The organism is Streptomyces soli, from assembly GCF_003999195.1.
Classification (GTDB): domain Bacteria; phylum Actinomycetota; class Actinomycetes; order Streptomycetales; family Streptomycetaceae; genus Actinacidiphila; species Actinacidiphila soli.
This window is the reverse complement of the sequence record NZ_RJVR01000292.1, coordinates 1-55463: the sequence shown is the minus strand read 5'-3', so window position 1 is coordinate 55463 and position 55463 is coordinate 1. Positions and strand designations below refer to the sequence as shown.

The window sequence follows — 55463 nt, the reverse complement described above, 5'->3', positions numbered from 1 at the left end:
CTTGGTCAGGTCGTGCTTGTCGTACGGGATCAGCCGGTAGACAAAGCTGTTGGGGTTCTTCGCCTTGGTGCCGACAGTGCTGCCGCCGATGTCCTCGACGATCCACAGGTTGCCGGCGGAGTCGTTCTGGATGCCCTCGTAGCCGCCGCGGCCGGTGACGAAGGAGACGTCCTGCACCTTCGAGTTGATGTCCGGGGTGGCCTGCACAACGGTGGCAACGTTCCCATTCTCGGCGGTGAACAGCAGCCGCTTGGCCCACGGGTCCCAGGTGGAGCCGTCGAGGGTCGGCAGCGCCGAGCCGTCGGCCTGCTTGCTGGCCAGCAGGGTCACCCGGTGCGCCTGGTCGGCGTCCAGGTTGATCCGGGTGATGACCCCGACCCCGCCCATCTCGTGGCCCTGGTAGAGGAAGTTCTTGCCGTAGTCGTAGTTCTTGTCGGCGCCGTGCTGGCCCGGCAGCTTCAGGTAGGTGTTCTTGTCCGGGTCGGTCTTGCTGGCCTCGATCTTGACGCCCGGCGCCTGGGCGATGGCTGGGTCGGGCACCAGGGAGCCGTTGCCGAGGTAGCCGTAGTACGGCACCTCGGGCGTCGGGTTCTCCAGCTTGAGCGAGCCCTGCGCCACCGCGCTCTCGGTCAGCCCCAAGGACAGGACGTTCGGCGCGGTGATTCCGCGGACGTCGGAGACGGCGGGCACCGACGACCAGCCGGCCGCGCCGTCACTGGCGCCCGCGGCGTCCGGGGACAGCACGAGGCCGGCTCCGGCCACGCTTGTCACCACTGCTATGGCGACGACGATACGGGATCTCTTTTTAGCCATGTTCGATTACCTTCCAGAGGGGCAGTGCACACAGTCAAGAGATAGCCCCCGTCACCGAAAAGCTGTCGTAACGTCAGTTTGGTGTCATATAAGTGAAATTTAAGGTCATCGTGTAGTAAGTGAAGGCTCACCTTTGTTGCTGGCACGCCATCATTTGCCGGTGCATGGCGCCACTACTTCCGATCCGTCAGTTGTCGTCCAGGAATTCCAGGACTCTCCGACACTGCTCGCCCGTGCCCTCCGAGGCGTCGACTGCCAGATGCGGGACCGCCGGTGGGTCAAGGTCGGTGAGGGCCAGGAATCGCTCCTCGTCCTTCAGTTTTTCACGGTCGCGGGCCGCTGAGCGCTCCCGCAGCCTTATGAGCAGGCCGGCCGGCGCCAGGTGCAGCCAGACCATGAACGGCGTCCCGCCCGCCGCGCGGAGCTGGTCGGCCGGCCGCTGCCAGGCCGCCGGGTCGCGCCGTTCCGTCGTATAGGGGGCGACAAGGACGACCGGGCGGCCGACCCGGAGGTTGTCCTCGGCTGCCGCGTGCAGGGTCTCGTAGCGCGCGGTCCTGGTCGCGCCGCCGAGCACGGGACTGTCCAGGTCGTCGGTACCGAGCTGCCGGGCGACCACCGCCGTGAGCGGGCCGGTGACGACGTCCTGGTCGAGCAGCGCCGCTCCGAGAGCGCGTGCCAGGGCCGCGCCGAGGGTGGACTTCCCGGTGGCGGGCGGCCCGCATACGACGATGACGGGCAGGCCGGTCACGGCCGCGTGTTGGGTGCCGCCGGTGGTCACCGCGGCACCGTAACCCAGACGGGGGAAATGTTCCTGAAATCTGTCCTCTCCCTTGACGACACATCAGCCCCGGCGCATAGTCCCCAACCAGAACGCGCGTGACATCGATTACCCACTGGTGGTCACGCCAGGCAGAACTCCGCCAGTCATACGCCACCCACCTGCGGTAACAGTGTTTTTCCGGGTCTGTGACAGGAGCCACCGTTGCTGATCGCCACGCCGAACCTGTGTCTGGACCGGACCCAGTTCCTCGCCCGGGTGGTGCCGGGTGCCGTTATGCGGGCAGCCGAGGTCGAGGTCACCGCGGGCGGCAAGGGAGTCAACATCGCCCGCGTGGTGCGGGCGTTCGGAGGGCGGCCGCTGCTCGCCGGGCTGGTGGCCGAGGAGGACCGGCGGCAACTTCTCGGACTGCTGGCCGCCGAGGGTGCGGAGGTCCTGGAGGTGCCTGCGCCCGGGCGGGTCCGGATGGCGATGATCATGATCGAGCAGGAGCTCGGCCGGATCACCGTGGTCAACGAGCCCGGCGCGACGCTGGCGCCCGGGGTCTGGGAACGGTACGCCGCCGCGATCGGCTCCCACCTGCCGGGCCACGACGTACTGGTCTGCTCGGGCAGCCTGCCGCCGGGGGCGCCCGCCGACGCGTACGGCCGGCTGGTCGAGGCGGCCCACCGCGAAGGCGCCCTCGCCCTGGTGGACACCGCCCCCGCCGGGCTGCGGGCCACGCTGGCCAGCGGGCCCGATCTCGTCGCGCCCAACCTCCAGGAGGCCGAGTCGGCGATCTCCGGTACCTCCGGTGCCGTGCTGGCCGACGCGCAGAGCAATGTCCCTGAACGGGCCGCCGAGGCGGCGCGCTCGTTGTGCCGGCTGGGCGCCCGCGCCGCCGCGGTGACCGCCGGGGATGCCGGGGTCGCCCTCGCCCAAGCCGATTCGGGCACCGTCCAGTGGATACGTACGGTCCCGGTCGACGTCGTCAGCGCGGTGGGCGCCGGGGACTCCTTCGTGGCCGGGGTCGCCCTCAGCCTCGGGTCCGCCTCGGGCGCCCGGTCCGCCGTGGACTGGCGTGCCGCGGTGCTGCGCGGGGCTGCCACCGCCACGGCGTCGTGCGAGCAACTGCGGGCCGGTGGCGTCGACCCCGCCCGGGTCGAGGCGCTGCTCGCGCGGATCGAAGCGCAGGGGCCGGCGCGGGTCGTGGCCGGAGGCGGAGCATGATCATGCCCCGGATCAAGTTGAGCGAGGTCGCCCGGCTCGCGCGGACCAGCACCAAGACTGCCTCGCGGGTCATCAACGGCGACCCCCGGGTCTCCGCGGCGACCCGCGAGCGCGTGCAACGGGCTGTCACCGAACTCCACTATCGCCCCGACCCCCTGGCCCGCTCGCTGCGACGCGGCACCGACGACACCATCGCCGTCGTCGTCGACGAGGTCTCCGACCCCTTCTTCACCCGGGTGATCGGCGAGATCGAACGGATGGCACTGGACCGCGACATCACCGTCATCGTCGCCAGCACCCGCCGGCTTGCGGAACGCGAGCGGACCGTACTGGACGGCCTGGCACACCGCAGGATCGCCGGGCTCATCGTCGCGTCGGTCACCGACGACCACTCCTACCTCCGCTCGGCCCACTATCCGATCGTCTTCATCGACCGCGAGGCGATCGGCCTGGAGGCCGACGCCGTGCTGGTGGACGACCGGGCGGGCGCGCGGATGGCCGTCGAGCACCTGCTGGCGCACGGCCACCGCCGGATCGCGTTCGTCGGCGACCGGCTGGACATCGCGACCGTCCGCAACCGCCTCGAAGGCTTCCAGGCCGCCATGTCGGCGGCCGGAATCACGACGCCCGAGGAATACGTGGTCCACATGGAACCCCAGCTGACCGAAGGCCGCCACGCGGTGGAGAGGCTGCTGGCACTCGACGAGCAGCCCACCGCGATCTTCAGCGCGAACACCCGCTGCTCGCTGCTCACGCTGCCCACCCTCCACCGGACCGGACGGACCGACGTCGCCTTCGTCTCCTTCGGCGACTTCGCGATGGCCGACGCCCTCACCCCTGGTGTCTCGGTGGTCAACCACTCGCCCGAGCTGATCGGCCGGCTGGCCGCGGACCGGCTGCTGCGCAGGCTCGCCGGTGAGAAACTCGCCGCCGAGACGATCACCGCGCCACTGGAGGTCCTGGCGCGGGGCAGCGGGGAGTTGGCGCCATGACCCTGCCTTACGACGTCGTGGTGGGCGTCGACCTCGGGACGACCGACACCAAGGCCCTGGTGATCACCCCCGAAGGGCGCCGCGTCTCCCTCGCCCGACGGCCCACCACCTGGACGACCACCGCCGAAGGGCGCGTCGAGACCTCCGGCGCGGCCCTCCTCGGTGACGTGCTGGCCACCGTGGCGGACGCCCTGTCCGAAGCGAGCCCTGGCGTACGGGTGTTGGGCATCGGCCTGGCCGGACTCGGCGAGAGCGGCGTGGTCGTCGGCCCCCGGGGCGAGGAGCTGTCGCCGGTCATCGCCTGGTTCGACGACCGTGGCGGACGCGAACTCAAGCAGCTGGACGCCGGATTGCTGGCCGAGTTCCCCGCCCGTACGGGCCTTGCCCCTATCGCCCAGTGGACGCTGCCCAAGCTGCTTCACCTCCGCCGGACCGGCCTCGCCCCGCGCCCCGGCTCGCGCTGGCTGAATGTGCCGGAGTTCATCGCGTACGCCCTCTGCGGCGAGCAGATCAGCGAGCCGTCGCTCGCCTCGCGCACCGCGCTGCTCGACCAGGCGACCGGCGAGCCGTGGGACGACGCCCTTACGGCGCTCGGCGTCCGGCGGGACTTCCTTCCTCCGCTGCTGGCGGCCGGGGTGGCCGCTGGGCGCGTCGCCTCCTGCGAGGTACCGGAGTTGGCCGCGGCCGTCGTCACGGTGGCCGGACATGACCATCCGGTCGCCGCGGTGGGGGCGGGCGCGGTGGGACGGTCGGATCTGTTCGACTCCTGCGGGACGGCGGAGGTGCTGCTCCGCTCGGTGCCCGGCACCCTCGGCGACGGCGACCGGGCGCGCCTGGTGGGCCTGGGCGTCGACGTCGGCCGCCACGCGCTGCCGGGGCACTCCGCGCTCATGGGCGGGATGCGGTCGGGGCTGCTGATGCGGCGGATCCTCGACCTGGTGGGCGCCCACGAACCCGGCCGCCGGGACGCGCTCGACCGGCGCTGGGCACCGGACGCCGACCCGGCGGGCCACCTCTCCGTCCAGGGCGGCGCGGGCGAGGACAACGATGTCATCCTGCGGCTACGGGACAGTGTCACGCCTGACGCGGCCTGGGCGGCGACCCTCGCCCACATCGCCGATCGGACCTCCGGCCTGCTGGCGGACATGGAGAGCGTCGTGGGCGACCACAGCCGGGCTGTCGCGGCCGGCGGGTGGACCCGGCTGCGGAGTGTCCGTACGAGCAAGGCCTCGGTCATCCCACGGCTCGCCTTCTGCCCCGTGGACCAGCCCGGCGCTCTCGGGGCCGCACTGTTCGCCGCCTGCGCCGCGCTGGAGGGGGCCACCGTCGAGGCGCTGTCGCCGCTGTTCACCGTGGCGGACCCGCACCACCGATCCCGGAAGGAACAGACCACAGCATGAACCACGCGACCGATTCCCGTACTTCCCGTTCCGGACTCGCCGGCATCGCGGACGCCGACGGTGTCTTCTCCATCGTGGCCATGGACCAGCGCAACACCCTCAAGCGGATGTTCGCCGCCGCGGACCACCCTGCCGAGGCCTCCGACCTGCGGGCCGTGAAGGTCGACGTCGCGGCCGCGCTGACCCCGCTCGCCAGCGGGATCCTGCTCGACCCGACCCACGGAGTGCCCGCCGTCACCGAAGCCCGCGCCCTGGCCGCGAGTTGCGGGCTGCTGGTCGCCGCGGAGCCCGCCGACCGTGGCGACTACCACGGCGAGCCGCGCACCCACCGCAATCCCGTATTCGACGCCGCCTGGGTACGAGCCATGGGAGGCCATGCCGTGAAGTTCCTGGTCCAGCTACGGCCAAACCGTCCGCCGGGCGGACCCGACATCGCGGCAGAGGTGCTCGAGGTGGTGCGCACCGTCGTCGCCGACTGCGCGGCCGGGGGCATTCCGTCGGTGATCGAGAACCTCATCTATCCGCTTCCCGGCGAGAAGTTGACGGACCGTCAACGCGCGGACCTGATCGTCGAGGCCGCCGCGCTGATCGCCGGGACCGGTGCCGACCTGATCAAGCTGGAGTACCCGGGTTCCGTGCGGGGCTGCCGGCGGATCGCGGATGCGGTCCGGCAGCCGTGGGCGGTGCTGTCCGCCGGCGTCGGGTTCGAGGAGTTCCAGCGGGTGCTGTGCGAGGCCTGCGAGGAGGGCGGTGCCTCCGGGTTCATCGCCGGACGCTCCATCTGGAAGGAGGCGGTGGGCCTGGACGGCCCGGCCCGCGCCGAGTTCCTCGACACGGTGGCCCGCCCTCGCCTGGAGGCCTGCCTCACCGCCGTCGCCGGCCGCGCCCGTCCGTGGACCGAGGCGGTGAGCGGACGATGACCGCACTGCTGGAGGCCCGCGGGCTGTGCAAGGAGTACGGACAGGTCCAGGCGCTCGCGGGCGCCGACTTCGAGGTCCGGGCCGGCGAGGTGGTCGCCCTGATCGGCGACAACGGCGCCGGCAAGAGCACGCTCGTACGCGCCCTGTCCGGCAGCGAGCCCCCGGACAGCGGGACCATCCGCTTCAACGGCGAACCCGTCGAGATCAGCAGCCCCACGGTCGCCCAGGCGCTCGGCATCGAGACGGTCTTCCAGGACCTGGCGCTCGCCCCCCATCTCGACCCCGTACAGAACATGTTCCTCGGCCGCGAAATGATGCGCCCCGGGGTGCTGGGCCGACTCGGCTTCATGGACGTGACCCGGATGCGCGAGCGCAGCCGTAGGGCCTTCGACGACCTGGGCGCGACCGTGGGCGACCTGGGCGGGCCGGTGGGTTCGATGTCCGGCGGGCAGCGCCAGGGCATCGCGGTCGCGCGAGCCGCGGCCTGGGCGAGCAAGGTCATCTTCCTGGACGAGCCGACCGCCGCCCTGGGGGTCGTCCAGACCGCGCACGTCCTGGACCTCATCCGGCGGGTGAGCGCGGGCGGCATCGGGGTGGTCTTCATCAGCCACTCCATGCCCCATGTGATGGAGGTGTCGGACCGCATCCAGGTCATGCGCCGGGGCCGCCGGGTCGCGACCTTCCGTACGTCGGAAACCACCATGGAGGAGCTGGTCGGCGCCATGACCGGCGCCTTTCAGCAGGAACAGGGACAGCAACAGGGAGAGGCGTGATCGTGGCAACGACGACCGGCGGCGGGACGAACACCGTCATCACCGACGCCTCACGCGGCCAGCGGCTGCGGCGGCTCCAGGCGCTGCAGATCCTGGTGCTCCTCGCCGTCACGATGACGGTCTTCGGGATCGCCCGGCCCGACACCTTTCTGACGGTCTTCAACATCCGCGGCATCGTCCAGAACACCTCGATCTACGCGGTGCTCGGCGTCGGCATGACCTTCGTCATCATCACCGGCGGCATCGACCTGTCGATCGGCAGCGTGCTGGTGTTCAGCGGGGTCGTCGCCGCCAAGACGATGGACGCGATGGGCGGCCAGGGCTGGGGCACCGCGCTGGCCGGCGCCGCGGTCGCGTGCTGCTGCGGCCTGGGCTGGGGCCTCTTCAACGGTTTCATGATCGCGAAGGCCAAGGTGCCGGCGCTGGTCGTCACCCTGGGAACGCTCAGCGCCGCGCTCGGGTTCGCGCAGATCATCACCAAGGGCCTGGACCTGCGGTCGGCGCCCCAAGTGCTGGTCAGCAAGGTCGGATTCGGGAATGTGGTGTGGCAGATCCCGACGCTGTCGGTGATCGCCGCCGTCGTGGTGGTCGTCGGCATCGTCCTGCTCCACCGGACCCGCTTCGGCTTGTACACCTATGCGGTCGGCTCCAACGCCGAGGCCGGCCGCCGCGTCGGTCTCGATGTCGACCTGCACCTGATCAAGGTGTACGCGCTCGCCGGCCTCCTCGCCGGGTTCGCCGGAATCCTGAACCTGGCCTTCTTCCAGTCGACCACGATCGGCGGACAGTCCAACACGCCGCTCAATGTGATCGCCGGTGTCGCGATCGGCGGCACCAGCCTGTTCGGCGGGGTGGGCTCGGTCTTCGGGACCGTCGTCGGGCTCTTCATCCCGATCGTGCTCCAGAACGGCTTCGTACAGACCAACGTCCAGCCGTTCTGGCAGCAGGTGGTGGTCGGTGCCGTGCTCATCGCTGTGGTCTATGTCGATCAGAAGCGCCGCACCGCGGCACAGCGTGGGAAGTCCCCACGCTTCTCTTTCCTGAAAGGACGCACACGATGAACCGTAAGATCGTGTTCCGCGCGGCGGTCGCCTCGCTTCTGCTCACCGTGACGGCGGCATGCGGCTCGGGCTCGTCCGGCTCTTCCTCCTCCGCCTCGGGCAAGGCCTACAAGATCGCGTTCATCCAGGGTGTCTCGGGCGACGCCTTCTACATCACCATGCAGTGCGGCGTGCAGGCGGAGGCGAAGGCCGAGGGCGTCACCGTCACCACCCAGGGGCCGCAGAAGTTCGATCCGACTCTGCAGACGCCGATCCTGCAGTCGGTCATCGCGTCGAAGCCGGACGCGATCCTGATCGCGCCGACCGATGTCTCCTCGATGCAGCAGCCGATCGCGCAGGCCAAGGCCAACGGCATCAAGGTGGTGCTCGTGGACACCACTGTGTCGGACCCGTCGGTGGCGGTCTCGGCGATCGCCTCGGACAACTCCGGTGGTGGCAAGGCGGCCTTCGATGCCGTCAAGAAGCTGGCACCCCAGGGCGGCAAGGTCCTCGTCGTCGGCGTCCAGCCCGGCATCAGCACCACCGACGCCCGCGACAAGGGGTTCGCCGACGCGGCGAAGGCGGATCCGGCCTTCACCTACCTCGGCGTCCAGTACTCCCAGAACGACCCGGCCAAGGCCGCGTCCATCGTCAGCGCGGCCCTGCAGAAGGACCCCGACATCGTGGGCATCTTCGCTTCCAACCTGTTCTCCGCCGAAGGCACCGCCACCGGCGTCCGACAGGCCGGCAAGCAGAACAAGGTCAAGATCATCGGCTTCGACGCCGGGCCCGACCAGGTCAGGGCGCTCAAGGACGGCACCGTACAGGCCCTGATCGCCCAGCAGCCGGCCACCATCGGGTCCGACGGCATCCAGCAGGCGGTCAAGGCCCTCAAGGGAGAATCGACCACCGCCTCCATCAAGACCGGCTTCACCATCGTCACCAAGGCCAACCTGAACTCCGCCGCGGGCAAGGCGGCGGTGTACAAGGCCGGTTGCTGAAACGACGGCCAGACGAGCGGGCATGCCCGCTCGCCTGGCCCTTGGCGGGGCGGCCCTCCGGACGCTCTGAGCCCGGCGGGAGCCTTTGGGTCAGGGATCCGCCACCTACAAGCAGTACGTCCAGAAGCAGTCGGACACTCTCTGGGCGCACGACCGCACCTCCCTCAACGCCCTCGGCGAGCGCTGGGCCGGCACCAGCCGCAACCAGACCGACTGGCGCACCCAGGCCAGTGCCCTCGGCGCCCTCACCGCAGCCGGGTGACCTGGCGGACGTTCTCGAGGTCGAGGAGCTGTCGCTTGCGCTCCAGTCCGCCGGCGTAGCCGGTCAGCGAGCCGTTGGCGCCCAGCACGCGGTGGCACGGGCGGACCACCAGCAGCGGGTTGGCGCCGATCGCGGTGCCCACGGCGCGGGAGGCCGTCCGCGGGATGCCGACGAGGTCCGCGACCTGGGCGTACGAGAGCGTGGTGCCGTACTCGATGGTCTCCAGGGCACTCCACACCCGCTGCTGGAAGGCGGTGCCGCCGGCGGTGTACTCGATGGCGAAGCGGGTCAGCGTGCCGTCGAAGTACGACGTCAGCTGCCGGACGATCTCGGCGAAGGCCTGCGGGTCGTGCCGCCAGCCGTCCTGGACGACGGCGACTCCGCCCTTCTGGCCGGGCACGGACAGGGAGGTGAGGGCGGTGCCGCCGTTGGCGGTCGCCGACTCCTCGCCCACCAGCAGCAGCTCGCCCAACGGGCTGTCGAACGTCGCGTAGATGGTCATCGCTCTTCCCTTTGCAGGCTGTTTTCTGGCTACGCGTACGAGTCTGCCGCTTGTGCCGCTCGCCGTCTGGCGGGATTCGGACGTCGCGTTTTCCGTTCCCCCGCGGGTCAGCCGCGCGCGGGGTCGGGCCGGAAGGGAGCGCCGTGACCTGGGATGATGAGGCTGGGCCGTAGGGCGAGGAGCTGCTGCCGGGAAGCCGTCAGGGCGTCGCCGTCGCTGGCGAGGGGGTCCTCGACGGGGCCCTCTTCGCTCCACCAGAGGTGGGTGGCGGCGACCAGACCGTCCTCCGTCTCGGCGAGGGTGGTGATGTCCTCGGCGGTGTGGCGGACCCGCGGGGGCGGCGTCATGACGCCTTGATCCAGTCCTGGATGAGCCGGACCGTGCGGTCCGGGCGCTCCTCGTGGACCACTCGCGGCCGTCGTCGCCCCAGCCGTGCACCAGGAGCACGGCCGGCGCGTCGGCGGGGCCGAGGTCGGAATGGAACAGGCCGAGGGCCGTCACGCCGTCACGGCTCGGAGCGCTCGAAGTAGGCGTCCAGGGCGACGTCGAGTTCGTCCGTCCACACCTTGAGGTCGCTCCTGGCCGGCGCCTCGACCTCGGCCTCGAACCAGCGATTGGTGCCCGTGTAGACCGTGACGGTGAACCGGCGGCCGAACCGGGGGGTGTCGACCTCGACCGCGCCGATCTCCTCCCAGTCGAACTCCGCCTCCTGGTCGTCCAGCGTGAACCGGACGCCGGTGCGGTCGGCGGTGATGGAACCGCGGCGGTCGGAGACCTTGAAGACCGGGCCGCCGTCTTCTTCCTCGGCTTCCTCGGCTTCTTCTGTCTCTTCGGCTTCCTCAGCTTGATCGGCCGCCTCTGCGGAGTCGGCCGCGTCGTCGGCGGCGTCCTCCGGGGCGTCCTGGACGACGGCGTCGTCCGGCGGCTGCTCGGCCGCCTTCTCCTCGGCTGTGTCGTCCGCTCCGGCAGGGCTGGGGGACGACAGGCCGGGGATGTACGCCGGATCTGTCCCGGCGGCGTGCACGGGCGGGATGAACGGACCTATGCGCTTTTCCACGGCGGGCAGTATTGCGGATGAACCTGTGCCGGGAACAGTCGGCCCCGTCCGCCGCGCCCGCCGGGTCGGCTCCGGCGAGCGCGGCACGGGGAGTCGCCTGTCGAACAGGACGGCCCCGACCCTGGCGCGATGACGTGAACACACCCAATCGCAAGTAAAGGCCATGTCAGGAAGGAAATGTGAATGAGCTGTCGGTTCCCCATGCGATTCCCATGAGGTGGCGAGGGGGAGCGACAAGGTGACGGCCCGTCGGTTGTCCAGGAGGGACGGATCGGGTTAACCGCGGGCGAATTCTGGCTTTGCCTATGGTCAGGGGGCCGTTCGAGGCCGGCCGGCCTCCCTAGGATGATCTGCGCGTCTTTCGTCCATCCGTACGACTCTTACGACCCCTCTTGGAGGCCCGGAGTGCCCGAGCCCCGGCCTGTCCCGGTATCCGCGCCGCCCGGTGCCGCCGTCCGGCGGCGCCGTGTGCTGCTCGCGGGCGGCGCGATCGTGGCGGTCCTGGCGGTCGCCGCCGGGGTGCTGGCGGTCGGCGGCTGGACGCGGAGCAGGCCACGGCAGGCGGCCGCGTCGGCCTCCGACGGTCTGCGGCACACCTCCGTCGAGGTCTCGCCCGGGGGGTGCGGGCGCGGCTGGACCCGCCCGGAGCCCGGCAAGCAGGTCTTCGATGTCCGCAACACCTCCGGCGGGGCGGCGGAGGTGTTTCTGACCGACGCGAAGACCGGAGCGGTCTACGCAGAGGTGGAAGGCCTCGGCCCGGGGGCCGTCCGCCGGATGCCGGTGACCCTCGGCAGCGGCTCGTACGCCTTCAAGTGCGTGCCCGACGACGCGGACGCGGTCACCGGCCCCACGGTCCGCATCACCGGGGGGACCAGCACCGGCCCGGCAGCCGTGCCGGTGACCCAGCAGGACCTCATCCCAGCGGCCCTGGCCTACCAGAAGTGGATCCAGGCCCGCATGGCCGACCTGGTCAAGCGCACCGACGTCCTGCGCGCCGCCGTCGATCGCGGTGACCTCGCCGCCGCCCGGGCCGCCTGGCTGCCCGCGCACCTGGTGTACGAGCGCATGGGCGCCGCCTACGGCACCTTCGGCGACGCCGATGCCGCGATCAACGGCACCACCGCCGGGCTGAGCGGTGGCGTCCGTGACGCGGGCTTCACCGGCTTCCACCGCATCGAGTACGGCCTGTGGCACGGCGAGTCGGCGCACGGCCTGCGCGGCCCGGCGGACCGCCTCGACAAGGCCGTACGGGCGCTGCGCGACAGCTGGCCGCAGCAGCGGATGAACCCGGCCGACCTGGGCCTGCGGGCGCACGAGATCCTGGAGAACACTGTGCAGTTCGAGCTCACCGGCCGCACCGACTACGGCAGCGGCACCAACCTGGCGACCGCCCGCGCCAACCTCGACGGCACCGAGGCGCTGCTCGGCTACCTCCGCCCCCTGCTGAAGACCCGGGACACCGGCCTGCCGGAGCTCGACTCCTGGCTGGACCGCACCCGGCGCACCCTCGACGCCTGCGAACACGGCGGCCGCTGGACACCGCTGTCCGCACTGGACCGTACGCAGCGCGAGAAGGTCAACGCCGACCTGGGCGGAGTCGTCGAGCGCCTCGCCGACGTCGCCGTCCTGACCGACATACGGAGGACGGCGTGAACGGCCCGAACATCCCCAACGGCGTGGGCCGTCGGGGCTTCCTGGCGAGCGCGGCGGCCGTGGCAGGCACCGGCCTGGTGGCCGCCGACCGCAGCACTGCGGCCGCCGCGCCGGCCCCCGGGACTACGGGCGTGCCCTTCCACGGTCGGCACCAGGCCGGGATCCTCACCCCGGCGCAGCGCGCCACGGCGTTCGTTTCCTTCGACGTGACCGCCGACGGCCGCCGCGAACTGGCCGACCTGCTGCGCACCATCACCGACCGGGCCCGCTTCCTCACTGCCGGTGGCACCCCGGACCCGGCCGGCATCACCGCCCCGCCCACCGACTCCGGCACCCTCGGGCCGCAACTCCCGGCCGACGGGCTGACGGTGACGGTCGGCGCCGGCGCCTCACTCTTCGACCACCGCTACGGCCTGGGGGACCGCAGACCGCGCAGTCTCACCGCCATGCCGTCGTTCCCCGACGACGACCTCGACCCGGACTGGTGCCACGGCGACCTCAGCGTGCAGTTCTGCGCCGCCGGTACGGACACGGTGCTGCACGCCCTGCGCGACGTCGCCCGGCACACCCGGGGCGGTATGCAGGTGCGCTGGCGGATGGACGGCTTCGTCAGCACCCCGCGCCCCACCGGAACGCCCCGCAACCACCTGGGCTTCAAGGACGGCACCGCCAACCCCGACACGACCGACGCCCGCGAGATGGACCGCCTGGTGTGGGTCGGGAAGGCCAACGGCGAGCCCGCCTGGGCCACCGGCGGCAGCTACCAAGTGGTGCGGGCCATCCGCATGCTGGTGGAGTTCTGGGACCGCGTCTCCCTCCCCGAGCAGGAGCGGATCTTCGGCCGCGCCCGGGACACCGGCGCGCCGCTGGACGGGCGGCACGAGACCGACACACCCAAGTACGCCCAGGACCCTCTGGGCGACGTCATCCCCCTGGACAGCCACATCCGGAAGGCCAACCCGCGCACCGCCGCCACCGCCGACCAGCGGATCCTGCGCCGCGCGTACAACTACGACCGGGGCATGGACTCCAACGGCAACCTCGACATGGGGCTGCTCTTCTGCTGCTACCAGCAGGATCTGGCCCGGCAGTTCGAGACCGTACAGAAGCGGCTCGCCGGAGAGTCGCTGGTCGACTACGTCAAGCCGTTCGGCGGCGGCTACTTCTTCGCCCTGCCGGGGGCGCGGGACAGCGCCGACTGGCTCGGGCGGTCGCTCCTCGCCTGACACGGTCGGGTCAAGAATGAGCCAAGAGATCTTGGGGAGCTTCTGACCGTGTGTTCACCCGTCCTCCACCGCGGCAATCCCGGCAGGCTGTCCCGGAGGCCGAGGATCCGGCCGTAAACGCGGAAAACAGCACCCCCCTTGGGAAGGCGAGACAGCATGTTCGGCACAGGAAGGCCCGGAAGAACCTCAGGCGCGCGGCGCCGGGGAATCAGCTTCGCCGCGCTTCTGGGCGCGGCCGCACTGGTGGCGGCCGGTGGAGCCGCACCCGCGGCGGCCGTCGACGCGCAGGGCAGCAACTCCGGCAGCACGCACACCTCGACCCCGATCAAGCACGTGGTCGTCATCTACCAAGAGAACGTCTCGTTCGACCACTACTTCGCGACCTACCCGCAGGCCGCCAACACCGACGGGACGACCTTCAAGGCCGCCAAGCAGACCCCCAAGGCCAACAACCTGCTCAATGCCGGGTTGTTGACGAAGAACCCCAACCTCTACGCGCCCAAGCGGCTCAGCAGCTCCCAGGCCATGACCTGCGACCAGAACCACTCGTACGGTGCCGAGCAGTACGCGGCCGACAACGGCAAGGCCGACAAGTACGTCGAGAACACCGAGACCAACACCTGCAGCGGCGGCCTCTTCGGTGAGCCCGGCCTGGTCATGGACTACTACGACGGCAACACCGTCACCGGCCTGTGGAACTACGCCCAGCACTACTCGCTCAACGACGCGTCGTACAGCTCGGTCTTCGGCCCCTCCACCCCGGGCGCGCTCAACCTGGTCGCCGGGCAGACCCACGGCGTGATCTCCGTCGACCCCACCACCGGCACGGAGAACCCCAAGCAGACCTCCACCCCGGACGCGAACGCCGTCGTCTCCCCGGACGCCAAGGGCGTCGGCACGGTCATCAACGACCCCGACCCGGCCTACGACGACTGCTCGGACAAGGACCACACCAGCACCAGCGCGCTCGCCGCGATGCAGGGCCAGAACATCGGCGATCTGCTCAACGCGAAGAACGTCACCTGGGGCTGGTTCCAGGGCGGCTTCCGGCCCAGCACCGCCTGGGACGGCAAGCAGGGCGACTACGCCAAGTGCGCCGGCGCCACCCACACCAACCTCGGCGGCGCGGCGGTGGAGGACTACAGCCCGCACCACTCGCCCTTCGAGTACTACAAGTCGACATCCAACCCGCACCACCTCGCGCCCGCCAGCGTCAACGAGATCGGCCACAACGGCCAGGCCAACCACAACTACGACCTGACCGACTTCGACGCCGCCCTCAAGGCGAACCAGCTCCCCGCGGTGAGCTTCCTCAAGGCGTCCGAGTACCAGGACGGCCACGCGGGCTACTCCGACCCGACCGACGAGCAGCACTTCCTGGTCAATGAGATCAACCAGCTGCAGAAGTCCCCGGAGTGGAAGAGCACCGCCGTCGTCGTCGCCTACGACGACTCCGACGGCTGGTACGACCACGCCACCTCGACCGTGCTGAACGGCTCGACGAACTCCGCCCTCGCCTCCAACGGCAAGGCCACCGACAGCCCGGCCTGCCAGAGCGGACCGGCCGCCGCCGGCGGCTACGCCGACCGCTGCGGCCCCGGCACCCGGCAGCCGCTGCTCGTCATCTCCCCGTACAGCAAGGTCAACAAGGTCGACCACACCCCGACCGAGCAGGCCTCGATCACCCAGTTCATCGAGGACAACTGGGGCACCGGCCGGATCGGTGACGCGTCGTTCGACACGCGGGCCGGCACGCTGTCCGGCATGTTCGACTTCAAGCACCCGAACAACCAGCAGGTGCTGCTGAAGCAGGACGGCTCGGTGCAGTCCGTGAAGAAGATCCCGCACCAGGCCATCACGGCCGGATCCGCCGCCCTGGCCTCGGACAACCTGACCACCCAGCCCCTCGCCGACACCGGGAACTCCTCCTCCGCGGCCCTGCCGATCGGTCTCGCGGCCGGCGTCATCGCGGCAGGCGGAGTGGCCACCGCCTACGCCTTCCGCCGGCGCAGGTCGAACGCCTGACACCTCCGCGGCGTCCTGAGCCGCTGACGCGCCACCCATGCCTACGCTGAAGGCATGGGTGGCGACGTGTGGGACGTCGGTGCGGCCTACGAGCCGTACGTCGGACGGTGGAGCCGAGCGGTGGCGGCCGAGTTCGTGGGCCGCCACCGCGTCCCCTCCGGTGAGCGCTGGCTGGCGCGGCGCCGGCGACGACCTGCTCAGCGCCCCGGACTACGGCGCCGACGGCGGCTCGGGCAACGACACGATCGTCGGCACCGACCACGCCGACGACCTGCGCGGCGGCCCGGGCAACGACACCATCCTCGGGCGCGGCGGCAACGACGTGATCTACGGCAACAGCGGCAACGACGTGATCTACGGCGGCGCCGGGACCGACAAGCTCTCGGGAGGGCCCGGCACCGACCGCGTCTACCAGTAGGAGCTCCGCGCGCCTCACGGCACAGCCGCCAGGGACAGCACCATGGTCAGGCCGCCGCCGGGGGTGTCCTCGGGGGTGAGGGTGCCGCCCATGGCCTCGGTCAGGCCGCGGGACAGGGCGAGTCCGAGGCCGAGGCCGGTGGTGTTGTCGGTGTCGCCCAGGCGCTGGAAGGGCTCGAAGACCCGTTCCCGGTCGGCGGGGCGCAGGCCGGGGCCCTGGTCGGTGACCCGCACCTCCACGCGGGAGGCCAGGGCGCTGGCGCTGACCAGGACCTGCTTGCCCTCGGGTGTGTGCCGTACGGCGTTGGCCACCAGATTCGCCAGGACCCGTTCCAGCAGGGGCGGGTCCGCGAGGACGGCGGTGGTCTCCTCCAGCCCCTGGGCGACGACGGGCACCGGGGTTTCGGGCAGCGTGTCCAGGGCCAGCGGCAGCACCTCCGCGAGGGCCGTGGGTCCCAGGTGGAGGGTGAGGGCGCCGGCCTGGAGGCGGCTCATGTCGAGCAGGTTGTCGACCAGGTGGTTGAGCTTGTCCAGTGACTCCTCGGCGGTGGCGAGCAGTTCGTCGCGGTCGTCGTAGGAGAACTCGACGTCGCGGCTGCGCAGGCTGCTGACGGCGGCCCAGGCGGCGGCCAGCGGAGTGCGCAGGTCGTGGCCGACGGCGGCGAGCAGCGCGGTACGCATCCGGTCGGCGGCCTTGACCGGCTCGACCTCGGCGGCCGCCTCGGCCAGCCGGGCGCGTTCCAGGGCGGCGGAGACGTGGGCGGCGAAGGCGGTGAGCACCCGCCGTTCGGAGGCGGCCAGGCGGCGGCCGCGCAGGACCAGCAGGCTGTCCTGCCCGACCGGGACTGCGACCACGCCGTCGTCGGTCCCCGGCTCGGCCCCGCCGTCCCGGTCGACTAGGACGGCCGACTCCATGCCGAAGGCCTCTCTCGTACGGTCCAGCAGCGCCTCCACGGCCTGGTCGCCGCGCAGGATGCTCCCGGCCAGGGAGGAGAGGGTCTCGGCCTCGGCGGTGGCGTTGGCGGCCCGCCGGGACAGCCGCAGGGAGCGGTCCACGATCGTCGCGACGGTCACCGCGACGGACGCGAACACGGCCAACGCCAGCACGTTGTTGGCCTCGCCGATGGTGAACCGGCCGACGGGCGGGATGAAGTAGTAGTTGAGCAGCAGGGAAGCGGTGATCGACGCGAGCAGCGCGGAGATCACGCCCCCGATACAGGCCACGCCCACCACGGTCAGCAGGAAGAGCAACGCCTCGCTGGTGAGGTTGAGATGGCCGCGGGTGTTGGCCAGCAGGCCGGTCAGCAGCACCGGCAGTACCAATCCGGCGACCGGTCCGGCCACCCGGCGGGCCAGGGGCAGGGTGCTGCGGGTGGTGGGTAGCAGGCGGCCGCGGCCGGCCCGTTCGTGGGTGACCATGTGGACGTCGATGTCGCCGGACAGCTCGACGGCGGTCTCGCCGACCCCGGGGCCGGTGAGGAAGTGCGAGAGCCGGCCGCGGCGGCTGGTGCCCATGACGAGCTGGGTGGCGTTCTCGGCGCGGGCGAAGTCCAGCAGGGCGGTGGGGATGTGGTCGCCGACCACCGAGTGGTAGCTGCCGCCCAGGCTCTCCACCAGTACCCGCTGCTCGGCGAGGGCGGCGGGGGAGGCGTCGGCCAGCCCGTCGCTGCGGGCGACGTGTACGGCCAGCAGATCACCGGCCGCCGACCGGTCGGCGATCCGGGCCGCCCGGCGGATCAGGGTGTCGCCCTCCGGGCCGCCGGTGAGGGCGACCACGACGCGTTCGCGGGTCTCCCACACGCCGCCTATGCCGTGCTCGGAGCGGTACTTCTGCAGCGCCTCGTCCACGCGCCCCGCCACCCACAGCAGGGCCAGTTCGCGCAGGGCGGTCAGATTGCCGACCCGGAAGTAGTGCGAGAGCGCGGCGTCGACCTTCTCGGGCGCGTAGATATTGCCGTGTGCCATGCGTCGGCGCAGGGCCTCGGCGGGCATGTCGACCAGTTCGATCTGGTCGGCGCGGCGGACGACCTCGTCGGGGACGGTCTCGCGCTGTGGGACACCGGTGATCTTCTCAACGACGTCGTTGAGCGACTCCAGGTGCTGGATGTTGACAGCGCTGACGACGTCGATGCCGGCCTTCAGCAGCTCGTCGATGTCCTGCCAGCGCTTGGCGTTACGGCCGCCGGGCACATTGGTGTGGGCCATCTCGTCGACCAGCGCTACCTGCGGTGCGCGGGCGAGGACCGCGTCGAGGTCCATCTCGGTGAAGGCAGTGCCCCGGTACTCCCGCTCCGACCGGGGCACGATCTCCAGGCCGTCGAGCATCCCCTCGGTGCGCGGCCGCCGGTGGCACTCGGCGAACGCCACGACCACGTCGGTCCCGCGCTCGGCCCTGCGCCGGCCCTCGTCCAGCATCCGGTAGGTCTTGCCTACCCCGGGGGCGGCACCGAGGTAGACCTTGAGTCGGCCGGGCCCGCTCACGTCAACTTGGCCAGGGCGAGATACCCGACCAGGGCCACGGCGACGGCCGGACCGACGACGTTCTCGATGCTCACAGCCGCTCCGTCCCCTTGGCGACGAGGCCGAGCACGGCGAAGACCACGACGGTGAGAACGATGAAGGCCAGATCTGGCATGTGGGATACACCCCGGAAGGTTGTATGTATGGGGACAGCGCTACCGGTGAAAACCGGCTCCCACACAGCAAAACCCCAGGTGCTCGCGCGAGGCCCCCCGTTAGCGCTCCCCTGACGTGGTCCCCGGTGACCTTGACGCGCTCTTGACGCGGCACTGGGTACGGCCTGTCCGCAGACGCGCGAAGGCCCCGGACACCACCCATGGGGAGAGGTGTCCGGGGCCGAGGTGGCTGGTCGGGTCAGCCGATCGAGGCGCCGTACGCGTCGAGCGCCGCCTGCACCGGCTGGAAGAAAGTCTCGCCGCCGCTGCTGCAGTCGCCGCTGCCGCCCGAGGTCAGGCCGAGGGCCGTGTCACCGGAGAAGAGGGCGCCGCCGCTGTCGCCCGGCTCGGCGCACACATTCGTCTGGATCAGGCCGGAGACGGACCCTTCCGAATGCTCGCGACCCGCCCGGACCGCCCGCCTGGGCGCCCCTCAGCTCAGGGAACGGTAGAAGTCCATGTGGCGCCGGGCAGCCTCGGCCCAGGTATGGCGGGCGGCGAGTTCACGGCCGGCCGCCCGACGGGCGGGGTCGTCGTGGGTCAGGGCACGCCCGAGTTCGGCGGCGAGGCCCGGCTGGGTCGCGGCGAAGCGGGCGGCGGGGCCGAAGACCTCGCGCAGGACGGGCAGGTCCCGCACGACGAGGGGGACCCCGGCGGCGAGGGCCTCCATGGCGGCGAGCCCGAAGCCCTCCTTGAGGGACGGAAAGGCGAAGGCGCCGGCGGCGCCCACCAGCGCGGGCAGGTCATCGTCGGGCACCGCGCCCAGCACCACCGGATCGACGCCGAGTTCCGCGGCCCGTGCCTCCCACCTGGCGCGGTAGTCGCGGTAGTCGAAGAGGGTCTCGCCGCCCGCGATGACCAGCCGCACGGACTCCGGGTGCCGGTCGCGCAGCAGGGCGTACGCCTCCAGCAGGTCCAGGGAGCCCTTGCGGGGCTCGATGCCGCCGACCGTGAGGACGTACGTCCCGAGCCGGTCACGCCAGCTGGCACGGGCGGCCGGGTCCGTCGTCGCGAAGCGTTCGTACGCCACGCCGTTGGGGATCACCTCGGCCTTCAGCCCCCAGCCGTCGGCGAGTTCGCCCGCGACCGAGCGCGAGACGCAGATGTGGGCGTACGGCTCGACGATGGCCCGCTCGTGGCAGGCGGCCAGCTCAGGGGTGATGAAGTGATCGAGGTGGTGGACCGTACGGATGCAGCGGCCCACGGCGTTGGCGCTGATGCAGTCCTGGGCGTGGACGATGTCGTACGACGAGGCGGCCGGGGCGAAGGCTTCGCGTAGGGTGGCGATGGAGCGCAGGATGCGTTCCCCGACGCCTTCTCCTTCAGCCTGGCGGCTGGGTGGGGGTCCTCCCCCTGGCTTCGCCGGGGGGAGGACCCCCACCGGCGAAGCCAGGGGGGGTGCCCCCACGGCCGGTCCGTCAGGGAAGGGCACGATCCGCAGCCGTACGGCGTCATCGACCGGTCGGAAGAAGCCGCTGTCGCCGCCCCGGCCCAGCGACCAGACCGTCACGTCCTGGCCTGCGGCGGCCAGTGCCTCGGCCAGGGCGAGGGTGTGGACGACGCCGCCGCGCGGTTTGGTGGAGTAGCTGAGCAGGGCGATCTTCACGACGTGGTCTCCCGGTAGGCGGCGGGCCGGCGTTCGCCGAGGTGGCGCAGGATGCGGCGGGCGCGGTCGACCTCGGTCGGCACGTCGAGCTCGGCGACGGCGAGGCCGGCCTTGGCCCAGGTGCGGGCGAGGATGTCACCGCCGGGACCGACGACCTTGGCCTGGCCGAGGAAGCGCATGCCGCCCATGGCGCCGGTCTGGTTGGAGGAGGCCAGGACGACCTGGTTCTCCGCCGCCCGCGCCTGGTCGTACAGGTCGAAGAGCTTGGCCTGGCGGTCCTGGGCCATCCGCGGGGCGCGGTTGGTGATGCTGGTGGGCCAGGCGGACAGGCACGCCAGGATCTCGGCGCCGTCCAGGGCGAGGCTGCGGGCGGACTCGGGGAAGGTCTTGTCGTAGTCGATGAGCATCCCGATCCGGCCGACCGGGGTGTCGAAGGCGTCGAAGCGGTCGCCGGGGGCGTATGCGGCGACCTCCCCGGCCGGGAGGTGCACCTTGCGGTGGCGGCCGAGGACACCGTCGCCGCTGACGCAGACGGCCGCGTTGTAGCGGTCGGGGTCCGCGCCGTCGGTGGCAGCCTCGCAGTAGCCGACGCAGACGACCATCTCGCCTGCGAGGCGGGCTATCTGGAGGATCAGCGGATCGTCCTGCTTGAGCGCGGGCGGCAGCGCCTCGGGGTCCGGGTGACGCAGGTCGGCCAGGTAGCCGCCGAGGGCGGCATCGGGCAGGACGAGCAGCCCGGCGCCCTCCTTGCGGGCGTCGTCGATCAGCTTGCCGATCCTCGCGAGGCAGAAGTCCAGGTCGCGGCCGAAGTGGGCGGCCACGGCCGCGATCCGGATGGTGCTCATGCCTTGACTGCTCCTGTGGACAGGCCTGTGGTCAGGTCGTAGGTCTCGGGCCGCCGGTCGCGCAGGTGTCCCATAGAGCGACGGGCGGTCTCCAGGGCCTGTGCGACGTCGAGTTCGGCGACGGCGATGCCGGCCGTCACCCCGGTGTCGGCGAGGATCTCGCCGCCGGGGTCGACGACCTTGGCGCTGCCGACGAAGCGTAGCGACCCGAAAGTGCCCGCCTGGTTCGCGGACACCCACACCATCTGATTTTCCAGCGCGCGGGCCCGGTCGAACAGGTCGAAGCGGCGCTTCCAGCGGTCGTTGGCGAGGTCGGCGGCGGGGCTCGTCCTGGCGCCCGGCCAGGCGGAGACGCAGACGCCGATCTGGGCCCCGTCCAGCGCGAGGGCGCGGGCGGACTCCGGGAAGGCCTTGTCGTAACAGATCATCATGCCGATCCGGCCGACCGGGGTGTCGAAGGCGTGGAACTGGTCGCCGGAGGCGTAGCTCGCGTCCTCGCTCAACGGCTGATGGACCTTGCGGTGATTGCCCAGGACGCCGTCGCCGGTCACGCACACCACGCTGTTGTAGCGGGAGTCGCCGTCCGCTTCGCAGTAGCCCGCGACCACCGTCATCCCGCCCGCGAGTGCCGCGAGGCGGGCGATCTCGGGGCCGTCGACGGCGAGCGGGGGAGGGCCCGCGTCGAGTTCGGTGTCGTCGTCGAGGCTGAGCAGATAGCCGCCGAGACAGGCCTCCGGAAGCGCGAGCAGCTGAACGCCCTGCTCCCCGGCCTCCTTGATCAGCCGCTCCACGATGGCGAAGTCCTCCTCGAGGTCGCGGCCGAACTCGGCGGCCACAGCCGCCATACGAAGCGTGCTCATGCGATCCCCATTCCGGTCACCGTGCCGGCGACCGCTTCCGTGATCTCTCCGTCGGGCCAGCGCAGCCCAACGCCCTGCCCTGCGGTCAGCTCCCCGCACTCCGCGCCGGTCGCCGGCCCGGCGGCCGGCGGCGGCGCGCCCGGTGCGTCGGCGGTGAGCATGGCGAAGCCGGGGAAGCACGTGAGCCAGTCACCGACGGCCGCGCCCTCCGGCCGCGGCACAGCGGCCACATCGAGTACGGCGCCGCAGCCGCCGGCCTCCGCGAGCATCCCGAGGGTGCCGGCGATCCCGGCCATCGACACGTCCTTGGCGGCGGCCGGGCGGGCGGCGGCGACCGCGCCGAGCATCGTACGCAGCTCGTCCGTACGGCGATGGGTGGTCGAATCCCACTGGCGGCCGCGGTATCCGGTCCGCCAGCCGCCACCCAGGTCGGCGGTGAGGCGTACGGCGTGCCCGGGGCGTCCGCCGCCGCCCGGCACGGGATGCCGGGTCCGGCCCAGCGCGGTCACCGACAGCGCGGCCGGCACCCCGAACTGGGTGTGGCCGCCCAGCACCGGGACGTCGTAGGCCTCGGCCGCGCGCCTCAGCCCCGACAGCACCCGGGCGGCATGCGAGGCGTCCCGCGCGCCGAGCGCGTCCAGCAGCCCGACCGGCGAAGCGCCCATCGCCGCCAGGTCGTTGAGATTGACCAGCACCGAGCACCAGCCCGCCCACTCCGGGTCCCGCTCGACCATGGACGGCACAATGGCGTCGCACGCGGCGATCACATCGGTGCCCGGCACAGGCGCGCCGTCGTCGCCCACGAAGCCGGTGCCGCCGGGGCTCAGCCCCGCCAGCAGCGGGCCCAACAATGCCTTCGTGGCCGAGGCCTGCGCGGCGATCCGGCCGATCGGCCACCGCATCAGCACGTGCGGTGCCCCGGCGACCGTCACCTCCCGGACCCGCCGCCACCCCAGCCGCGTGAACAACGGCTCGCCCCGCACCTGCACCGTCGCGTCGAACCGCAACGCGCCCTCGGCCTCCGCCCGGGCACACGCCGCCCGCACCAGCGCCGCCCCTACCCCGCCCAGCCGCCGTGCGGCCGGCGCGACCGCAAGCCGCCCCCCGGCCCACCACCCGATGTCAGGCCCGTCCTCGACCGGCCCCAGCCGCACCCCGCCCGCGACGGCGCCGTCACGGTCGCGAGCGACAAACACGATGGTGCGCGGGTCGTCGTCCCGGTCGTCCAGGTCGTGCCCCTCGAACAGCCCCTGCTCATCGACGAATATGTCCTGCCGCAGCCGCAGGTAGCCGCTCAACGCCTCCGCGCTGGTTGCCTCTTCGATCCGGAAGCCGGGCTGCCGGGCGATGGTGCTGCGGTCGCCGAGCAGAAGCAGGATGTCCTCAGGCGCGACGTGGTCGGGGTGACGGCCGACCAGGTCCAGGAGGGGTTCTTTGGAGCCCGTCCGGCGATTGAGGACACGCCCGGAGGACGTCAGGGGGGCTGGGGGCTTGCCCCCGGTTTCGGGAAGGGGCGGGGTGGGGGGAGAACCCACCGCAGCCGCATCGGGGCCGAAGTTACGCATGCCCGTCACCCGCCCGCCGTGCGCAGCACACTGCACGCCCCGCAAGCCGCGCAGCCGGCGTTCTGGTCGGCACCCTGCATGCCCGCGGCGCGCAGCTTCGCGGCGACGCCTTCGGTGACGTACCGGAGGTACTCCGCGGTGGGGGTGCCGATTCCGTCCCGGGCGGCGAGGGTGCCGCTCATGGGGCGGAAGGGGACGACGAACGGGTACACGCCACGGGCGATCAGCTTCCCCGCCCCCTCGATCAGCTCGTCCGGATCCTCGCCGAGGCCGGCCAGCAGGTACGTGGAGACGCGGTTGGGGCCGAAGACCCGGACGGCCTCGTCCCAGGCGGCCTCGTACTCGGACATCGGGACAGTGGATTTGCCGGGCATCCAGCGCCGCCGCACCTGGTCGTCGAGGGCCTCGACGTGGATGCCGATCGCGGTGGCTCCGGCGTCGTGCAGTTCGCGGATCCAGGCCAGGTCGCCGGGCGGTTCGCACTGAACCTGGATGGGCAGTCCGGGCACCGCCGCCAGCACCGCGCGCACGGAGCGTGCGAGGGTGCGGGCGCCCCGGTCGGGGCCGGTGGTGGTGCCGGTGGTCATGACCATCTGCTTGACCCCGTCGAGCCGTACGGCGGCCTCGGCGACCTCGGCGAGCTGGGCGGGGGTCTTGGCGGCGACCGTCGCGCCGGAGCGCAGCGACTCCTCGATGGTGCAGAAGCGGCAGCGGTCGGCCTCGGCGTAGCGGATGCAGGTCTGGACGACGGTGGTGGCGAGGACGTCGGCGCCGTGGAGGCGGGCGATCTCCTCGTAGCGGATGCCGTCGGCCGTCGTCAGGTCGTAGAACTTCGGTCGTTGTACGGGGGAGTAGGCCAGCCCGGTGTCCTCGAATGTTCCGGCCTCGTCGCCGAGCCAGACCTTGCCGTTGCGTACGAAGTAGGGACTGTCGGGGTTGCGGGGAAGCGCGGCGTTGGCACCGTCGACGAGGACGTGGCCGTCGTCGCTGGGCCCCGCGCCATCTGGCCGCCGTACGGGTGCGTCCGTCCGCAGGCCGTGGAGGGCGAGTTCGGCGCGGGTCATGATCCGCACGTCCACCGCCGTACTCGTCGAGTGGGTGCCAACGCTCACGTCGTTCCCCTTACAGCTGGTAGGTGGAGTTGATGATGGCGCCCTTGCGGGCGTAGTGGATCAGCGCGTCCTGCACGTCCAGCGGGTGCGTGGGGATCACGCCCTCGATGAGGTCCTCCTCGCGGGCGCCGTGCAGGGACAGGCCGAAGCGGCAGCAGAAGACCTTGCCGCCCTCGGAGATGAAGGTCTTGAGCTGGTTGTTGATGTTGTGCTCGCCGGGGAAGGCGGAGTTGCCGGTGGTCGGGAAGCCGCGGGTGGCCAGGCAGTTGAGCGAGCCGGGGCCGTAGAAGTAGATGGCGGTCTCGAAGCCCTTGCGCAGCGCGCGGGTGGCCTGCAGGACGGCGACGAAGCTGACGGACGACTCGTGGGCGATGCCGTGGACGAGGGTGAAGTAGGTCTCGCCGTCCTCGGCCTGGTAGTCGGGGAAGACCTTGGTCGAGCCGTAGATGCTGGAGCCCTCGGGCAGCGACGGGTGGGGGATCTCGGTCAGCGACTTCTGCTCGACGTCGGTCAGCTCGACGGTGGTTTCGGACATGGGCAGTCTCCTTGGACGAGGTGTACGAGTGGGACGGGGGCGGTTGGAGGAGGGAGTCAGTCGTAGAGCGCGGCGAAGGTGTCCCGGAAGACGAGTTCGCCGAGTTCGCCGCCACCGGCCGCGGCGGTCAACCGGGCGTGCTCGCCCGCGAAGTCACCCCACGGCTGGTCACTGGCGAAGAGCACGCGGTCGTGGCCGATACCGCGGCGCTCGATCTCCTGGGCCAGCCAGCGCGGTGCGAAGCCGATGGCCCAGGAGAGGTCGGTGTAGACGCGCTTGCCGTCTTCGATCCAGTCGAAGAACCGGGAGCCGGCGAGCTTGATGTGGCCGCTCATCCCGCCGCCGAAGTGCACGAGATGAACGGGGACCTGGTCGGCGTACCACTCCACCAGGTGGCCGACCTCGTCGATGTCGGAGGCGGCGCCGGGGGAGGTGTGGACGTGGACCACAAGCCCGAGGCGCCCGGCCTCGGCGAAGATCCGGTCCAGCTGTGGCCGGCAGGCCGGGTCGGTGGGGCGGCCGCCCAGCAGGAAGCTGAGCTTGAGCGCCCGTACGCCCTCCTCGCCGGCCAGGGCGAGGGCGGCTGCGGTGCGGTGCTCGTCCTCGGGGCGCGGGGAGACCCACAGCCCGGCGCGGATCCGGTCGTCGGCCTGGGCGGCCTCGACGGCCAGCTCGTTGAAGGAGAAGGCGATGTCGGGGTCCGGGACGCCGTAGTTGGGGATCACCAGGGCGCGTTCGGTGCCCTCCGCGTCGAGGTCGGCGACGAGCTGCTTGACAGTGGCGCGGGCGGTGGTGTCGGGCTGGACGGGCGGCCCCCCGTAGAAGGGGTAGGCGGGCAGCACGCCGATGTGGCGGTGGGCGTCGGAGACCATGTCGTTGACCCCTTCAGCCGATCGGGAGGGCGGCGGTGAGTTCGTTGGGTGCGCCGGTCAGGGCGCCGCAGACGTCGGCCGTGCGGCGCGAGGCGTCGATGTGGCCGGCGAGGAACTCCGCGTCCCGGCCCACCGCTTCGAAGCGGCCCGACCCCCAGGAGTACTGCCAGGGCAGGCCCAGGAAGTACAGGCCGGGACAGCTGCTGGCGCCGCGCCAGTGCATCGGGTAGCCGCGGCCGTCGAAGGCGGGTATCTCGATCCACCGGTGGTCGCGGGTGAAGCCGGTCGACCAGATGACGGAGGTGATCCCGGCGGCTGCCAGGTCGAGGCTGCCCGGCTGACCGTCCGGCTCCCACACCGGTACGTACCGTGACTCCTCGGGAGCCGCTATGCCGTGCGCGGTGATGTGCGCGTCGATGGCGTCCTTGATGCCCTCGGCCACCATGTCGGCCCGGTCGAGGTTGACCTTCAGGTCGTCGGCGAACTCCAGCCCCGGGCCGTCGATGCCGGTCAGTCGCCCGTACAGCCGCATCCCGTCCCGCGCGAAGGCCCGCAGGTCGATGTCGCGGCCGCCGTCGCGCCCGGTCACGTAGTGGTTGACCCGCATGCGCACCGCGCCGGCGTCGTCGAACTGGTCGATGCCCTTGGCGTAGTGCCCCATCTCGTCCAGCCAGGCCACGCAGTCCCGGCCCCGGTAGAAGCGGGCCACGCGCGGGGCGCTGCCGACGGCCAGATGGACCTGGCGGCCCGCGAGGTGCAGGTCCTCGGCGATCTGGCAGCCGGACTGGCCGGTGCCGACCACCAGGACGCCGCCCTCGGGAAGCTGGTCCGCGTTGCGGTAGCGAGAGGAGTGGAGCTGCTCGATGCCCGCGGGCAGCCGCTCGGCCATCCGGGGGATGGAGGGCGTGTGGTACGGGCCGGTGGCGACCACCACCTGCTCGGCGGTGAAGTCCCCTTGGGTGGTGCTCAGTTCGAAGGTGCCACTGGCGGCCCGGCGCAGCCCGGTGACGGACACGCCCTCCACCAGCGGCGGCCGGAAGAAGGCCACGTAGTCCTCGAGGTACCGCACGATCTCGTCGCGGACCATGAACCCGTCCGGATCGGAGCCCTGGTAGGGGAAACCGGGCAACCTGCACTGCCAGTTGGGCGTGACCAGGCAGAAGCTGTCCCAGCGGCGCTCCCGCCACTCGCTCCCGACCCGGTTAGCCTCGATCACGATGTGCTCGATGCCGCGCTCGCGCAGCCAGTAGCTGACCGACAGCCCCGCCTGCCCGCCCCCGACCACGGCCACCGGATAGTGGGCCCCCGCCAGCCGTGCCGGGCTCATCGCTCGCTCCCGTCGGCATACCGCAGGGCTTCCACGGTCACGGTGGCCCCGGGCCGGCCGGCGTACGCGGCGGCGGTGCGCTCGATCTCCGCGAGCTGGTCCGACGCGCCGGTGCAGGAGAAGCCGTACTTCTCCCGGACGCGCTCACTCGCGATGCCGAGCGACTGGCGACTGCGCTCCAGGAAGTCGGTGACGTCGTACACGGCACCCGGAGTGAAGTAGTCCGCGACTACGGTGGAAGGTGAATAGCACCGCAGGCTCGCACCGTCCGGCCAGCGCACATGGAAATAGAGCTCAGGCATGAAGTCCTCCAGGCGAGGCGCCGAGGTTGACACTTCGACGCTGCTTGTGAGTACTACTTCAGCCAGTGGGAATTACCGATCGACGTCATCCGGAATAAAGCGACGTTACCTAATCCTCTCAGCGCTCGGGGGTGCTGACCTTGGTTCCGGCGGTCAGCTCTCAACTTCGTTGTTCCACATGCGGAAGATGGCGCAGCGGCCGTCGTCGGCGAAGGTGACGATCCACAGGTTGGCGAAAGTCCCGTACTCCTGGTAGACGCCGGTCCCTTCGACGGCGGCGGTGTCGCCGTTGATGGTCAGGATCGACGAATCGAAGGTCCAGCCGCCTGTCTGCATGTGTTCGCGTCCCAGCCAGCCCTCGACGATCTCCTTTCGTCCGATCCATGAGGTCGCGTAGGGCCATTCGTGGTATTCGGCGCCGGAGGTGAAAAGGGCCTGGATGTCGTCGGGGTCGTTGGTGCGCCAGGCGTGCTCGTACTGCTTGATCCACTGTTCGACGTCGGCGGTGGCGGGCAGGGGGTCTCCTCGGTGAGCTGCGGGGCAGGCGCTCTCTTCCGCCCAGAAGCCGTCGGGCGGGCGAGGGGGGCAGGACGTGTCTTCCTGGGGGTGGCGCCCCCAGGAAGGGCCACGAGGACGGGGGCTTGCCCGGCCGAGGGGTCTGTGCCTCACTGGAGGGGGCCGGAGAGCTAGGAGCGGGCGCATGGGAATGATCGGCGCCGTCGGTGTGGTGTTGCACCCGCGCAGGGACTGCTTTTCCACGATCCAGACGATCACGGACTGGACCAGGGACCGGGGTGCCCAGGTACTCGGCCTGGCCGGTGAGGCGACGCGTATCCACCCCGCGGCGGTGGCCGTCGAGCCGGAGGAGCTCTCCCGGCGGGCGGATCTGATCCTGAGCCTGGGCGGGGACGGAACGATGCTCCGGGCGATGCGGCTCGCCTCCGGCGGCAGCGCGCCGGTCCTGGGGGTCAACGTCGGCAGGCTGGGGTTCCTCGCCGAGGTCGACATCCCGGACGTACCGGAAGCGCTGTCGGCCATCGACGGGCATCGCTTCACTCTGGAGCCCCGGTCCGGGGTCCGCGCCACCATCGGCGGCCGGGATGAGCTGGCCCTCAACGACATCGTGCTGGTCCGCAGCCCCGGACAGCTCTCGGCCGCCGTGGGGCTGCGGGTCGAGGGGCACCCCTTCGTGAGCTACGCCGCCGACGCGGTGATCGTGGCCACCCCCACGGGGTCGACCGCCTACAGCTTCTCCGCCGGCGGCCCGATCGTCTCGCCGAGCGCCGAAGGGCTGCTGGTCACCCCCGTCGCGCCGCACTCGGCCTTCAACCGTTCCCTGTTCCTCTCCAGCGGCGAGAAACTCGCCCTCGAAGTGCTCCTCACCAGCGGTGAGCTGGCGGTCGAAGCCGACGGCCGGCTGGTGGGCCGGGTGTGCCCGGGCGAGATCATCGAGGTCACCATGGTCCCCGACGCGGCCACGGTGGTACGCCTGGGGCGTACCACCTTCTACCAGCGCACCCAGCGCAAACTCCGGATCACAGGGTCGGCGGAGGCCGAGTAGACCGCCTGAGTCAGCGCGTCAGCGCGGCCCGCACCTTGGCCGCCCGCACAGCGGCGGTCAGCGCGTCGATGTCGTACGCACCCACGTGGCGGCGGCCGTTGATGAAGAAGCTGGGAGTCCCGGAGACACCGCTGAGGTCCGCCGACTCGACGTCTTCGGCGACCCGGGCGGCCCCTGGGCGCTGGTGCAGGCACCGGCGGAAGCGTTCCATGTCGAGGTTCAGCTGCTCGGCGTAACGCAGCAGGTCGCGGATCTCCAGGGCGTCCTGGTTGTCCATGAGCAGATCGTGCATCTCCCAGTAGGCACCCTGCTGGCCCGCCGCCTCCGCCGCCTCGGCGGCAAGCTGGGCGTGGGGGTGGACATCGGGCAGCGGCAGGTGCCGCCAGACGTAACGTACGTCGCCGTGGTCGGCCAGCAGTTCGCGGACGACCGGCTCGGCCTGGCCGCAGTAGGGGCACTCGAAGTCGCCGTACTCGACAACGGTCACCAGCGCCTCCTTGGGCCCGCGCAGATGGTCGCGGTCCGGGTCGACCGGGGCGGCGAGGTCGATGATGCTCTCGGCCGTGCCGACCAGGGCCCGTGCGCGGCTGCGTGGCGGTAGGGCCCCGATGACCAGGGCGATGGCCCAGGTGGCGGCGAAGGAGCAGACCACCGCGCTGAGGATGCCGATCTTCGCCTCGTCGAGCCGATCGCCCTGGAAGGCGAGGGTGGCGATCAGCAGCGACACGGTGAAGCCGACCCCGGCGATCGTGCCACCGCCCGCCACGGCTCCCCAGCCGACCTGCGGGGCCAGTCGGCCGCGGCTGAGGCGAATCGTCAGCCACGTGGTGCCGATGATGCCGAGCGGCTTGCCCAGCACGTACGCGCACAGGATGCCGAGCGTCACCGGCGAGGTGAAGGCGCGGCCCAGCAGATCGCCGTTGATCGCGATGCCCGCGTTCGCGAGGGCGAACAGCGGCACGATCACATAGCTGGTCCAGGGGTGGTACAGCTGCTGCAGCCGCTCGTTGGGCGACACCGCCGACGCCAGCCCCTGGCGCACCGACCGCTCCAGCTCGGGCGTCGGCTGCTCGCGGAAGGCGCGGAACAGGCCGCTCGCCCGTTCCAGGTCGATGCGCGCCGCCGGATACGCGTACGTCAGCAGCCCCAGCGCCAGGCCGACCACCACCGGGTCCACACCGGACTTCAGCAACGCCACCCAGACCGCCGCCCCGAGCACCCCGAACACCGGACCCGACCGCATACCGGCCGCGCGGATCAGCAGGATCACGCCGAAGATCCCGAGCGCCACCAGCAGCGGGGGCAGGGTGACGTGCTCGCTGTAGGCGACCGCGATCACCCCGAGCGCGACCAGGTCGTCGACGACGGCGATGGTGAGGATGAAGGTGTGCAGCCGGCTGGGGAACCGAGAACCGAGCAGCGCGAGCATGCCGAGCGCGAAGGCGGTGTCCGTCGACATCGCGGCGCCCCAGCCGTGCGCCGAGGAGCGGCCGGCGTTGATGGCGAGAAAGACCGCGATCGGCACGAGCATGCCGCTCACGCCCGCGATCAACGGCAGCGTCACCCGCCGCCGCTCCCGCAGCTCGCCCATGTCGAACTCGCGGCGCGCCTCCAGCCCGACGACGAAGAAGAACAACGTCATCAGCCCGCTGTTCACCCATTCGCGCAGCGTCAGCGACACCCCCCGGCCCCCGACCAGGACCGAGAGCCGCGTGTTCCAGAAGTCCTCGTACGACGCGTGCCCGATGTTGGCCCAGGCGAGGGCGGCGAGCGTCCCGGCCAGCAGCACCGTCGCACTGCCGGTCTCGGTCCTCAGGAAGGCCCTCAGAGGCGTCCGGCCCTCGCCACTGCTGGAAGTCCGCCCGAAGAACGACGAGGGAGCCGCAGAATCCGTCACGAGGGCATTGTGCCTCGCGAGGCCTCAGGCATGTTCGTCGTTGCGGCTGTGCCGTCAGTGCTTGCCGGGGCCGAACGCGCCGGAGTGAGACGAGGGTGCCCCCGCCTCACTGCTCTCGCAGGCAATCCGGGCACGTGCCGGTGAGTTCCACGGTGTGCTGGACGTCGGCGAAGCCCGAGGAGGCGGAGATCCCGGCGGCCCAGGACCCGACGAGGGAGGAGTCGACGGGCAGGCCGGTCCCGCAGACACGGCAGAGCAGGTAGTGCCGGTGCTGCGGGCTCGGGCGGTAGCGGAAGAGCCGCTCGCCGCCCGGGTCGCGTACGACGTCGGCGCGGCCGGCCTCGGCGAGGGCGGTGAGCGTGCGGTACACGGTGCTCAGCCCGACGTGCTCGCCCGCGGCCAGCAGCCGCAGGTGCAGGGCCTGGGCACTGAGGAACTCGGCGCTGCCGATCAGGGCACCCAGCACAGTGCTGCGCTGCGGCGTCCGGCGGCCGATCAGCTCGACGTCGGCGGGCGGGGGAGCCGCCTGGTCCTCTCTCATGCCGTCAGACCCGCCACGGTCGTCGCGGTACGCCTCCGGATCCCCGGGAGGAAGGTCGCGGCGTAGGCGGTGGTGGCGGCCGCGATGATGCCGAAGCTCGGCGGCATGCTGGGCACCGCGTAGCTGAGACCGAGCCCGACCCACATCGCGGCCACGGCGAGCCCGGCGGACAGGGCCAGCGCGCGGAACGGCCGGTCGGTGAGCCGCTGGGCGGCCCCCGCAGGGGCGGCGAGCAGGCCGAGCAGCAGCAGCGCCCCGACGGCCTGGGTCGCCTCGGCCGCGCAGGCGCCGACCAGCGTCAGGAAGGCGAAGCCGAGCAGGCGTACGGGGACACCGCGGGCGGCCGCCACCGCCTCGTCGACGGAGGCGAACAGCAGCGGCCGGGCGATGGTGAGCACCGCGACGCAGATGCCGGCCGCCACCAGAGCCGCGGTCAGGGCCTGCGCGGCGGACATGCCGAAGATCGAGCCGAACAGCACGTTGACCCCGGCACCGCCGTTGCCCGCGCTGCGCTTGGTTGTGTAGAGGGTGAGGAAGAAGACGCCCACGCCCAGGATCCAGGAGAAGACACTGCCGATCGCCACATCGTCGGCCCGGCCCCGCTTGCCGAGAGTGCCGAGCAGCAGGGCGATGAGGATGGTGGCGGCGAACAGGCCGATGCGGAGGTCGTAGCCGAGGGCCAGCGCCGCCAGCGCCCCGGTGAAGGCGACATGGCTCAGCGCGTCACCGGTGAAGACCTGCGCGCGCAGCACCAGGAAGTAGCCCGTCAGGCCCGCCGCAGCGGCGATCGCGGTGCCGGCGAGCAGCGCGTGCTGGAAGAACGGGTGCCCGAGGGCGGCAGTCCATCCGGACGCGGCCAGGATCGTCATGACGCGCCCCTCACTGGTACGAGCCGGGGGAGGCCCTGCCCGGCCGCACGGCCGAGGCGGGCCAGGACGTAGGCGGCGAACGCCAGTGTGGTCACGTAGAACCCGATGGGATAGGGCGAATAGTAGGCGGCGATCAGGCCCAGCCAGGTCACCGCCAGCGCGATGAGCACGGACAGCGCGAGGCTGAGCGACGGCCGGGCGGTGAGCGTCTGCGCGGTGGCGGCCGGCATCACCAGCAGGGCGAACACCAGCAGGGTGCCGGTGATCTGGCTCGCCTCGGCGGCCGCCGCGCCCAGCAGGACGAGGAACACCGTGGACAGCAGGCGTACGGGGACACCGCGCCCGGCCGCGACATCGGGGTCGACGGAGGAGAACAGCAACGGGCGTCCGATCACGGTGAGGGTCGCGAGGACGGCGGCCGCGACGGCGGCCAGCACCCACACCTGGGCGGTCGTGATGCCCAGAAAGCTGCCGAACAGCAGGGACGTGACGCCGCCGAGCAGCCCCTGGTACAGGGCGGTGAACAGGAAGCCGCAGGCCAGCAGGAACGCCTGGATGGCGCCGGTCAGCGCCGACTCCTGCCCGCCGGAGGACCGTCCGGCGCGGGGGATGGCGGCGATGACCAGGGCTGCGGCCAGGCAGAAGGCGAAGTAGCCGTAGGTGGCGCTGACGCCGATCAGCGTGGCGCCGGCCGCGCCGGGGAAGCCGACGACCGCCAGGGTGTGCCCGGCGAAGCTCTGCCGCCGCAGCACCATGAACCAGCCCATGACCCCCGCCGCCACGGCGACGACGGTGCCTGCCCGGAAGGCGTTGACCATGAAGGGAAACGCCCACATCTGCCGCAGATCGGCCACCAGGTTCCACGACCAGGCCGGATAGGTGTCGGCCAGCAGCATCATGGCTTCCCCTCCCCGGCTCCCGGCGCCGCGTGCCGGTCGGAGTGGATGGCGGGCGCTTCCGGCTGCCCTACGACGACGAGCCTGCCGTCGGAGGTACGCAGTACCTCTATCGGCGTGCCGTACAGCCGCGACAGCGTCTCGGAGGTGATGACCTCCTCAGGGGCGCCCGACACCGCGCCGCCCTCGGCGAGATACACCACACGGTCCAGGCGGGAGAGGATCGGGTTCACATCGTGCGCGACCATGATCACCGTCACCCCCTCCTCCCGGCAGATCCGGCCGACCAGTGCGGCCACAGCGGCCTGGTTCGGCAGGTCGAGGCTGTCCAGCGGCTCGTCGAGCAGCAGCAGCTCCGGGCGGCGTACGAGAGCCTGGGCGATCAGCAGCCGCTGCTGCTCCCCGCCGGAGCACTGCCCTATCGGGCGATGCGCGTACGACGCCGCCCCGACCAGCTCGATCACCTCGGCGATCCGGCGCGCCGCGGCCTTGCGACGCGCTCCGAACCGCCCCGGCAGCGGCACTCCCCAGCGGTCGCCGTCCCAGCCGAGCCGCACGATGTCGGTGCCGCGCATGCGCAGGGAGGCGTCGAAACTGCGGCGCTGCGGCAGATATCCGACCCGCTGCCCTGCCTGCCCGGGCTGCTCGCCGAGGACCCGCACCTCGCCGGCGGCGGTCGGCAGCACGCCGAGCAGGACCTTCACCAGGGTGGACTTGCCCACCCCGTTCGGCCCGAGTACGGCGACGAACTCGCCTGCGCCGACGTCCAGTTCGACCCCCGACCACAGGGTGCGGCCGCTGACCCGCACCGCCGCGTCCCGCAGCGACACCACGGTTCCGGAGGGGGACCTCGCGGGCGCCGGGGACCGCTGGGGGTCGGTCTGCTGCGAGGCCTCGCGGACCCGTGCTGTCGGCTTCACGGTCACTTCCCGGTGGCCTTGGCCAGGGCCTGCTCGATGCCCTGGAGCTGACGGACCTGCCAGGCCTGGAAGGTGGCGCCGGCCGGGGTGAGCGTCTCGGTGACGGTGGCCACCGGGATGCCCTTCGCCTCGGCGGCCTTCACCTGGGCCTGCACGTCAGGGGTGGCGTTCTGGCTGTTGTAGACGTAGATCTTGATCTTCTTGTCGGCTATCTGCTGGTCGATCGCCGCCTTGTCGGCGGCCGTGGGGTCGGTGCCCTCGCTGATCGCGCCCAGGAAGGAGGCCGGGGTGAGCATCTTCAGGCCCAGCCCGTCGGCCAGCGGGGTCACGATCGACTCGGAGGCACCGATGGGGGTACCCGCGTACTTCGCCTTGATGCCGGATATCAGCTGGTTGTACGGGGCCAGGGTCTTGGTCTCGAAGGTGTTCTTCAGCTTGTCGAAGTCGGCGGCGTCGGCCGGGTCGATCTTCTTGTAGTCCGCCGTGATCTTATCGATGACCTGGTGGACGCTGTCCGGGGAGTACCACTGGTGGGGGTTGCCGCCGGGCTTGATGCCCACCGCGTCGCCGACATTGAGTCCGGTACGGCCGTCGGCCGGGTTGGCGGCGAGCAGCTTGTCGGCCCAGGTGTCGTAGCCGATCCCGTTGACGATCGTGTACTGGGCGCCCGCCACGGTGCGGGCGTCCGCTGCGGTCGGCTCGTAGTCGTGCGGGTCCGCGTCGGGGTTGTTGATGATGCTGGTGACCTTCGCATGGCTGCCGCCCAGCTGCGAGGCGACGCTGCCCCAGAAGTTCTCCGCCGCGACCACCTGGATGGTCTTTCCGCTCCCCGAACCGGACGACGAGGCGCTGCTCCCGGTGGAGGAGGACGTGGAGCAGGCGGTGGCGGTCAGCGCGGCCACCGCCACGGCCCCGCAGAAGGCGAAGCGGGTCGGCCGGGGCGCGGCGCGGCGGGAGGTGGGGGCAGCGCTCATGGTTCGGGGTCTCCTCAGTCGGGACCGGGCCGCGGCAGCGGTCCTCCGGTCGCCTCCGGACACCTCCACGCTAGATAGGAATGACTTTCAAAACCATAGGCCAGAGCTGTGATATGAAAATCATCGCCATGGCTTGACTCTAAACGACATGAGAACCGTTGTCATGTGCGCGGCGGTGGGGCGGGGTCAGCAGGGCCTGAACCCCCTGGGGCTCGGGCAGGTCGCGGGCCGGTTCGGGGCCGCGCCGGGTGACCCTAGCGTGTGGAGGTGAACCCCCACCCACCTCACCTCACCGATGCACACCGAACGACCGGAGGACCGGATCCTGAACACGGCTTTGGCGGAGGCGCTCTCCGCCGTGCTGTTGCTGCTCGTGCTGGCCTGCGCGGTGGTACGCCCCTGGGGCCTGCCCGAAGCGGTCGTCGCGGTCCCGGCGGCCGGCCTGGTCATCGTCACCGGCGCGATCTCGCTGGACCACGCCCAGGCGGAGGCGGAGCGGCTCGGACCGGTGATCGGCTTCCTGGCGGCGGTACTGGTGCTGGCGCAACTGTGCGACGACGACGGGCTGTTCCGCGCGTGCGGCGCCTGGATGGCCCGGAGCGCGGCGGGGCGGCCCAGGCGGCTGCTGGTCCAGGTCTTCGTCGTCGCCTCGGTGATCACCGCCGTGCTCAGCCTGGACGCGACGGTGGTGCTGCTCACCCCGGTGGTGTTCGCCACCGCCGCCCGCCTGGGGGCGCGGCCCAAGCCACACGTCTACGCCTGTACGCACCTGTCCAACACGGCGTCCGTACTGCTGCCGGTCTCCAACCTCACCAACCTCCTGGCGTTCGCCGCAAGCGGGCTGGCCTTCACCCGGTTCGCCGCGCTGATGGCATTGCCCTGGCTGGCCGCGATCGGCGTCGAGTACCTGGTCTTCCGCCGGTTCTTCGGCACCGATCTGGACGCCGGGGCCCAGGCCCCGCCGGGCGACGAGGTGCCGCAGGTGCCGGTGTTCACCGTCGTGATCGTCGCCTGCACCCTCGGCGGCTTCGTGCTCGCCTCCGCTGCCGGGGTGAACCCGGCATGGGCCGCCGCGGCCGGCGCCGTGGTACTCGCGGTCCGCGCCCTGGCCCGGGGGAGGACCACGCCCGGCGCCGTCCTGCGGTCCGCCGGCGTGCCGTTCCTCCTCTTCGTACTGGCCCTGGGCATCGTGGTCCGCGCGGTCGTCGACAACGGCCTCGCCGACAGTCTGGGGCAACTCGTCCCGGACGGGACCGGGCTGCCGTCACTGTTCGCGCTCGCCGGGCTGGCCGCCGTCCTGGCCAACGTCATCAACAACCTGCCCGCCGTCCTGGTGCTGCTGCCGCTCGCCGTCCCGGCCGGCTCCGGCGCGGTCCTCGCAGTGCTGCTCGGGGTGAACATCGGCCCGAACCTCACCTACGCCGGGTCCCTGGCAACGCTGCTGTGGCGCCGTATCCTGCGAGAGCACGACACCGACGTGGACCTGGGCGAGTTCACCCGGATCGGACTGCTCACCGTGCCCGCCGCGCTCGCCCTGGCGGTCCTGGCGCTCTGGGCGGGGCTGCAGGTCGTCGGAGCCTGAGATCCCGAGGCCGAGGAGGCCGGCCATGACCGTGATTGCCTGGATCGCCGAGGGCACCTGGCCCGCCTGCGTGGACGCCGCCCGCGCCCACGCGCCCGCCGACGCCGACATCGTGCTTCTCCACGTCGCAGGGGCCGACTCCCCGGCCGCCGGCCACGGCGCGTACGCCGGTCTCCTCGGCCGGGGCCGCCTCGACCGCGACCCCGGCACCCGTCTGGAGGAACTGGCCGCCACTTCCGCCGACCAGCTGCTGCGGGCGGCCGAAGAACGGCTGGGCCTGCCCTGCATCCGCCTGGAGCGGCACGGACACATCAAGCACGAAGTCGTCGCCGCCGCCGAGGGCGCCGACCTCCTCGTCCTCGCCCGCGACGGCGACCGTGCCCACCCGGGCCCCAAAAGCCTCGGGCCGGCCGGCCGCTTCGTCGTCGACCACGCCACCTGCCCGGTCCTCCTCGTATGGCCCCATCCCGTGCCACAACCGGGCGCCGTCGGCATCAAGGACGCGTCAAAGTGAGGACCGCCCTCAGCCGGCGTCCCGTTTGTCCTGTTCGATCGCCATAGGGTGGCCCCATGGCACGGGGAAAGCTGCGCATCTACCTCGGGGCCGCACCAGGCGTCGGCAAGACGTACGCCATGCTCTCCGAGGCCCACCGCCGCCTGGCGCGGGGCACCGACGTCGTCGTCGGCTACGCGGAGCACTACGGCAGGCCGCGCACCGAGGAGCTGATGCTCGGCCTGGAGCGGATCCCCGCCCGGGAGATCGGCTACCGGGACACGGTCTTCACCGAGATGGACGTGGACGCCGTGCTCGCCCGCGCCCCGCAGGTCGCCCTGGTGGACGAGCTGGCGCACAGCAATGTGCCGGGCTCGCGCAACGCCAAGCGCTGGCAGGACATCGACGAGTTGCTCGCGGCGGGCATCGACGTGATCTCGACCGTGAACATCCAGCACCTGGAGTCACTGGGCGACGTGGTGGAGGCCATCACCGGCGTCCGCCAGCGCGAGACCGTACCCGACGCAGTGGTCCGCCGGGCCGACCAGATCGAGCTGGTCGACATGTCACCGCAGGCCCTGCGGCGCCGCATGGCGCACGGCAACATCTACGCCTCCGACAAGGTCGACGCCGCCCTGTCGAACTACTTCCGCCCCGGCAACCTCACCGCCCTGCGCGAGCTGGCCCTGCTCTGGGTCGCCGACCGGGTCGACGAGTACCTGCGGCAGTACAAGACCGACCACGGCATAGGCGAGGTGTGGCAGGCCCGCGAGCGCATCGTGGTCGGCCTCACCGGCGGCGCCGAGGGCGGCACCCTGATACGCCGGGCCGCCCGCCTGGCGGCCAAGGGCTCGGGCGGCGAGATCCTCGCGGTGCACATCGACGGCGCCGACGGACTGCACTCCGGCTCGCCCAGGGAGCTGGCCGTACAGCGGACCCTGGTGGAGGACCTGGGCGGCTCCTTCCACCACGTCATCGGCGACGACGTGCCGACCGCCCTGCTGGACTTCGCGAGGGGCGTCAACGCCACCCAGGTCGTCCTCGGGACCAGCCGCCGCAAGGCCTGGCAGTACGTCCTCGGGCCCGGCGTCGGCGCCACCGTGGCCCGCGAATCCGGCCCCGACCTGGACGTGCACATCGTCACGCACGAACAGGCCGCCAAGGGCCGTGGCCTGCCCCTCGCGCGCGGCGGCCGGCTCGGCCGCTCCCGGGTCATCGCCGGCTGGCTGACCGGGCTGGCGGGGCCCGTGCTGCTCACCCTGCTGCTGACCCACACCGGGATCGGCCTTCCGTCGGACATGCTGCTCTTCCTCACCTGCACCGTGGCCGCGGCGCTGCTCGGCGGCCTGCTCCCGGCACTGGCGTCCGCGCTGGTCGGTTCGGCGCTGCTCAACTACTACTTCACGCCGCCCGTCCACACCCTGGCCATTGCCGACTCCGAGAACATCGTCGCCCTGGTGGTCTTCGCGGCGGTGGGCGCGGCCGTGGCCTCCGTCGTTGACCTCGCGGCCCGGCGCACCCAGCAGGCCGCCCGGCTGCGGTCCGAGGCGGAGATCCTCTCCCACCTCGCCGGGAGCGTGCTGCGCGGTGAGCGCTCGCTGGACGCCCTGCTGGAACGCGTCCGTGAGACCTTCGCCGTGGAGTCGGTGGCCCTGCTGGAGCGCGAGGACGACCCCGCCACCTGGACCCGGGTGGCCTCCGTCGGCTCCCTGACCTGCTCCCGGCCGGAGGACGCCGACGTCGAGGTCCCGGTCAGCGACCGGCTCTCGCTCGCCCTCGTCGGCCGGGTGCTGCCCGCCTCCGACCAGCGCGTGCTGTCAGCCTTCGCCGCCCAGGCCGCTGTCGCCCTGGACCGCCAGCGGCTGGAGGACCAGGCCGAGCAGGCCCAGCGGCAGGCCGAGGGAAACCGCATCCGTACCGCGCTCCTCGCCGCCGTCTCGCACGATCTGCGGACCCCGCTCGCCGCGATCAAGGCGTCCGTCAGCTCACTGCGCTCCGACGACGTCGCCTGGTCCCCGCAGGACGAGGCGGAACTCCTGGAGAGCATCGAGGAGGGCGCCGACCGGCTCGACCACCTCGTCGGGAACCTGCTCGACATGTCCCGGCTCTCCACCGGCACGGTCACCCCGCTGCTCGGGGAGACCGACCTGGACGAGGTGGTGCCGCTCGCCCTCGTCGGCGTCCCCGAGGGCAGCGCCGTCCTGGACATACCCGAGAGCCTGCCCATGGTCAGCGCGGATCCCGGGCTGCTGGAGCGGGCGGCCGCCAACATCGTGGAGAACGCCGTGAAGTACAGCCCGCCCGGCACCAAGGTGCTGGTCGCCGCAAGCGCCCTGGGCAACCGCGTCGAGCTGCGCGTCGTCGACCGGGGCCCCGGAGTCCCGGACGACGCCAAGGAGACCATCTTCGAACCCTTCCAGCGCCACGGCGACCGCCCCCGGGGCAACGGCGTGGGCCTCGGCCTGGCCGTCGCCCGCGGTTTCGCCGAGGCCATGGGCGGCACCCTCGCCGCCGAGGACACCCCCGGCGGTGGGCTCACCATGGTCCTGACCCTCCGCGCAGCTCGCGCGGACCGTAATGTCCAGAAAGGACAGCTATGAACCGGGTGCTCGTGGTCGACGACGAGCCGCAGATCGTCCGCGCGCTCGTGATCAATCTGCGGGCGCGCAAGTACGAGGTCGACGCCGCCCAGGACGGCACGACCGCACTGCGCCTGGCCGCCGCCCGCCACCCCGACGTGGTTGTCCTCGACCTCGGCCTGCCCGACATGGACGGCGTCGACGTCATCCGCGGCCTGCGCGGCTGGACCCGGGTGCCGATCATCGTGCTCTCCGCCCGCCAGACCTCCGACGAGAAGGTCGAGGCGCTGGACGCGGGCGCCGACGACTACGTCACCAAGCCCTTCGGCATGGACGAACTGCTCGCCCGGCTGCGCGCCGCCGTCCGCCGCGCCGCGCCCGCCGGACCCGAGGACGCCGCGTCCGTGGTCGAGACCGCCTCCTTCACCGTCGACCTCGCGGCCAAAAAGGTGAACAAGAACGGTACCGACGTCCGGCTCACCCCGACCGAATGGCACCTGCTGGAAGTCCTCGTCCGCAACACCGGCCGCCTGGTCACCCAGAAACAGCTCCTCCAGGAGGTCTGGGGCCCCACCTACAGCACCGAGAGCAACTACCTGCGGGTCTACACGGCCCAGCTGCGCCGCAAGCTCGAGGCGGATCCCTCCCGCCCCAGGCATTTCATCACCGAACCCGGAATGGGCTACCGCTTCGAGCCGTGACAGTCAGGTTCTGTTCAGGTGTGCCATGGCAGCGTCGCGGACCATGGCGACTCATACCGATGTGCCCGGAACTGGATTCCGGAGCCGTCAGATGCTGAACAAGGTTCCCGAAGTCACCCTTTACTTCTGGATCATCAAGATTCTGTGCACCACGGTCGGTGAGACCGCGGCCGACCTTCTCAACACGAATCTGAACCTCGGTCTGACCAACACCTCCGTGGTCATGACCCTCCTGCTGCTCATCACCCTGTTCTTCCAGTTCAGGGCGAATGCCTACGTGCCCGGCCTCTACTGGTTCGCGGTCGTGCTGATCAGCGTGGTCGGCACGCTCGTCAGCGACAACCTGACGGACAACCTCGGGGTGTCCCTGACCGTGACCACCCCGATCTTCGCCGTACTGCTGGCCATCACCTTCGCGGCCTGGTACGCGAGCGAGCGGACGCTGTCCATTCACACCATCAGGACCGTCCGCCGCGAGGGCTTCTACTGGCTGGCGATCCTCTTCACCTTCGCCCTCGGCACCTCGGCCGGCGATCTCACCGCGGAGCGGCTGAACCTGGGCTACTGGGTGTCCGCGGTGCTCTTCGGTGCCCTGATCGCGGCCGTGACCGCGGCCCACTCCTGGTTCAAGCTGGGCGCCGTCCTGGCCTTCTGGATCGCGTACGTCCTGACCCGTCCCCTGGGTGCCTCGATCGGCGACTACCTTTCCCAGGCCAAGGCCGACGGCGGACTGGGCCTGGGGACGGTCGGTACGAGCATGATCTTCCTCGTCACGATCCTGGCCCTCGTCATCTATCTGACCGTCACACGCCGGGACGTCATCGAGGTCGAGCCCGAGCCCGAGGCAGTGCCCGAGGCCGCCTACGAGAGGTGACGGTTCGTCCGTCACCCGGCCGGGAGCGTCACCACGAAGGCCGCGCCCCGGTCGATGTCGGCCAGTTCGATGTCGCCGCCCGCCGCCCTGGCCAGGCGGCGGGCCAGGGCGAGCCCCAGGCCCGCCCCGTCGTGGCCGTCGTCGGGCTCGGCTCGGCGTCCGGGATCGAAGACGGCAGCGCCCACCTCGGGGGGCACTCCGGGGCCGTCGTCGGTGACGGTCATCTCTGCGGCGCCCGGGCGCTGCGCGCACTCGACCGTGATCGTACGGACGGCGTAACGGCGGGCGTTGTCCAGCAGGGGCCCCAGGATCCGCTCGGCGACCGCCGCGGAGACCCCGGCCGCGGCAGTGCTGCCGCGTACGGTGACCGGCGGGGCGTCGGGATGGTTCTCGGCCCAGTGGGCGGCCAGATCGCGCGCCACGTCCGGCAGGGCGCACAACCCCGGGGTCTGCCCGGTGCGGGTCCGGGCCTCCGACAGCAGGCTCTCGCAGATCTCCCGCATGCCGGCGGCCGCGGCGGCGATCGCCTCGTGCGAGGCGTGCTGCTCCGCCTCCTCGCGCGGGCGGGCGATCAGCCAGTCGGTCTCGGCCGTGATCCGGGCCAGCGGGGTGCGCAGTTCGTGCGACAACTCGGCGGACTGCTGCTGCTCATGCCGCAGTACGGCGGCCAGCCGGTCGAGCAGTTCGTCGAGGCCGGCCGCGAGCGAGGCCAGCTCGGCAGGCCGGTCGTCCGCTCCGAAACGGTCGGCGGCGCCGCGCTCGCTCCAGCGCGCGGCCTGGGCACTCATCTCGGCGACCGGCCGCAGGGCCCGGCCGACGACCGTACGGGTGACCAGATATATCCCGCCGAGCAGCAACAGGGCGAGCCCGATCGAACCGGCCAGGGCGGAGTCCGCGGTGCTGCGGTACGGGTCGAGGCCGACCGAGGCGACGACGGTCCCCACCTGCTTGTTGCCGTAGCGGACGGGCAGGGCGTACAGCCGGGACGCGTACGGCTCGCCGGTCGCGGCGAAGGTGCGGCCATTCCCGGCGAGCCGGTCCGCGGCGGTCTGCGACTCGCCGGGGGCCGTCGGGCGCTCGATCAGCTGGTGACCCTGGTAGATCCAGACGCCGACGTCCAGCGCGCGGTCGTCGGTCGGCTCGTGGATTATCACCCGCCCGTCCGGGCGGCCCTCCACGGTGGCCGCTACCGCTGACGCCCGGGTGCGCAGCAGGTCGTCGGCCTGCTGGCCGAGTCTCGCCGACAGGGCGAGGTTGAAGCCCGCTGTGAGCACGATCACCCAGATCGCCGAGGTGGCCAGGGCGACCAGAGCCAGGCGACTGCGCAGGGTGGCCGGACGACGCAGGCGGGAGAGACGGGAGCGGCGAGCGAGACGCGGGCTCATGCGAAGCGGTATCCCACGCCCCGTACGGTGTCGATGCCGCGCGGGCTGTCCGCCTCGCGCAGCTTGCGCCGCAGCCGGGTCAGGTACTGGTCGAGGGTGTTGTCGCTGACCTGCGCGCCCTCGGGCCATGCCGCCCGCAGCAGCGCCCGCCTGCGCACCACAGCCCCCGGGGCCGCCATCAGGCAGGCCAGCAGCCGGAACTCGGTGGGCGTCATCGAGACCGGCTCCCCCCGCACCTCCAGCACGTGCCGCACCGGATCCAGCCGCAGCTCCGCGACCTCCACCGACGGCTCGCGCCCGGCCCGCCGCAGCGCCGCGCGCACCCGGGCGGCGAGTTCGGCCAGGTGGAAGGGCTTGGCCAGGTAGTCGTCGCCGCCGGCGGAGAAGCCCGAGAGCCGGTCGGTGATGTTGTCGTGGGCTGTGAGAAAGACCACCGGCGCGTCGACGCCGGAGGCACGCATAGCCTGGCAGACGTCCCGTCCGTCCGAGTCCGGCAGCCCGATGTCCAGAACCACGGCGTCCACCCGCTCGCGCACCCGGCGCAGGGCACTCGCCCCGTCAGCGGCCGTGAGTACGTCGAAATGCTCCTCGCGCAGGCCCCGGGCGAGGATGTCGCGGAGTCCGTGGTCGTCCTCGACGACCAGGACGCGGTGGGCGGTCATCGGGCCAGTATCACCCGAGCGGCACCGGTGAATCGGCCGCAGGCCTGATCCATTCAGGCTGCGTACAGGTTCCGTCACCAGGGCATCGCGGCTCAGTCGATCTGGATACCGTGGCGGTGTTGGCGTGCTCGACACGGAAGTCGGTGACCTTGCCGCCGTCCTCACCGTCGCCTTCGTCGCCGTCACGCACGGCCGAGAGGATCAGCACCGGGTCCAGCAGCGCGTCCAGCACGGCCCGGAACCACGGCTCGCCGGAGGGCGCCACGGGATGCCGCCGCCCGTCGCCGGATGCCGCAAGGCGCGCCAGCACTGCCGCGCAGGCCTGGCCGAGCGCCAGCAGATAGTGCACGGTGACCTCGTCCCGCGCGGTGTCCTCGGCCCAGCCGACACTCAGGGCGCCGACGGTCCGGCCGGCCGTCCGCAGCGGCAGCGCACAGACCGCCCGGCCGGCCATGGGCGGCTCCCCGGTCAGCGGGTAGCGCCGGCGGAAGTCGTCGGGCGAGGCCACCCACACGACCCCGCTGCCCCGTACGACGTCCACGAGCGGCACCGGCGTCTGCGGCGGGATCCGCTGCCACTGGCTGACCTGGGCGGCCGGGACGCCGTACGTGCCGGTGAGCACAAGCGCACCGTCCGGTTCGAGCCCGGCGAGGGCGACCGAGGCCGCGCCGAGCCCGGCAAGGCCCTCCTGGTGAAGCACGCAGGCGAGTTCGTCGGGCGTACGTGCGGTGGCGAGCGCCGACGCGACCAGGTGGCAGCGGGCGGCGCCGGGAGCGTTCAGCACGACGCGGGGCCCGGCCGGCTCGGCGGCAGGCGGTGCGGAGTCGGGTGCAGAGCCGGCCGCACAGCCGGCCGGCAGATCGGCCGGGCTGATCTCGGGGGGCGCCGCGAGCCCCAGCAGCTCGGCGGCGGTCTCGACCAGGGGCCTTCCGGTGGTCCGCGACAGCTCCGTCAGATGGTCTAGGGCATCGTCGGGGCTGCAGGACGTCCGCTCCACCAGGAGACCCCTGGCCTGCTCGATGACCGCTTGGCCGCGCATGGCATACCGCAACTCCTCGACCTCGGCGCGCAGCCGCTCGATCGTGGAGGTGAGCACCGCTGCTTCGTGCTGCCGCGATCCGTTTCCCGCATGTTGTGCGGCCACCTGGATCCGCCCGTCATGGAATGCACCAAGCCTACGCCCGTAATGTCCGTAGGCCCTGTCCGGGCGATCACGGGCGCCCGCCGCGCCAGCGGCTGATGTCACAGCGGCGTCGTCTGGTGCGGTCCATCGCAAGGCGCTGGGAGGTGCCCCCACCTAGCCGCCAGGCTGGGGGAGCGGCGAAGGGGCCGTTTGTGGTCGCCCGGCCAGGGCCTAGCCGACGTGGACGCGGGGGCGCCGGGCACGGTCGGGCTCGGCCTCGCGCAGGACTTCGCGGGTGACGGGGGCGACCTCGCCCTGGCCGAACAGGAAGAAGCGCAGGAAGTTGGCGAAGGGGTTGCCCTCGGTCCACTCGAAGTACATGTGCGGGCGTTGGCCGGTCATGTCGCGCACGTAAAGAAGCAGTGCGGCAAGCGCGTTGGGGATGGAGGAACTCTCCAGCGTCAGCACGCGATAGCGGCCGCACATCACCTCGCCGCGTACGCTCAGGCCGGACTCGAACTCCGACGGGTCGAGCACGGTGACCTCGACGAAGATGAAGTCCTCCTCGGCCGGGAGGTCGTTGTCGGCCCGGATCTGCTGGACCTTGTCCCGGTACTCGGCGACGTCGCGGCTGTCGGGCTCGTTGGCGATGAACCGGATCTTGCGGTGCGCGATGTCCCGTACGAAACGCTCGGCCATGTCGTCCAAGGTCACGCTGGTGACGCGCAGTTCGAAGGCGCGGGCGAGCCGGGACATCAAGGAGACCAGGACGATGCCCGCGATGAAGCAGGCGCCGATCTTCACACCGTCGGGCCGCTCGATGACGTTGACGACGGTCGTGTAGAGGAAGACCGCCGAGATGACGGCGAAGGCGACCGTCCCGTGGCGCTGCCCGGCCTTGTGGCAGGCGATGGTGACGGCGATGGCCGCCGAGCTCATGAGCACCAGCACGCCGGTGGCGTAGGCGCCGCCCTGGGCGTCGACGCTGGCGTTGAAGATCCAGGTCACCAGGAAGGCGATCAGGGTGAAGACCAGCACCATCGGTCGCACCGCCCGGGCCCAGTGGGGGGCCATGCCGTAGCGCGGCAGGTAACGGGGCATCAGGTTGAGCAGCCCGGCCATGGCCGAGGCGCCGGCGAACCACAGGATGGCGACGGTGGAGAAGTCGTACACGCTGCCGAAGGCGGAGCCGAGGTACTCGTGCGCCAGATAGGCGAGGGCGCGGCCGTTGGCCGGGCCGCCGGACTGGAAGTCCTTCTCCGGGATGAGGAGCGTCGTGATGAAGCTGGTGGCGATCAGGAAGACGCTCATGATCACCGCGGCCGTGGTCAGGAGCTTCTTCGTCCCCCGGATCCGCCCGGCCGGCTTCTCCTCCGTGTCGCTGGGGTCGCCCTCGACGTGCGGCATGACCGCCACGCCGGTCTCGAAGCCGGACATGCCCAGCGCCAGCTTCGGGAAGATCACCAGCGACACGCCGATCATCACGAAGATGTTCCCGTGCTGCGTGGTCAGAGCGCTGGACCAGTCGGTGACCACGTGCGCGGCCGTCATGACGTGCCACAGACCCACCGCGACCACGACGACGTTGAGCGACAGGTAGAGCCCCACCAGGGCGACGGCGACGCCGATCGCCTCCAGGAAGCCCTTGAGGAACACCGCGCCGAGCAGGGCGACCAGCACCAGAGTGATGATCATCTCCTTGCCCTGCAGCAAGCTGGTGAAGTGCGGATTCTCCACCAGGTGGGTCGCGGCGTCGGCCGCCGACAGGGTGATCGTGATCAGGAAGTCGGTCGCCGCGAAGCCCAGCAGCGCCAGGACGAACAACTTGCCCTGCCAGAACGACAGAAGCCGCTCCAGCATCGCGATCGACCCCGCGCCGTGCGGGCTCTCCTCCGCCACCCGCCGGTACACCGGCAGCGCCCCGGCCAGCGTCACGATCACCAGTACGATCGTCGCCACCGGCGACAGCAGCCCGGCCGCCAGCGCGGCGATGCCCGGCTGATAGCCGAGTGTCGAGAAGTAGTCCACACCGGTCAGGCACATCACCCGCCACCACCGCTGACCCTTGTGCGCGGAGGTCGGCTGGGCGTGCGGGCCCTGCTGGTGCTTGGCCATGTCGGACAGGCCCTCCAGCAACCAGGCACGCAGGCGCTGCCGCGGGGTGGCCTCGGGTTCGGACGCGGCAGGGGCGGACGTGGCCACCGGGTACTCCTGTCGTACGTGAAGCAAAACCGGCCATCGGCGGATGGCCAGGTCAGAGTACGCAACCCGGCCACGGCGGCCGGTGGCCGCCACGACGAGACGACGGCCGCCCCTGCTCAGCGGCAGCCGTGGGGAATGCCCCGGAGCCAGCCGAAAGCGCAGGTCAACGACGCGTCCGCGCTCGCGTCCCGCACACGGTTCAAACCATTTCCCTCTTAGCGGGCCGGGTACGGGTGGAGGGGAAATCCTGACGCGTTCTTAACGCGCGATCCGGACGCGGGTCCGCACAGCGCGCGTACGGCGGCCGCGTCCAAGGCGTCCTCGGGGATCTCCTCCCACCGGCGGGCCAGTTCCTGCGACAGCTCGCTGCTCGCCGCCAACCGCAGCCGCCGGCTTCCGTCGGGTCCGCGCAGATGCACCATCCCGCCCAGGCCGCCGAGAGCGGCCACCGCCTGCCGCAACGCCAACCGCAGCCGGTCGGCCTTCGGGGGCTCCGCCGGTTTCGGCGGGCCGGAAGCAGACTTCGGGTCCACGTCGCCGCCTTCGATCTGCGGCTGATCGGATGTTGATCCCCAAAAGCCAGCAAAAACTACTATATCCCCGCATTGGCAAGGCTCTCCGCCCCTTGGTCAACCCGGCGCTTGACTCGCCGGTCCGGGGGCAGGCGAGTGCCTGCGGCCCGGGCGCCGGTGAGGGATCGCCCGCACTGCCGGGCCACGGGTCTCAGCCCGCCTCCGCCCCGTTCTGGCAGTGCGGGCACCAGACCGTGGTGCGCCCGGCGATCCGGTCCCGGCGGAGGTGGCCGCCGCAGCGGGGGCATCGCGGGTCGGGGTCGTCGCGGTGGCCGGTGAGCCAGGAGGGGCGATCGGGGACGCGGCCGTCGCGTACGGAGGAGCGCAGGACGCGGCGCAGGGTGGAGTGGAGCCGCCGGTAGTCGTCCTCGCCGAGCCGGTTGGCGGGGCGGGCGGGGGCGGTGCGGGCCCGCCAGAGAATCTCGTCGGTGAGGAGGTTGCCGAGGCCGGCCACGACGGACTGGTCCATCAGTACGGCCTTGATACGTCCGCGCCGCCCGGCCAGCAGCTGGGTGAACGTGTCGCGATCCACAGCCAGCGCGTCTGGGCCCTGCCGGTCGAGGATCCGGTCGATGTCGGCCTCGGTCGCGGCGAGCCGCAGGCCCTGCAGCTTTCGCAGGTCCCGGTACCGCAGGCCGCGATCGCCGGAGAGAGCGAGCAGGACCCGGTCGTACGGGTGCGGCGGGTCGTCCGGCGGGCAGCACAGCAGCTCGCCGGTCATCCCGAAGTGCAGCAGCAGGGCCGGTCCGCCGTCGGTGCGGGCGATCAGCCACTTGCCGTGCCGCTTGGGCTCGGCGAGGGTGCGGCCCCGCAGTTCCTCCCGCAGCCGCCGTACGCTCACGCCCCGCAGTACTCCCGGATCGGCCACGTCGACCCGCTCGATGCGGCGGCCCTGACCGCACGAGGCCAGGACCCGACGGAAGCCTTCGACGTCCGGAAGCTCGGGCATGGCGCCATCTCCCTCGTGCTTGCGCACCACGCCTACCCAGAAGGGGGGGCATCAGTGCCCGGGGTACTGCCGCATACTGGAGTCAATGACGAAGCCAGCAGTTACCAGACGCGTCCTGCCTTCCAGCCCCTTCAAAGCCCCGGTGGCACCGCCGCTGAAGTCGTTCGACATAGGGAATCGGGTCTCCCACGATGAGCACGGCCTCGGCCGGGTCATCGGTATCGAGGACGAGATCGCCGTCCTCGTGGACTTCGGTTCCTTCCGGGCACGGATCACCAGTCCCTTCACCAAGATGGCCAAGCTTTGACCCGGCCGGTCGCGCCTGACCAGGGCGCCTCGATGTTCTCCGCACCCGAACCGGCCGTTCCCCGCGCCACGAAGGCCTCGCCGCGCCCCGCGACGAACCCCTTCCAGGTGTCAGGGTCCGCCGGCGGTGGTGAGGGCGGTACGGAGGGGCGCCTTGCGGGGTCCGACGTCGTCGTCGACCTTGTCGGCGCCGGGCAGGACGGTCCGGCTGAAGGGGGAGACAGCGGGGCCGAGTGAGAACTCGCTGACGGCTTCTTCACGCATGGCATCGCCCGCGCCGCGACGGCAGCGGGCTTGTCAGCGATCAGGCAGATCCGGCACCACGTTCTTCGGCCGCACGGCCACCGGCGCCCCGTCCGGAATGCTGCTCGCCGGCCTGCGCAGGGCCAGCGCCGCGACGGCGGCCAGGCACGCGGCGGCCACGGCGGCCACCCAGCCGTGCGAAGGCGGCGAGGGCGGCGTCAGCGGTGCGGGGTTCGCCGAGCAGGGTGACCATGAGGGCGACGCCGAGTACGGCTCCGGTCAGGCGAGCCATCGTCGTGACGGCCGACCCGGTGGCGAAACGATGCGGCGGAAGTGCGGAGGCCGCGGCGCCGACCAGCGTGGGCAGCGCGAAGCCCACGCCGACGCCGGTGATCAGCATGCCGGGGAGGAACTCGGCCGCGTAGCGCGGGCTCGTACCCAGCGCACCGGCCCACCACCCCAGGCCCCCGGCGAACAGCAGGCACCCCAGAGCCGCGGTACGCCCCGTGCCCAGCCGTCGTACGACACCCCCCCCGAGGCCACCGCCAGCGCGGGCACCACCAGCGGCCCGGGGGCGATGGCGAGTCCCGTACGGATCGCCGAGTAACCCCAGACCTCCTGGCACCACAGCACCGAGGTGAGCAGCATCGCCGCGAAGGCGACGGTGAAGAGCAGGGCCGCGAGCGTGCCGACGGCGAAGGCGGGGACGCGCAGCAGGGGCAGTTCGACGATCGGCGCCGCGTGCCGGGCCGACCGCAGCCAGAAGGCGGTGCCCATCAGGACCGCCCCTGCCAGGGAACCGATCACGCCGAGCGAGGCCCACCCCCAGGCGTCGGACTTTCACCGACCTCATGGCAGGCGGTAGGTACATCGCGCCGATCACCGTCTCGGTCAGGCGCGATTCGTACTCGACACGTCCGCAGCGCCGGGACCTGACCCTGATCGCCGAACTTCTGGCGCAGGGCTACGAACCCCTCCAGTCGACCGGGGTGAGGACCGGGATACGACTGCGCGGCTGGTAGGCGCGGCGGTCAGTCCTCCGGGAGGCGTACCTCCACCTGGCCCTCGGCCGTGACCCGGCTGTCGAACACGGGCTGCGGAGCGGTGGCCGGGCCTCGAAGGTTCTCCCCGTCGGAGAGGCGGAAGAGGCTGCCGTGCCAGGGGCATTCGACGCAGCCGTCGTCGGTGAGCTTGCCCTCGGAGAGGGGGCCGGAGAGGTGGCTGCAGCGGTCGGCGAGGACGTGGACGAGGTCGCCGGGTTCGCGAACGACCAGCACCGGGACCTCGTCGACCATGCGGCGGCTGGGCTCCCCGATCGGGAACTCGGCCACGTCGCCGAGGCGGTGCCAGCCGGGCTCGACCAGCAGCGGCACCGCCTCGGCATGGTTGACGCCCGCGGCCTGCCGGTACGCGAGGTGGCCGCCGAGGATCCCGCCGACCGTGGCGACGGTGAGGCCGGCGAAGCCGAGGGCACGGCCCAGGGCCGGGCGGTCCTTCATACGGGCGGCCAGCGAACCGGCGTACGCGGCGACAGCGGTGACGTTCGCCGCGGCGTGCACCACGCCCACCCGCGCCTGCCGGGGGCGCAGCTCCGCCCAGTCCACCCAGCCGGCCAGCGCGGCGGGCCCGGCACCGGCCAGGCCCAGGGCCACCATCCGGCGGGCGGCGCGGCCCTCACCGGGGAGCAGGTCGAGGACGGCGGCCGAGGTCCAGGCCCCGATCGGGACCTGGACGAGCGCCGGGTGCAGCGGATGCCCCAGCCACAGCCCGCGCAGTACGTCGCGGCCCGCACCCAGTGGCAGCGCCCGTACGGCCCGCCGCAGGGAATCGGCCAGGCCGTCCAGCCGGTCCTGGCCCTCGAGAGCGTCCATCGCATGCGTTGCCTGCGTAAGCCTCATGCTTGGGCGGCTTTCCGTCCCGGCCCCCGGCAAACGGGGTTTCCCCGACGGAAGCCCGGTTAGCCGTGCAGAGGGGACTGCTGTAGGGAGCCCGCGGAGCCCCGGGAAAAAGGAGAATCCAATGACCGACTTTGGCTATTTCCTGTCGTGCGAGGAATTCGGTCCGGCCGAACTCGTCGAACAGGCCCGGATGGCCGAGCAGGCGGGTTTCACCTCCCTGTCGATCTCCGACCACTACCACCCGTGGAACGACGAGCAGGGCCAGAGCCCCTTCGTCTGGTCCGTGATCGGCGCCCTGTCGCAGGCCGTCTCACTGCCTGTCGAGACGGCGGTCACCTGCCCCACCGTACGTATCCACCCGGCCGTGGTCGCCCAGGCCGCCGCGACCAGCGCGGTGCTGCTCGACGGCCGCTTCCGGCTCGGCCTCGGCAGCGGTGAGGCCCTCAACGAGCACATCGTGGGCGGCCCCTGGCCTGCGGCGCACGTACGCCAGGAGATGCTGGAGGAGGCGGTCGCGGTGATCCGAGAACTCCTCACCGGCAAGGAGGTCAACCACTACGGCCACCACTACACGGTGGAGAACGCTCGCCTCTACACCGTGCCCGACGAGCCCGTGCCCATCGACATCTCCGGCTTCGGCCCGCAGGCCACCGCCCTCGCCGGCCGCATCGGCGACGGCTACATCACGATGACGCCCGACACCGACATGGTGACCCAGTTCCGCAAGAGCGGCGGCGCCGGCAAGCCGGTCCTCGGCGGCACCAAGGTCTGCTGGGGCCCCGACCGCGAGGCCGCGGCCGCCACCGCGCACCGGCTGTGGCCCAACGAGCAACTCCCCGGTGAGCTGGCGCACATCCTGCCCAGCCCCCGCCACTTCGAGCAGGCCTCCCAGCTGGTCACCCAGGACATGACCGCCGAGTCCGTCACCTGCGGCGACGACCTCGACGAGCACGTCCGTACGCTGCAGAGCTACGTCGACGCCGGCTTCGACACCGTGTACGTCGCTCAGATCGGCCCCGAGCAGCGCGGCTTCTTCGACTTCTACCGTGCGAAGGTGCTCCCCGAGCTGACCCGGTCCTGACCCTTCGACGGAAGCTACGGCTCACACCCGCAGCGGGCTGGTGTCGATCGAGCTCAGCAGGTCCACCGGATTCTGGTAGACCGCGGCGGCGCCGGCCTGCTCCAGGTCGGCGCGCGGGATGCCGTCGGACAGCAGCGCGACGCAGGACACGCCGGCCTTGGCGGCGGCCCGGACGTCCCAGACGGTGTCGCCGATGGAGACCGTGTCGCGGGCGGGAACGCCGCTCGGTCGAGGGCCTGCTCGACGATATCGGGTGCGGGTTTGCTGGCGTCGACGTCGTCGGCGCTGGTGGCATCAGCGATCGCGTCCTCGGCGTCGAGGGCGGAGCGCATGGCGGCCAGTTCCTTGCCGTCGGCGGAGGCGGCCAGGACGATGCGGCGGTCCGGCATGGTTTCACCTCTTCCGTCCCTCGGTCATCGGACGGCTACCCGGTCGCGCCGGATCATCACCGGTTTGAAGCCACCGAGGACGGCTACCCGAGAGATCGGTTCCCGCCCGGCGTTCGGCGGGGGCGAGGCACCGGCACGTTGGGACACCAGCTGCCGGTGCCGTGCCCCCGAGCGCCGGCCGGGAGCCCGGATACGCGGAAGGGCGGCGGATGATCCGCCGCCCTTCCGCGGTCGGCTCCGTCTACCACCGGTACCAACGTGACCTGCCCCCACCGGGGGCCGCGCCGCGCGTGACAAAGCCGATCAGCCAGATAACCAGCACAGCCAGCGCGATCCACCAGAGAATCTTCACCGCGAACCCTGCCCCGAAAAGAATCAGGACAAGGAGCAACACCAAGAGAAGCGGGACCATATCAGTACCTCCTGACCAGCCGGGTGCCCCCAATTCCCGGCATTAACCCGGGAAACCGGCCCGCTTGTCCAACCGACTCAGCCCCTGGACGGGGCGCGGATGTCGGAGGCTCCGGCGGCTACTCGCTGCCGGACGACCTGCTGTCGGGCCGGGACTGCGGATCGCCCAATGATCCCGGCGGCCAGGAAGATGTAGAAGGCCGTGACCATGGAAGGCTGCCGATCACTTTGTGGTCGGTCGTCGTGGTCCAGCGCACCAGCGCGCGCTACGGCCTGCGGCCGGCCGCGGGCGGCGAGGCCAGCGGGGGCGGCAAAGCGCGGATGGCGGCCGAAGGGGCCGCCATCCGCGTATTTCCGTGCTGGGAGCGGGTCAGACCGGGGAGATCCGGCCGCGCCAGGCGCCGCTCTCGCTGTCGCGCTCCTCGATGTACTCCTTGAAGCGCCGCAGATCGCCCTTGGCCCGGCGGTCGATGATGCCGACCATGTCGGCGGCCTTCTCCGCCACGCCCGAGGGCTCGACGTCCATCATCAGATGTCTCCTTTCGGGAGATCGGTGTGATGAGCGGGCGCTCGGCGAGGGATTAAAACTCCCGTGTTTCGGGGCAGGCGAGCAATATGACCACGACCGCCACCACCGACATCCCGCTGCCGGAGCCCCGCGGGCCGCTGTCCGCCGCTGTACGGGAGGTACTCGGCCACCGCCGGCCCGGCGAACCGCTGCCCGATGTCCGCGTCGATGACGCCGATCCGTACGGCGAGGATCTGCAACTCGCCCTCTACACCTGCTACGAGCTGCACTACCGCGGCTTCGGCGCGGTCGCCCCCGGCTGGGAGTGGGACGGGGGCCTGCTGACGTTGCGCGGGGCCATGGAGGGCGTGTTCGAGCGGGCGCTGCGGGCGGCCGTGGCAGGCGGCACCGGCCGGAACGACCTCGACGCCGAACTGGACGCGCTGCTCACCGAGCCACGCGAGGCGGGTGGGGTCGCCGCCTATCTGCGGCGCGAGGGCAGCCTCGAGCAGCTGCGCGAGTACTTCGTGCACCGCTCCCTCTACCAGCTCAAGGAGGCCGACCCGCAGGCCTGGGTGATCCCGCGTCTGGAAGGCCAGGCCAAGGCCTCACTGGTCGCGGTCGAGTACGACGAGTTCGGCGCCGGGCGCGGCGAGCGCGTCCACGCCCGGCTGTTCGCCGACCTGATGGCCGACGCCGGCCTCAACCCCTCGTACGGGCACTACCTGGACGCCGTCCCCGCCGCCACGCTCGCCACGGTCAACCTGATGTCCCACCTCGGGCTCCACCGCGCCCTGCGCGGCGCGCTGGTGGGGCACTTCGCCGCCGGCGAGATCAGCACCGCCCCGGCCGCCCGCCGCATGGTCGACGCCATCGACCGGCTGGGCGCCGGCCCGGCCTGCCGCCACTTCTACAGCGAGCACATCGAGGCCGACGCCGTCCACGAGCAAGTGATGCGCCGCGACGTCATCGGCGGCCTGCTCGCCGCCGAGCCCCGCCTTACCGGTGACGTCATCTTCGGCATCCAGGCCACCGGCCTCCTCGACGACCACCTCGAGCGCCATCTCCTCGACGCCTGGCAGTCGGGCCGCACCTCCCTGCCGGGCTAGGACCGGGTCGGCGGGTCTCCGCGGCGTCCCGTCGCCTGGCACTGGGGGCCCCGGCCGCAGGCGCGCGCGAGTGCCCCACCGCGTCACCTCCCGCCGCCCGGCGGGCGGGCCGCGCCGCGTCTGGTCTGATCGCAAGGTGGTGGGGGCGCCCCCGACTGTCTGCGAGTTCCCCCCTGCAGGCATGCGCGCTCGCCGCGATCGGGGAAGTGCCCGAGTGGCCCACTACGAGGGCGATTCTCCGCCTTGCGAGCACATGCACCAGACGCTGCGTTGCCGGCGCCCTGGGTCACCCTCCCGGACACGCTCGACCAGAAGCCACCTGCCGTGCACGGTCAAGCGGGCATTACGGTGGGACGCGAGGACCTCCCTGCGGTGCAGCCTAGACAGCTCCACCACAGCGGAGGTCTTCGCCTTCCATCAAGACCCCAGTGTCAGCAACGCCCGTGATCAATACACCTGGCGGCGCGGCGTGTGGGTGCGGCGGTGACTGGTGTCGCACCAGGGGTAGGCGCCGCTGCGGCGGCAGGTGCAGAGGGCGACGACGAAGCGGTCGGAGGTGACCGTGCGGCCGTCGTCGAGGGCGACCTCGACGGGGCCCTCGATCAGGATGGGCCCTTGGGGGACCACGACGACTCGACGCGGACGGTCAGCCGGACGGTCAGGGGTTGCGGGGTTTGTCGGCACGGATGACCACCAGTTCCTCGGTGTCCTGGTCGGGGGCGAGCAGGCCCTGCTCACGGAGGCGGCCGGCCCGGGAGCGCATCACCGGTCCGAAGGGGACGGTCGCCCGGTCGATGACGGCGGCTTTGAGCCCGGCGCCGCGCAGCAGCGAGAGGGTCCACGCGGTGCCGCTCAGGGCGGACTGCACCAGAAGCAGCGTGCCGCCGGGCGCCAGGCGGGGCGGGGCCGCCGCGCACAGGCGGTCGAGCAGCGCCCGGCCGTCGGGGCCGGCGTCCCAGGCCAGCTCGGGG

General features: G+C 71.7%; 56 protein-coding genes and 4 pseudogenes (1 of these 60 running past the window's edge). 22 read left to right on the top strand and 38 right to left on the bottom strand.

Translation table 11 applies throughout. The features are described 5' to 3' along the window. Both EFK10_RS32315 and EFK10_RS32310 read right to left on the bottom strand, forming a co-directional pair. Nucleotides 1-813 carry the beginning of a phosphatase gene (locus EFK10_RS32315; protein ID WP_127359196.1) on the bottom strand. Its footprint begins 834 nt before the window's first position, so 813 of the gene's 1647 nt are visible here — the first part of the coding sequence; its start codon is at nt 811-813; its stop codon lies off the left edge, out of view. Between the two features lie 187 nt (nt 814-1000). Continuing rightward, the gene (locus tag EFK10_RS32310; RefSeq protein ID WP_164836238.1) at nt 1001-1591 is read right to left on the bottom strand and encodes an AAA family ATPase; all 591 of its coding nucleotides are present in this window, start codon (nt 1589-1591) and stop codon (nt 1001-1003) included. Between the two features lie 204 nt (nt 1592-1795). Between EFK10_RS32310 and EFK10_RS32305 the strand changes: the two genes are divergently transcribed. The 8 genes from EFK10_RS32305 (at nt 1796) to EFK10_RS47955 (ending at nt 9188) form a co-directional block, all read left to right on the top strand. Continuing rightward, nucleotides 1796-2800 (top strand): 1-phosphofructokinase family hexose kinase, encoded by a 1005-nt coding sequence (locus EFK10_RS32305; RefSeq protein WP_127359194.1) that lies wholly within the window; start codon nt 1796-1798, stop codon nt 2798-2800. A gap of 2 nt (nt 2801-2802) precedes the next feature. Then, on the top strand, nt 2803-3792 hold the full coding sequence (locus EFK10_RS32300) for a LacI family DNA-binding transcriptional regulator (RefSeq protein ID WP_164836237.1): 990 nt from the start codon (nt 2803-2805) through the stop codon (nt 3790-3792). Further along, entirely contained in the window at nt 3789-5192 is a 1404-nt protein-coding gene (locus EFK10_RS32295) for an FGGY-family carbohydrate kinase (protein ID WP_127359192.1), read from the top strand. Before EFK10_RS32300 ends, EFK10_RS32295 begins: the two co-directional genes overlap by 4 nt. Further along, on the top strand, nt 5189-6112 hold the full coding sequence (locus EFK10_RS32290; protein WP_127359191.1) for a hypothetical protein: 924 nt from the start codon (nt 5189-5191) through the stop codon (nt 6110-6112). Before EFK10_RS32295 ends, EFK10_RS32290 begins: the two co-directional genes overlap by 4 nt. Next, the gene (locus EFK10_RS32285) at nt 6109-6885 is read left to right on the top strand and encodes an ATP-binding cassette domain-containing protein (RefSeq protein ID WP_127359190.1); all 777 of its coding nucleotides are present in this window, start codon (nt 6109-6111) and stop codon (nt 6883-6885) included. The genes EFK10_RS32290 and EFK10_RS32285 overlap by 4 nt, the downstream gene beginning before the upstream one ends. Before the next feature lie 2 nt (nt 6886-6887). After that, the gene (locus EFK10_RS32280) at nt 6888-7946 is read left to right on the top strand and encodes an ABC transporter permease (RefSeq protein ID WP_206305669.1); all 1059 of its coding nucleotides are present in this window, start codon (nt 6888-6890) and stop codon (nt 7944-7946) included. Further along, nucleotides 7943-8926, top strand: a complete 984-nt coding sequence (locus EFK10_RS32275) for an ABC transporter substrate-binding protein (protein ID WP_127359189.1) — start codon at nt 7943-7945, stop codon at nt 8924-8926. Before EFK10_RS32280 ends, EFK10_RS32275 begins: the two co-directional genes overlap by 4 nt. 85 nt (nt 8927-9011) lie before the next feature. Beyond that, nucleotides 9012-9188, top strand: a complete 177-nt coding sequence (locus EFK10_RS47955; RefSeq protein ID WP_164836234.1) for a hypothetical protein — start codon at nt 9012-9014, stop codon at nt 9186-9188. Here EFK10_RS47955 and EFK10_RS32270 read toward each other — a convergent pair. The 3 genes from EFK10_RS32270 to EFK10_RS32260 form a co-directional block, all read right to left on the bottom strand. Next, nucleotides 9172-9690, bottom strand: coding sequence for a methylated-DNA--[protein]-cysteine S-methyltransferase (locus EFK10_RS32270; protein WP_127359188.1), 519 nt, complete (start codon nt 9688-9690; stop codon nt 9172-9174). The genes EFK10_RS47955 and EFK10_RS32270 overlap by 17 nt on opposite strands. 107 nt (nt 9691-9797) lie before the next feature. After that, nucleotides 9798-10037, bottom strand: a complete 240-nt coding sequence (locus EFK10_RS32265) for an MBL fold metallo-hydrolase (protein ID WP_127359187.1) — start codon at nt 10035-10037, stop codon at nt 9798-9800. Nucleotides 10038-10195: 158 nt separating this feature from the next. Beyond that, the gene (locus EFK10_RS32260) at nt 10196-10747 is read right to left on the bottom strand and encodes a hypothetical protein (RefSeq protein ID WP_127359186.1); all 552 of its coding nucleotides are present in this window, start codon (nt 10745-10747) and stop codon (nt 10196-10198) included. A 405-nt stretch (nt 10748-11152) separates the two neighbouring features. Here EFK10_RS32260 and EFK10_RS32255 point away from each other — a divergent pair, with 405 nt between their 5' ends. The 4 genes from EFK10_RS32255 (at nt 11153) to EFK10_RS32240 (ending at nt 16069) form a co-directional block, all read left to right on the top strand. Further along, nucleotides 11153-12400 (top strand): EfeM/EfeO family lipoprotein, encoded by a 1248-nt coding sequence (locus EFK10_RS32255; RefSeq protein ID WP_240677611.1) that lies wholly within the window; start codon nt 11153-11155, stop codon nt 12398-12400. Beyond that, on the top strand, nt 12397-13626 hold the full coding sequence (efeB, locus tag EFK10_RS32250) for an iron uptake transporter deferrochelatase/peroxidase subunit (RefSeq protein WP_240677610.1): 1230 nt from the start codon (nt 12397-12399) through the stop codon (nt 13624-13626). The genes EFK10_RS32255 and efeB overlap by 4 nt, the downstream gene beginning before the upstream one ends. A gap of 156 nt (nt 13627-13782) precedes the next feature. Continuing rightward, on the top strand, nt 13783-15651 hold the full coding sequence (locus EFK10_RS32245) for a phospholipase C (protein ID WP_127359184.1): 1869 nt from the start codon (nt 13783-13785) through the stop codon (nt 15649-15651). Between the two features lie 160 nt (nt 15652-15811). Continuing rightward, nucleotides 15812-16069 carry a calcium-binding protein gene (locus tag EFK10_RS32240; protein WP_240677609.1) on the top strand — a complete coding sequence of 86 codons (258 nt, stop codon included), beginning with the start codon at nt 15812-15814 and terminating at the stop codon, nt 16067-16069. Nucleotides 16070-16083: 14 nt separating this feature from the next. Here EFK10_RS32240 and EFK10_RS32235 read toward each other — a convergent pair whose 3' ends face one another. The 12 genes and pseudogenes from EFK10_RS32235 to EFK10_RS32175 form a co-directional block, all read right to left on the bottom strand. Continuing rightward, nucleotides 16084-18549 carry a sensor histidine kinase gene (locus tag EFK10_RS32235; protein WP_127359183.1) on the bottom strand — a complete coding sequence of 822 codons (2466 nt, stop codon included), beginning with the start codon at nt 18547-18549 and terminating at the stop codon, nt 16084-16086. 393 nt (nt 18550-18942) lie between these two features. Beyond that, nucleotides 18943-19140 (bottom strand): annotated as a pseudogene (locus EFK10_RS32225) (trypsin-like serine protease); the annotation flags it as partial. Nucleotides 19141-19176: 36 nt separating this feature from the next. After that, complete coding sequence (locus tag EFK10_RS32220; RefSeq protein WP_127359182.1) at nt 19177-20349, bottom strand: MSMEG_0565 family glycosyltransferase; 1173 nt, start codon at nt 20347-20349, stop codon at nt 19177-19179. Continuing rightward, complete coding sequence (locus EFK10_RS32215; RefSeq protein ID WP_127359181.1) at nt 20346-21194, bottom strand: carbon-nitrogen hydrolase family protein; 849 nt, start codon at nt 21192-21194, stop codon at nt 20346-20348. The genes EFK10_RS32220 and EFK10_RS32215 overlap by 4 nt, the downstream gene beginning before the upstream one ends. Further along, nucleotides 21191-22054 (bottom strand): carbon-nitrogen hydrolase family protein, encoded by an 864-nt coding sequence (locus EFK10_RS32210; protein WP_127359180.1) that lies wholly within the window; start codon nt 22052-22054, stop codon nt 21191-21193. The genes EFK10_RS32215 and EFK10_RS32210 overlap by 4 nt, the downstream gene beginning before the upstream one ends. Continuing rightward, entirely contained in the window at nt 22051-23619 is a 1569-nt protein-coding gene (locus tag EFK10_RS32205) for an MSMEG_0567/sll0787 family protein (protein ID WP_206305667.1), read from the bottom strand. Before EFK10_RS32205 ends, EFK10_RS32210 begins: the two co-directional genes overlap by 4 nt. A gap of 5 nt (nt 23620-23624) precedes the next feature. Continuing rightward, entirely contained in the window at nt 23625-24731 is a 1107-nt protein-coding gene (locus EFK10_RS32200; protein WP_240677608.1) for an MSMEG_0568 family radical SAM protein, read from the bottom strand. A gap of 10 nt (nt 24732-24741) precedes the next feature. Then, nucleotides 24742-25266, bottom strand: coding sequence for an MSMEG_0572/Sll0783 family nitrogen starvation response protein (locus EFK10_RS32195; protein WP_127359179.1), 525 nt, complete (start codon nt 25264-25266; stop codon nt 24742-24744). A gap of 56 nt (nt 25267-25322) precedes the next feature. Next, nucleotides 25323-26138 (bottom strand): amidohydrolase family protein, encoded by an 816-nt coding sequence (locus tag EFK10_RS32190; RefSeq protein ID WP_127359178.1) that lies wholly within the window; start codon nt 26136-26138, stop codon nt 25323-25325. Between the two features lie 13 nt (nt 26139-26151). After that, nucleotides 26152-27465 (bottom strand): MSMEG_0569 family flavin-dependent oxidoreductase, encoded by a 1314-nt coding sequence (locus EFK10_RS32185; protein WP_127359177.1) that lies wholly within the window; start codon nt 27463-27465, stop codon nt 26152-26154. Next, the gene (locus tag EFK10_RS32180) at nt 27462-27767 is read right to left on the bottom strand and encodes an MSMEG_0570 family nitrogen starvation response protein (RefSeq protein ID WP_127359176.1); all 306 of its coding nucleotides are present in this window, start codon (nt 27765-27767) and stop codon (nt 27462-27464) included. The genes EFK10_RS32185 and EFK10_RS32180 overlap by 4 nt, the downstream gene beginning before the upstream one ends. A gap of 153 nt (nt 27768-27920) precedes the next feature. Further along, complete coding sequence (locus EFK10_RS32175; protein WP_240677607.1) at nt 27921-28436, bottom strand: nuclear transport factor 2 family protein; 516 nt, start codon at nt 28434-28436, stop codon at nt 27921-27923. Nucleotides 28437-28467: 31 nt separating this feature from the next. Between EFK10_RS32175 and EFK10_RS32170 the strand changes: the two genes are divergently transcribed. Continuing rightward, nucleotides 28468-29328 carry an NAD(+)/NADH kinase gene (locus EFK10_RS32170; RefSeq protein WP_127359174.1) on the top strand — a complete coding sequence of 287 codons (861 nt, stop codon included), beginning with the start codon at nt 28468-28470 and terminating at the stop codon, nt 29326-29328. Nucleotides 29329-29338: 10 nt separating this feature from the next. On the opposite strand, the gene nhaA is transcribed toward EFK10_RS32170, so the two are convergent. The 6 genes from nhaA to EFK10_RS32140 form a co-directional block, all read right to left on the bottom strand. Beyond that, complete coding sequence (gene nhaA, locus EFK10_RS32165) at nt 29339-31225, bottom strand: Na+/H+ antiporter NhaA (RefSeq protein ID WP_127359173.1); 1887 nt, start codon at nt 31223-31225, stop codon at nt 29339-29341. 106 nt (nt 31226-31331) lie between these two features. Further along, nucleotides 31332-31766, bottom strand: coding sequence for a Fur family transcriptional regulator (locus tag EFK10_RS32160; RefSeq protein ID WP_127359172.1), 435 nt, complete (start codon nt 31764-31766; stop codon nt 31332-31334). Continuing rightward, nucleotides 31763-32635: a metal ABC transporter permease gene (locus EFK10_RS32155; protein WP_127359171.1), complete on the bottom strand. Its 873-nt coding sequence runs from the start codon at nt 32633-32635 to the stop codon at nt 31763-31765. Before EFK10_RS32155 ends, EFK10_RS32160 begins: the two co-directional genes overlap by 4 nt. Then, a complete protein-coding gene (locus EFK10_RS32150; protein WP_240677606.1) occupies nt 32632-33534 on the bottom strand; it encodes a metal ABC transporter permease in 903 nt (300 codons plus the stop codon). The genes EFK10_RS32155 and EFK10_RS32150 overlap by 4 nt, the downstream gene beginning before the upstream one ends. Beyond that, nucleotides 33531-34451, bottom strand: a complete 921-nt coding sequence (locus EFK10_RS32145; RefSeq protein WP_240677605.1) for a metal ABC transporter ATP-binding protein — start codon at nt 34449-34451, stop codon at nt 33531-33533. Before EFK10_RS32145 ends, EFK10_RS32150 begins: the two co-directional genes overlap by 4 nt. 2 nt (nt 34452-34453) lie before the next feature. Continuing rightward, entirely contained in the window at nt 34454-35425 is a 972-nt protein-coding gene (locus EFK10_RS32140; protein ID WP_127359170.1) for a metal ABC transporter solute-binding protein, Zn/Mn family, read from the bottom strand. 295 nt (nt 35426-35720) lie between these two features. Between EFK10_RS32140 and EFK10_RS32135 the strand changes: the two genes are divergently transcribed. From EFK10_RS32135 to EFK10_RS32115, 5 genes are all read left to right on the top strand, one after another. After that, a complete protein-coding gene (locus EFK10_RS32135) occupies nt 35721-37007 on the top strand; it encodes an SLC13 family permease (protein ID WP_206305666.1) in 1287 nt (428 codons plus the stop codon). Between the two features lie 25 nt (nt 37008-37032). Next, on the top strand, nt 37033-37521 hold the full coding sequence (locus tag EFK10_RS32130) for a universal stress protein (RefSeq protein WP_127359169.1): 489 nt from the start codon (nt 37033-37035) through the stop codon (nt 37519-37521). Nucleotides 37522-37577: 56 nt separating this feature from the next. After that, nucleotides 37578-40100, top strand: coding sequence for an ATP-binding protein (locus EFK10_RS32125; protein WP_127359168.1), 2523 nt, complete (start codon nt 37578-37580; stop codon nt 40098-40100). Continuing rightward, on the top strand, nt 40097-40780 hold the full coding sequence (locus tag EFK10_RS32120) for a response regulator (RefSeq protein WP_127359167.1): 684 nt from the start codon (nt 40097-40099) through the stop codon (nt 40778-40780). The genes EFK10_RS32125 and EFK10_RS32120 overlap by 4 nt, the downstream gene beginning before the upstream one ends. 91 nt (nt 40781-40871) lie before the next feature. Beyond that, on the top strand, nt 40872-41654 hold the full coding sequence (locus EFK10_RS32115; RefSeq protein ID WP_127359166.1) for a COG4705 family protein: 783 nt from the start codon (nt 40872-40874) through the stop codon (nt 41652-41654). A gap of 11 nt (nt 41655-41665) precedes the next feature. On the opposite strand, the gene EFK10_RS32110 is transcribed toward EFK10_RS32115, so the two are convergent. From EFK10_RS32110 to EFK10_RS32085, 6 genes are all read right to left on the bottom strand, one after another. Continuing rightward, entirely contained in the window at nt 41666-43039 is a 1374-nt protein-coding gene (locus EFK10_RS32110; protein ID WP_127359165.1) for an ATP-binding protein, read from the bottom strand. After that, entirely contained in the window at nt 43036-43701 is a 666-nt protein-coding gene (locus EFK10_RS32105) for a response regulator transcription factor (protein WP_127359164.1), read from the bottom strand. The genes EFK10_RS32110 and EFK10_RS32105 overlap by 4 nt, the downstream gene beginning before the upstream one ends. A gap of 10 nt (nt 43702-43711) precedes the next feature. Further along, nucleotides 43712-44797 (bottom strand): GAF and ANTAR domain-containing protein, encoded by a 1086-nt coding sequence (locus EFK10_RS32100; protein ID WP_127359163.1) that lies wholly within the window; start codon nt 44795-44797, stop codon nt 43712-43714. A 258-nt stretch (nt 44798-45055) separates the two neighbouring features. Next, a complete protein-coding gene (locus EFK10_RS32095) occupies nt 45056-46939 on the bottom strand; it encodes an APC family permease (RefSeq protein ID WP_240677614.1) in 1884 nt (627 codons plus the stop codon). Nucleotides 46940-47241: 302 nt separating this feature from the next. Next, a complete protein-coding gene (locus tag EFK10_RS32090) occupies nt 47242-47559 on the bottom strand; it encodes a hypothetical protein (RefSeq protein WP_127359161.1) in 318 nt (105 codons plus the stop codon). A gap of 190 nt (nt 47560-47749) precedes the next feature. Then, entirely contained in the window at nt 47750-48547 is a 798-nt protein-coding gene (locus EFK10_RS32085) for an Fpg/Nei family DNA glycosylase (RefSeq protein WP_127359160.1), read from the bottom strand. An 85-nt stretch (nt 48548-48632) separates the two neighbouring features. Here EFK10_RS32085 and EFK10_RS32080 point away from each other — a divergent pair, with 85 nt between their 5' ends. Beyond that, nucleotides 48633-48854 (top strand): hypothetical protein, encoded by a 222-nt coding sequence (locus EFK10_RS32080; protein ID WP_127359159.1) that lies wholly within the window; start codon nt 48633-48635, stop codon nt 48852-48854. Between the two features lie 110 nt (nt 48855-48964). On the opposite strand, the gene EFK10_RS47950 is transcribed toward EFK10_RS32080, so the two are convergent. From EFK10_RS47950 to EFK10_RS32070, 3 genes are read right to left on the bottom strand one after another with little or no spacing between them, the layout of a single operon-like run. Then, entirely contained in the window at nt 48965-49117 is a 153-nt protein-coding gene (locus tag EFK10_RS47950; protein ID WP_164836236.1) for a hypothetical protein, read from the bottom strand. 40 nt (nt 49118-49157) lie between these two features. After that, nucleotides 49158-49496, bottom strand: coding sequence for a hypothetical protein (locus EFK10_RS32075; RefSeq protein WP_127359158.1), 339 nt, complete (start codon nt 49494-49496; stop codon nt 49158-49160). Beyond that, nucleotides 49490-49903, bottom strand: coding sequence for a hypothetical protein (locus EFK10_RS32070; protein ID WP_127359157.1), 414 nt, complete (start codon nt 49901-49903; stop codon nt 49490-49492). The genes EFK10_RS32075 and EFK10_RS32070 overlap by 7 nt, the downstream gene beginning before the upstream one ends. Nucleotides 49904-49947: 44 nt before the next feature. Here EFK10_RS32070 and EFK10_RS47945 point away from each other — a divergent pair, with 44 nt between their 5' ends. Continuing rightward, nucleotides 49948-50118, top strand: a complete 171-nt coding sequence (locus tag EFK10_RS47945) for a hypothetical protein (protein WP_164836235.1) — start codon at nt 49948-49950, stop codon at nt 50116-50118. Nucleotides 50119-50127: 9 nt separating this feature from the next. Here EFK10_RS47945 and EFK10_RS32065 read toward each other — a convergent pair whose 3' ends face one another. Next, nucleotides 50128-50967: a Rieske 2Fe-2S domain-containing protein gene (locus tag EFK10_RS32065; RefSeq protein ID WP_240677603.1), complete on the bottom strand. Its 840-nt coding sequence runs from the start codon at nt 50965-50967 to the stop codon at nt 50128-50130. 148 nt (nt 50968-51115) lie between these two features. Here EFK10_RS32065 and EFK10_RS32060 point away from each other — a divergent pair, with 148 nt between their 5' ends. Continuing rightward, nucleotides 51116-52075: an LLM class F420-dependent oxidoreductase gene (locus EFK10_RS32060; RefSeq protein WP_127359155.1), complete on the top strand. Its 960-nt coding sequence runs from the start codon at nt 51116-51118 to the stop codon at nt 52073-52075. A 21-nt stretch (nt 52076-52096) separates the two neighbouring features. Here the strand turns inward: EFK10_RS32060 and EFK10_RS32055 are convergent. From EFK10_RS32055 to EFK10_RS32045, 3 genes and pseudogenes are all read right to left on the bottom strand, one after another. Beyond that, a pseudogene (locus EFK10_RS32055) lies at nt 52097-52449 on the bottom strand (HAD family hydrolase); the annotation flags it as partial. Nucleotides 52450-52705: 256 nt separating this feature from the next. Next, entirely contained in the window at nt 52706-52876 is a 171-nt protein-coding gene (locus EFK10_RS32050) for a hydrophobic protein (protein ID WP_127359154.1), read from the bottom strand. Nucleotides 52877-53245: 369 nt separating this feature from the next. Next, nucleotides 53246-53416: pseudogene (locus EFK10_RS32045) on the bottom strand (SRPBCC family protein); the annotation flags it as partial. Nucleotides 53417-53490: 74 nt separating this feature from the next. On the opposite strand from EFK10_RS32045, the gene EFK10_RS32040 reads away from it, so the two are divergent. After that, nucleotides 53491-54492, top strand: coding sequence for an iron-containing redox enzyme family protein (locus EFK10_RS32040; protein WP_127359153.1), 1002 nt, complete (start codon nt 53491-53493; stop codon nt 54490-54492). A 447-nt stretch (nt 54493-54939) separates the two neighbouring features. On the opposite strand, the gene EFK10_RS32030 is transcribed toward EFK10_RS32040, so the two are convergent. After that, a complete protein-coding gene (locus EFK10_RS32030; RefSeq protein ID WP_127359152.1) occupies nt 54940-55176 on the bottom strand; it encodes a CDGSH iron-sulfur domain-containing protein in 237 nt (78 codons plus the stop codon). Next, nucleotides 55151-55463 (bottom strand): annotated as a pseudogene (locus EFK10_RS32025) (HemK2/MTQ2 family protein methyltransferase); the annotation flags it as partial. The pseudogene EFK10_RS32025 and the gene EFK10_RS32030, both read right to left, overlap by 26 nt.

Coding starts and splice junctions, on each gene's coding strand:
- EFK10_RS32290 (WP_127359191.1), top strand. CDS start 5,189: ATGAACCACGCGACCGATTCCCGTACTTCCCGTTCCGGACTCGCCGGC.
- EFK10_RS32130 (WP_127359169.1), top strand. CDS start 37,033: ATGACCGTGATTGCCTGGATCGCCGAGGGCACCTGGCCCGCCTGCGTG.
- EFK10_RS32050 (WP_127359154.1), bottom strand. CDS start 52,876: ATGGTCCCGCTTCTCTTGGTGTTGCTCCTTGTCCTGATTCTTTTCGGG.
- EFK10_RS32065 (WP_240677603.1), bottom strand. CDS start 50,967: ATGGACGCTCTCGAGGGCCAGGACCGGCTGGACGGCCTGGCCGATTCC.
- EFK10_RS32185 (WP_127359177.1), bottom strand. CDS start 27,465: ATGAGCCCGGCACGGCTGGCGGGGGCCCACTATCCGGTGGCCGTGGTC.
- EFK10_RS32300 (WP_164836237.1), top strand. CDS start 2,803: ATGCCCCGGATCAAGTTGAGCGAGGTCGCCCGGCTCGCGCGGACCAGC.
- EFK10_RS32085 (WP_127359160.1), bottom strand. CDS start 48,547: ATGCCCGAGCTTCCGGACGTCGAAGGCTTCCGTCGGGTCCTGGCCTCG.
- EFK10_RS32095 (WP_240677614.1), bottom strand. CDS start 46,939: ATGGCCAAGCACCAGCAGGGCCCGCACGCCCAGCCGACCTCCGCGCAC.
- EFK10_RS32195 (WP_127359179.1), bottom strand. CDS start 25,266: ATGTCCGAAACCACCGTCGAGCTGACCGACGTCGAGCAGAAGTCGCTG.
- EFK10_RS32080 (WP_127359159.1), top strand. CDS start 48,633: ATGACGAAGCCAGCAGTTACCAGACGCGTCCTGCCTTCCAGCCCCTTC.
- EFK10_RS32125 (WP_127359168.1), top strand. CDS start 37,578: ATGGCACGGGGAAAGCTGCGCATCTACCTCGGGGCCGCACCAGGCGTC.
- EFK10_RS32040 (WP_127359153.1), top strand. CDS start 53,491: ATGACCACGACCGCCACCACCGACATCCCGCTGCCGGAGCCCCGCGGG.
- EFK10_RS32270 (WP_127359188.1), bottom strand. CDS start 9,690: ATGACCATCTACGCGACGTTCGACAGCCCGTTGGGCGAGCTGCTGCTG.
- EFK10_RS32170 (WP_127359174.1), top strand. CDS start 28,468: ATGGGAATGATCGGCGCCGTCGGTGTGGTGTTGCACCCGCGCAGGGAC.
- EFK10_RS32160 (WP_127359172.1), bottom strand. CDS start 31,766: ATGAGAGAGGACCAGGCGGCTCCCCCGCCCGCCGACGTCGAGCTGATC.
- EFK10_RS32060 (WP_127359155.1), top strand. CDS start 51,116: ATGACCGACTTTGGCTATTTCCTGTCGTGCGAGGAATTCGGTCCGGCC.
- EFK10_RS32275 (WP_127359189.1), top strand. CDS start 7,943: ATGAACCGTAAGATCGTGTTCCGCGCGGCGGTCGCCTCGCTTCTGCTC.
- EFK10_RS32135 (WP_206305666.1), top strand. CDS start 35,721: ATGCACACCGAACGACCGGAGGACCGGATCCTGAACACGGCTTTGGCG.
- EFK10_RS32140 (WP_127359170.1), bottom strand. CDS start 35,425: ATGAGCGCTGCCCCCACCTCCCGCCGCGCCGCGCCCCGGCCGACCCGC.
- EFK10_RS32110 (WP_127359165.1), bottom strand. CDS start 43,039: ATGAGCCCGCGTCTCGCTCGCCGCTCCCGTCTCTCCCGCCTGCGTCGT.
- EFK10_RS32155 (WP_127359171.1), bottom strand. CDS start 32,635: ATGACGATCCTGGCCGCGTCCGGATGGACTGCCGCCCTCGGGCACCCG.
- EFK10_RS32245 (WP_127359184.1), top strand. CDS start 13,783: ATGTTCGGCACAGGAAGGCCCGGAAGAACCTCAGGCGCGCGGCGCCGG.
- EFK10_RS32075 (WP_127359158.1), bottom strand. CDS start 49,496: ATGCTGATCACCGGCGTCGGCGTGGGCTTCGCGCTGCCCACGCTGGTC.
- EFK10_RS32295 (WP_127359192.1), top strand. CDS start 3,789: ATGACCCTGCCTTACGACGTCGTGGTGGGCGTCGACCTCGGGACGACC.
- EFK10_RS32190 (WP_127359178.1), bottom strand. CDS start 26,138: ATGGTCTCCGACGCCCACCGCCACATCGGCGTGCTGCCCGCCTACCCC.
- EFK10_RS47950 (WP_164836236.1), bottom strand. CDS start 49,117: ATGCGTGAAGAAGCCGTCAGCGAGTTCTCACTCGGCCCCGCTGTCTCC.
- EFK10_RS32205 (WP_206305667.1), bottom strand. CDS start 23,619: ATGCGTAACTTCGGCCCCGATGCGGCTGCGGTGGGTTCTCCCCCCACC.
- EFK10_RS47945 (WP_164836235.1), top strand. CDS start 49,948: ATGGCAGGCGGTAGGTACATCGCGCCGATCACCGTCTCGGTCAGGCGC.
- EFK10_RS32120 (WP_127359167.1), top strand. CDS start 40,097: ATGAACCGGGTGCTCGTGGTCGACGACGAGCCGCAGATCGTCCGCGCG.
- EFK10_RS32265 (WP_127359187.1), bottom strand. CDS start 10,037: ATGACGCCGCCCCCGCGGGTCCGCCACACCGCCGAGGACATCACCACC.
- EFK10_RS32210 (WP_127359180.1), bottom strand. CDS start 22,054: ATGAGCACGCTTCGTATGGCGGCTGTGGCCGCCGAGTTCGGCCGCGAC.
- EFK10_RS32105 (WP_127359164.1), bottom strand. CDS start 43,701: ATGACCGCCCACCGCGTCCTGGTCGTCGAGGACGACCACGGACTCCGC.
- EFK10_RS32150 (WP_240677606.1), bottom strand. CDS start 33,534: ATGATGCTGCTGGCCGACACCTATCCGGCCTGGTCGTGGAACCTGGTG.
- EFK10_RS32215 (WP_127359181.1), bottom strand. CDS start 21,194: ATGAGCACCATCCGGATCGCGGCCGTGGCCGCCCACTTCGGCCGCGAC.
- EFK10_RS32180 (WP_127359176.1), bottom strand. CDS start 27,767: ATGCCTGAGCTCTATTTCCATGTGCGCTGGCCGGACGGTGCGAGCCTG.
- EFK10_RS32285 (WP_127359190.1), top strand. CDS start 6,109: ATGACCGCACTGCTGGAGGCCCGCGGGCTGTGCAAGGAGTACGGACAG.
- EFK10_RS32115 (WP_127359166.1), top strand. CDS start 40,872: ATGCTGAACAAGGTTCCCGAAGTCACCCTTTACTTCTGGATCATCAAG.